The organism is Streptomyces reniochalinae (genome assembly GCF_003323735.1).
GTDB lineage: Bacteria > Actinomycetota > Actinomycetes > Streptomycetales > Streptomycetaceae > Streptomyces > Streptomyces reniochalinae.
Map to the genome: position 1 here is coordinate 1 of NZ_QOIM01000054.1, position 56,583 is coordinate 56,583.

A 56,583-nucleotide genomic window follows, 5' to 3' on the forward strand; every position below is an offset into this window, starting at 1 on the left:
TCGTGCTTGTCCATGATGGCCTTGGCCTCACGGATCCAGCCGTCCAGGTTGTCGGGGTAGGACTTGCCCTTCTCGGCCTTCTTCTCGCCGGCCTTGTCGGCCTTCTTGTCGCCCTTGTCGGCCTTGTCGTCCTTGTCGGCGGCCTTGGTGGCGTGGGCCGCGGGCTTGGCCTGGGGCGCGGTGGTGGTGGCGTGGGCGGTGCCGCCCAGTGCGGTGGTGGCGATGCCGGCGGCGCCCAGGAGGGTCAGGCCGGTGGTCAGCTTGGTGTTGCGCAGAGCAGTACGCATGCGAGCGGGATGCCTTTCGAGGGGGGACACATCCGGCCGCGTCTCCGGGCGGGTGTGCCCGGTCTCGTCGCGACCTGGGTGCCACCCTGCGGACCGGCTCCCCGCCCCGACAACTATGTGACGTACTACCCCGCTTCGTCCGCTTCACCGGCCGTCGTGCGCCACTCCATCCCACCCTCCCGGCCCCGGGCCCTCGGACATCCGAAGGCGCTTCGTATGTGACCTGGCCCCTATGGGTGCCCTCACACCCGGCCCCCGCCACCCCCACCCCCAGCACACCGACCCCCTACGCACCGTCGGCAGGGCGTGCGGTCCGCGTCCTCGTTCGTCACCCGCTGTGAAGCCGGGCGAGGGGGGTACTCGTCGCCGCGCTCACGGAAGCCGGAGAGTCGAGGAGTTCGATGACTGAGGCAGCGACGTCGGCGTCGCAGACGACAGCACCAGGTGCGGCACCAAAGGGGGAGGCCGCGCCGTCGCAGGAGTCACGGCAGGACGGGGAGACGAAGACGACCGTGTGGGTCGCGCTCGGCGCGAACCTGCTGATCGCCGTCGCCAAGCTGGCGGGCGGACTCCTCGCCGGGTCGCCCGCGCTGCTGTCGGAGGCCGCCCACTCGGTGGCGGACAGTCTCAACGAGGTCTTCCTTCTCGCGTCGCTGAAGCGGAGCCGTAAACCCGCCGACGCGGCGCACCCGTTCGGTTACGGCAAGGAGCGGTTCTTCTGGTCCCTCATCGCTGCCGTCGGCATCTTCGTCACGGGGGGCTGTTTCTCCTTCTTCCAGGGCTTCGAGGCGTTCACCTCCAGCAGTCAGGAGACGCTCACGGGCTACGTGGTGGGTCTCGTCGTGCTCTTCGTCGCGCTGCTCGCCGAAGGGACGTCCCTGGTCAGGGCGCTGCTTCAGGTGCGAGGGCAGGCGCGCGAAGCGTGCCGGACGATGCGGGCCGAGGTGCGGCACAGCGAGGATCCCGCCCTGCGCACGGTGCTGGCCGAGGACAGCGCCGCCTGTCTGGGTGTGGTGCTGGCCATGGCCGGGATGGCGCTGCACATGGTGACGGGGCAGGGCTGGTACGAGGGCGTGGCGTCGCTGTCGATCGGTGCGCTGCTGGTCTACGTCGCCTTCGTCCTCGGACGCGGGGCCAAGGACCAGCTCATCGGTATGGCGGCCGATCCGGTGCTGCGCCGGGAGATTCTCGACTTCCTCGACGCGCAGCCCGAGATCGACGCGGTCACCGAGGTGCTGACGATGCGGATGAGCCCCGATTCGGTGCTGTTGGCTGCCCGTGTCGACCTGGCGCCCGGGGTGGAGAGCGAGTACGTGGAGGACGCGCTCGTCCGGGTCAAGAGGGGGCTGGCCGAGCGGTGTCCCGACGTCGACCACGTCTTCTTGGACGTGGTCGACGCCGATCGCGAGGACCGTCGCAGGGCGCGGCGGGAGCGCGAGGTGATCGAGCGTGCCGCCGAGGCGGAGGCGGCCGACGGCCGGACGGACTGAGCCGCCTGACCGTCGGCCGCGGCCCGGACGGTCACTCCTGGGGCAGGACGCCCGAGCTGGCGAGGCGGCCGTACCAGGCGGCGCTCGACTTGGGGGTGCGTCGCTGCGACGCGTAGTCGACGTGGACGATGCCGAAGCGCTTGTCGTAGCCCCACGCCCACTCGAAGTTGTCCAGCAGCGACCAGACGAAGTAGCCGCGGACATCGGCTCCTTCCCGGATCGCGCGGTGGACGGCCTGGAGGTGGCTGCGCACGTACGCGATGCGGTCGGGGTCGTGGAAGGTGCCGTCCGCGTCGGCGGTGTCGGGGTAGGCGGCCCCGTTCTCGGACACGTACAGGGGCGTGCCGGGCGCTTCGTAGCGGAAGCGCAGCAGCAGTTCGGTCAGCCCACGGGGGTCGATGCTCCAGCCCATCGCCGTGCGTTTGCCGGGCAGTTGGTGGAAGGAGACGCGGTCCGCCGCCGGCCAGGGCGAGTGGGCGCTGGCGCCGTGGCCGTCCCGGCGTTCGGGTTCGGTGCCTTCCGGCGCGGCGGAGACCACGGTGGGCGTGTAGTAGTTGAGGCAGATGCCGTCGAGGGGCTGGTGGGCTGTGTCGGTGTCGCCGTCGCGGACGAAGGACCAGTCGGTGAGCCCCGCGGTGTCGGCCAGCAGGTCCTCGTCGTACCTGCCGTGCAGCATGGGCCCGGTGAAGACACGGGTCGCCAGCGCGTCGATCCGGCGTGCGGCGTCGCGGTCGGCCGCGCTGTCCGTACGGGCGCGTACGACGGCCGCGTTGAGGCTGACGCTCACCCGGGCGCGGCCCGGGAGGGCCGAGCGCAGCGCCTGGGTGGCCAGTCCGTGTGCCAGGTTGAGGTGGTGGGCCGCCCGCAGCGCGTCGACGGGGTCGGTGCGCCCTGGAGCGTGCACGCCCGAGCCGTAGCCCAGAAAGGCGCTGCACCAGGGTTCGTTGAGAGTCGTCCACAGCTCGACGCGGTCGCCGAGCGCCTCGGCTACCAGCCCGGTGTAGTCCGCGAAGCGGGGGGCGGTGTCCCGCGAGGGCCAGCCGCCGGCGTCCTCCAGCTCCTGGGGCAGGTCCCAGTGGTAGAGGGTCACGACCGGGGTGATGCCCGCTGCCAGGAGCTCGTCGGTCAGTGAACGGTAGAAGTCGAGGCCGGGCTGCGAGGCGGGGCCGCGCCCGTTCGGCTGGACGCGGGGCCAGGAGACGGAGAAGCGGTAGGCGCCCAGGCCGAGTTCGGCCATCAGCGCCACGTCGTCGCGGTAGCGGTGGTAGTGGTCGCAGGCCACGTCCCCCGTCTGGTCCTCGGCCACCTTGCCGGGCGTGTGGGAGAAGGTGTCCCAGATGGAGGGGGTGCGTCCGCCCTCGCGTACCGCGCCTTCGACCTGGTACGCGGCGGTGGCGGCGCCCCACAGGAACCCGCTGGGGAATCCGAGTGATGCGGCGGTGTCCGCCGTGGTGTCGGGCGACAGAGTCATAGAAGCGCTCCCATCGTGCGTGCGGGGACACGGCTGTGCCCCCGGGTGGTCCGGGGCATGGACGGTGCCCCGGATCGGTCGTCGGATGCGTGTGCGGCCTGCATAGCGGTGGTCGGCGGTCGGCGTGTGTGGCGTATGCCCGTGTGAGCCGTGTGCGCGTGTCGCGGTACGAGCGCGTGCGTGGAGGGACCGGAGGGCATGGACGGCGCGGGGCGGGGGACCGGGACGGACACGCCCCCACGGGTGTCCGTCCCGGCTCCGGCCCGCGGGCCCGCCCGTAGGCCGGCTCAGCCCTTGACGGCCCCCTGCATGACGCCGCCCACGATCTGCTTGCCGAACAGGACGAAGACGACGAGCAGTGGCAGGGTGCCCAGCAGCGCGCCGGCCATGATGACGGACTCGTCGGGGATGTAGCCCTGGCCGAGACCGGTCAGGGCGACCTGCACCGTCGGGTTGTCCTGGGTCAGCGCGATGATGGGCCAGAAGAACTCGTTCCAGGCCAGGACGAACGTCAGCATCCCGAGTACGGCCATCGCGGGCCTGGCCACGGGGAAGACGACGTGCCAGACGACGCGCAGACTGTGCGCGCCGTCCACCCGGGCGGCCTCGATCAGCTCGGTCGGCAGGGCGCTGACCAGGTACTGGCGCATGAAGAAGACGCCGAAGGCGTTGACCATCATCGGCAGGATGACCGCCTGTAGTTGGTTGGTCCACTCCAGCTCGGCGACCGCCATGAACAGCGGGACGACGCTGAGCTGGGGCGGCACCATCATGGTGCCGATCACCATCAGCAGCAGGGCGTTCTTCGCCCGGAAGCGGAGCTTGGCGAAGGCGTACCCGGCCAGCGTGGCGAACACCACGGTCGTCAGCGCGATGGTGCCCGCCACGAAGACGGTGTTGAACAGCGCCTTGCCCAGGTTGGCGTCGGACCAGGCGGTGGTCAGGTTGGCGAACAGGTCCCCGCCGAACCAGAACGGCGGTGGCGTCTCGGCCAGCCGCTGGTTGTTCCTGGAGGCGGCGACGGCCGTCCAGACGAGGGGGAAGAGCGAGCCGACGGTGAACAGCAGCAGGACGGCGTAGGTGAACTTCCCGGCGTGCAGGTGCCGCCCGGCGCCCCTGGCGCGGCGCGGGGTGGTGGTGTGCGACATCTCCCGCCCCCTTCAGTGGGCCTTGTTGAGTCGTCGGGCGATCAGCCAGTTGGCCAGGCCGACCACGATGAGGATGAGGAACATCGCCCACGCGATGGCTGACGCGCGGCCGAGCTGGAAGGTGAACCACCCCTGCTCGTACAGGTACAGACCCAGCGTCTGGTACTGGTGGGAGCCGCCACCTGTCTGGGAGCCGCCGAACAGCAGCGGTTCACCGAACAGCTGGGTGGCGCCGATGGTGGAGACGACGACGGTGAACAGGATCGTCGGCCGCAGGCTCGGCACCGTCACGTGCAGGAACTGCTGCCACCTGGAGGCGCCGTCCAGTGCGGCCGACTCGTACAGGTCGTGCGGGACGGCCTGCATGGCGGCGAGGTAGATCAGCGCGTTGTAGCCCGTCCACCGCCAGATCACGATCGAGGAGACGGCCAGTTGCGAGGTCCAGGTGCCGTTCTCCCAGTCGATGTGGTCGACGCCGATCAGCCCCAGGCCCCAGTTGACCATCCCGTAGTCGCGGCCGAAGAGCATGGCGAACACCAGCGTGGCGGCGGCCACGGACGTGGCGTAGGGGGTGAGCATCGCGACGCGGAAGAAGGTGGAGCCGCGCAGCCTGTAGTTGAGCAGGTGGGCCAGGCCCAGGGCCATCAGCAGCTGCGGCACGGTGGACAGGACACCGATGGTGAGGGTGTTGCGCAGCGCGTTCCAGAAGAAGTCGTCCTCCAGCAGCCGCGAGAAGTTCTCCAGCCCCACCCACTCCATGCGGGTGGGATCGTGCAGCGACACGCGGTGCAGCGAGGCCCAGCCCGTGTACAGCAGCGGGAAGAGGCCGAAGGCGGCGAAGAAGAGGAAGAAGGGCGCGATGAACGCGTAGGGGCTGAACCGTGCGTCCCACCGGTGGCGCCGGCGGACGCGGGGCCCGTGTCCCTGGGCGCCGCCGGTGCCCTCGGTGGTGGCCGCGCGGCCGGGTCCGCCGTCCGCCTGCGCCGCTTGTCCGCCGGTTGCCCCGGGTGGCCCCGTGGTCCGCGTCCGGGGGAGCGGATCAGTTCTCGACGACGTCATCGATCTTCTTCACCGCCGCGTTCCAGCCCTCCTCGGGCGACTTGCCCTGCTGTTCCACCTGGAGGATGCCGATGTCGGAGATGGTCGTCTTGACGACGCCGTCCTTGGGGCCGAGCGGGATGGTGGGGATGCCCTCGGCGGCCTCCGCGAAGATGTCACCGATGGGCGCGTCGCCGAAGTAGGGGTGCTTGGCGCCCTTGACCTCGGGCAGGTCGTACGCCGCCTTCGCGCTGGGGAAGCTGGCCTGCTTCTCGAACAGCCTCGCCTGCTGCTTCGGGGCGGTCAGCCACTGGGCCAGCTTCAGCGCCTCCTTCTCGTGCTTGCCGCCCTTGGGGACCGTCAGGAACGAACCGCCCCAGTTACCGGGCTTCGGCGCGGGTGCCACGTCCCACTTGTCCGCGGCCTTCTCGCCGGCCTTTTCCTTGATGTAGCCGAGCATCCAGGGCGGGCAGACGACGCTGGCGAACGCTCCGTTGGCGTAGGCCTGGTCCCACTCCTTGTCGAACTGCTTGAGCTTGCCGGTCATCTTGCCCTCGACCGCGCGCATGGCCAGGTCCCAGGACTCGCGCACGCCCTTGCTCTTCTTGTAGACCAGCTTGCCGTCCGCGTCGTAGTACTTGACCGGGTAGCTGGAGACCGCGCCGTTGTACAGGCCCGCGGCGCCGTCGGTGAAGGCGGTGTCCCCGGGCGCCGCCTTCATGTACCGCTCGCCGGTCTCGACGTACTTCGACCAGTCGCCCTTCCACAGCTTGCCGACCTCGTCCCGCTCGCTGGGCAGGCCCGCCTTCTCGAACAGGTCCTTGCGGTAGCAGATGCCCATGGGCCCGATGTCGGTACCGAGTCCGACGACCTGGCCGCCGGGGGCCTTGGCCTGGCTCCACTTCCAGCTCAGCCAGTGGGACTTGTCGACGCCTTCGGCCTTGGCCATGTCGACGAACTTGTCGGCGTGCAGCCCCGCGACCTCGTTGATGTTGTCGACTTCGACGGCCTGGATGTCGCTCAGTCCGCTGCCGGCCGACAGGTGGTTGAGCAGAGCGGGGTAGTAGTTCTCGTTCCGCTCTATCGCGTTCTCCTTGATGCGGATATTCGGGTGGAGCTTCTCGTACTCGTCGTAGAGGCCGGCCTGCTTGTAGCCGAAGACGCCGAAGACCCCGACGGACACGGTGGTCTTGCCGTCGGCGCTCGCGCTCGACCCTCCGCTGTCCTGGGCGCATCCGCCGAGCATGGCTGCTCCCAGTACGGCGGTGAGGCCGTAGGCGAGGGGGCGGGTGCGCAGCGGGTGCCGCGTGGTGCGCACCCGCCCCGCGGGGGCGTGCGCCCGGCCCTCGCCTCTCTTTTCTGTGGTGCTCGTCTTCCTGATCGTGGCCATGGCTGTGCCGCCCCTCCCGAAAACGCTGCCGAAAAGCCGGAGCCGGCTCCGCACCCCTATGTGGGAGCGCTCCCATGCATGCGTTGCAGAATGGGCGAGGAGTGCCGTCACGTCAAGGGCTCTGTTGAAGGGAGCGCTTCCATCAGCGCGTGTAGTTGAATGAGATCCACAGCCGCACGCGTACCGGCCGCGGTCGCTCGACCCGGCCGCGGAAGGAGGACCGTCCATGCCAGCAGCCCGCGGGGGAGACGCCCAGAAGACCGGGCCCACCCTGGAACAGGTCGCCGCCCGCGCCGGCGTCGGGCGGGGGACGGCCTCCCGGGTCATCAACGGCTCGCCCCGGGTCAGCGAACGCACCCGCGCCGCCGTCCAGGCGGCCGTGGCCGAACTCGGCTACGTTCCCAACCGTGCAGCGCGCGCCCTGGCCGCCGGCAGCATGGACGCCATCGCCCTCGTCGTCCCCGAACAGGAGAACCGGCTCTTCGCCGAGCCGTACTTCTCGGAGATTCTGCGCGGTGTCAGCGCCGAACTCGCCGACACAGACAAGCAGCTGCTGCTCACCCTCATCAGGGACGAGCGCAGCCGCGACCGCTTCACCCAGTACGCCGCGGCACACCGCGTCGACGGCGTGCTGCTCGTTTCCGTACACGCCGATGACCCGCTGCCCGACCTGCTGCGGGACGTCGGCATGCCCGCGGTGCTCAGCGGCCGCCGCTCGCCGGCCGAACACGTGCCCTACGTCGACTCCGACAACCTCCTCGGCGCCCAGCTCGCCGTCGAACACCTCATCGGCCGCGGACGCCGCAAGGTCGCCACCATCACGGGGCCCCTGGACATGTACGCCGCGCGCTGCCGGCTGGCCGGCTACCACGAAGCGCTCACGGCGGCGGGCAGGACCGGCCACGAGCCGGGCGCGCGAGCTGCCGCGGCACCGGCCCACCGGCCGGCGGCGGCACCGGGTGGGCGGCTGGTCGCGGAGGCCGACTTCACCGAGGAGGGCGGCCATCGCGCCATGCGGGAGCTCCTGGAGCGGGACCCGGAGGTGGACGCGGTCTTCTGCGCCTCAGACGTGATGGCCGCGGGCGCACGGCTGGCCCTGCGCGAGTCCGGGCGTGATGTGCCGCGCGACGTGGCACTCGTCGGCTTCGACGACTCCGCCGTCGCCCGGCACATGGACCCGCCGCTGACGACCGTGAAGCAGCCCATCGAGGAGATGGGGCGCGCCATGGTGCGCATGCTGCTGGGGCTGATGGGTACGGAATCCACCCCGCGCGGCGCCCCCGCTCCCGACGGCGAACGGCCCCAACTCGTCCTCCCCACGGAGCTGATCCGCCGCGGATCCTCCTGAGGAGGGAAGCAGCGCGCGGGAACCGGGACGCCTGCACGAGCGGGAAAACGGGCGGCAGGCTACGTTCGTGCGGGAGAGAAGACCCCGCGGCCGCGCGGCGGGCCCGACGGCCGTACGGGGCGGACGAGGGCTCCGCGGTACGCACGCGGCGGGCCACCCCGGACCGATCGGAGACGCGTGAGCGGGACAGCACCCGACGGGCACGGAAGTGCCCAGGATCAGGGCCATCCGCGCCGCTGGGCGATCCTGGTGGCCATCTGCGCCGCGCTGCTCGTGATCGTCGTCGACAACACCGTGCTCAACGTGGCGCTGCCCTCCATCGCCGCCCGGTTCGAGGCGTCCACGGCCTGGCAGCAGGCGGTGCTCGACGCCTACACCGTCGTCTTCTCGGGGCTGCTGATCACGGCCGGGGCCCTCTCGGACCGCTGGGGCAGACGGCGTGCGATGGTCGCGGGACTTGTCGTCCTCGGGCTCTCCTCGGCCGCTGCCGCCCTGGCCTGGTCCGTGTGGTGGCTGGTGGCGATGCGCGCGCTGATGGGTGTCGGCGCCGCGCTCGTGATGCCTGCCACGCTGGCGCTCCTGGTCCACGTCTTCCCCGCGCACGAGCGGCCCCGCGCCTTCGCGGTGTGGGGCGTCGTCGCCTCGGTGGCGATGGCCGTAGGGCCGGTGCTGGGCGGCGCGTTGGTCGCGCTGTGGAGCTGGACCGGCGCCTTCCTGGTCAACGTGCCGGTGGCGTGCGGGGCCGTCGTGGCGATCTGGCGACTGGTGCCGGAGTCCCGGGACAGCGGCGCCCGCCCGGTGGATCCGCGAAGCGCCGCGTGGATCACCGCCGGCATGGTCGCGCTGACCACGGCGGTGATCCTCGCCGGAGAGGGCGGGCCGTCGCAGCCCGCCGTCCTGGTGGCCGCGCCGCTGGCACTGCTGGCGGGGGCCGCCTTCCTGCGGCGTCAGCGCAGGGCCGACGTCCCCATGGTGGACCTCTCGCTCTACCGCGACCGCCAGTTCGCGGGTGGCAGCGCCGCGGTGACCATCATCTCGATGGGAACCGGCAGCACCCTGTTCATCCTGGCCCAGTACCTGCAACTGGTACGGGGCATGGACCCCCTCCAGGCGGGCCTGGCCTCAGCGCCGATGGCGGCGGGTGTGGTCCTGGGTTCGTACGCGGGTGGCCGGGCGCCGGCACGTATCGGACACCGGCTCAGCGTCATCGCCGGTTTCACCGCCACGGCCGTGGGCTTCCTCTTCCTGGCCGCTCTCACCCCGCACGGCAGCTACCTCCTCGCCGCCGTCGGCCTGTTCCTGGTGGGCGGCGGCAACGGCTTCGCCGGCCCCGCCGTCACCAGCACCGTGCTGGGGGCCGTGCCCAAGGACCGGGCGGGGCTCGGCTCGGCGCTCAACGACACGCACCAGCAGTTCGGTGTCGCGCTCGGTGTCGCCCTCCTCGGCGGCCTCGTGGCCGCGGTCTACCGGGCGGGGCTGCCCGACATCGTTCCCGGCGAGGCCCGCGGCGCCCTCGCCGCGACCCTCGACCACAGCGCCGGTCTGCCCGAGGGCAGCGGGGACGCCGTCGCCGCCGCCGCGCGGACCGCCTTCACCCACGCCCAGACCGTGACGATGCTCGCCGCCGCGGGCTGCGTCACGGTCGGCGTCGTCACCGCCGCGCTCGTCCTGCGGCGCGACACGGGCGGGGACGGGCTGCCCGTGAAGCGGACGGAGCAGCCCCCGCGGCGTCGCCGGACGGAACGGGAGAGCGCCTGAGTGGGGCTCGGCCGAACCCCTGGGAGAGCAGGCCGGGTTGCTCCGCCGTCACGGGCCGGCGGCGCCGGCGCCTGGCGCGGCAGGAACGGGGTGGCCGGAACGGCCGGACACCGGCAATAGTCTGATCATGAGCGTTTCACCAAAACACCTTCACGGCCAGGACGACGGAGCGGCGACCCCCCGCCGGCGTGGCTCCTTCACGGCCCGCCAGGCCGCCGCAACCGTCCTCACCGCCTCGGTCGCCCTCTACATCGCGCTGGTCGCCTTCGGCAACATCACCGACTTCGGTACCAACCAGCAGTTCGTACGGCACGTCCTCGCCATGGACACCACCTTCCGCGACGAGGACCTGATGTGGCGGGCCATCACGTCCCGGTTCTGGCAGGACGCGGCATACGTCGCCATCATCGTCTGGGAGACGGCGTCGGCACTCGTCCTGATCGCCGGGACGTGGCTGTGGCTCCGGCGCGACCCAGGGCGGGCGCGCGCCGTCTCCACCGTCGGCCTCTCGATGCTCCTGCTGCTGTTCGGCGCGGGCTTCCTCGCCATCGGCGGGGAGTGGTTCGCCATGTGGCAGTCGCAGAAGTGGAACGGGCTGGAGTCCGCCACCCGCATCCTCCTCCTCAGCGGCCTCGCCCTCCTCGCGGTGCACGCCACGGGTGGCCGCGAGGGCGCGGAACGGTCCGACTAGGCCCGGAGGGGAACGGTCCGACAAGGGGCGGACCAGGGCCTCTCGTCGGGATCCGGCCGGCTCAGGGGGCGGCGTGGGCGGCGCCGCAGCGGACGGCGTCCGAGGTGCGGCCCGCGTCAGGTGCCAGCAGCCAGGGGCGGGCCAGGGGGCGCCAGCCGTGTGCCGTCAGCGGCGCGTGGGGGCAGTCGCTCTCCAGCAGCACCCGGGTCGCGTCGGTGACCCGCACCCCCGCGACGTCCGCGCCGCGGCCCTCCCACGGGCCGGCCGCGGTGAAGCGCCAGCGCAGGCGCAGGCCCGCCCGGGAGGGACCGGCGTCCAGGGGCACCCGCACGTGCTGCCAGGCCCGTCCGCCGTGCCCGGACGACTCCGTACCGGCGACGGCGTGCCAGGTGTCCCCGCCGTCGGTGCTGCGCTCCAGCACCAGGCCGCCCTCGGCGCCGCTGTCGACGAGCGCGTCGTAGCTGACGGTCAGGGGCCCGTCCGCGTGCACGGCCGGGGTCGTCAGGGTGCCGGCCGCTTCCCCTCCAGGATCGGCGTACCAGGAGCGCCCGCCGCCCGGTGGCCGCGCGGGGATCGAGCGGGCGAGCGCTGTGGCGGCGGCCACGCGTGCCGGATTGGTGGAGGGGGTCGTGTCGTCGGGGTGCACGCGGTTGGTCAGCAGGATCGCGAAGGAGCGGGAGGCCGGGTCGATCACGAGTGAGGTGCCGGTGAAGCCGGTGTGGCCCAGCGTCCGCGGCGAGGTGAGGCCACCCATGTACCAGGGCTGGTTCAGCTCGAAGCCGAGACCGTGGTCGTGCCGGGGGAAGCGTCGGTTGTAGTCGCGCTCCAGCAGGGTGACGGCGTGCCTGCTGAGGACGCGGTGGCCGCGGTAGGCGCCGCCGTTGAGCAGGGCCTGGGCGAGGAGCGCCAGGTCGTCCACGGTCGAGAAGACCCCGGCGTGTCCTGCGACGCCTCCCATGGCCCAGGCGTTGGCGTCGTGCACCGAGCCGCGCAGCGGGCCGCCGCGGTCCGGAAGGCGCTGGTTCGAGGTGGCGGCGATGCGCGGCAACCAGGAGCGCGGCGGATTGTAGGCGGTGTCGGTCATGCCCAGCGGCTCGGTGATGCCCTCGCGCACAAGCCTGTCGAGCCGCTTCCCTGTGACCTTCTCCAGCACCAGCTGCATGCTGAGCATGTTGAGGTCGGAGTAGCGGTAGTGGGTTCCGGGCGCGTTGAGCGGTGCGGTACGCAGGACGGCCCGGGCGCGTGCCCCGCGGCCGCCGGGGATCTGCCACAGCGGTGGTCTCGGGTCGGCCGGAAGCCCTGACGTGTGGGTGAGCAGCTGCCGGATGGTGATGCGGCCCTTTCCCGCCGCGGCGAACCCCGGCAGGTAGCGGGCGGCGGGCGTGTCCAGGCGCAGCCGCCCGGCGTCGATCTGCCGCGCGGCCACCAGGGAGGTGAACAGCTTCGAGAGGGAGGCCAGGTCGTAGACGGTGTCGGTACGTGCGGGCACGCGCTCCGCGGGCGGCAGTTCCCGCCCGTCGGGCCCGTACCGCAGGGCGTCGCCGCGGGCGAGGCGGGCGACGACGGCGCCCTCGTGCGCGAGGAGTGCGGTCGCGCCGGGGAAGAGGTATCCGCCGCCGCGTGCCGGGTCGGTCCACTCGGCCAGCTGCCGCGCGAACGCGTCCAGGGGGCGGGGATCGAGGCCGGCCCGCCCCGGGGTGGTGCGGTGCAGCACCGTACCGGCGGGTGCGAACCCCTCGTAGGGGCGGCCGAATCCACGGCTGGAGCCGGGGATCTGCGGGCCCGGGCCCGGATCTGTCGCCGGTTCATGCCCGGCGGCTGACGAAGCCGCTGACGCTGTCGCAGTCCGTGGTTCCGGCAGGGCCGTGTCCGGTGTCGTGGGGGCCTGCGCGGCGGGGCCAGGTGCCGAGGGACCAGGCGCCGCGTAAGCCGGCAGCGCGTGGGCCGCGCCCTGCGGGGGTGCCAGGAGCGCGGCGAGCGTGGCGAAGGCGGCGAGCGCGCTCGCCGGCGCGGTGACGTACGCACAAATCCGCACGCGGACTCCATCGACCTCGTAGCTGCCCGCGACCCCAGCAAGATCCGAACGAGAGGCCCTACGGTGCCGCGCTCACGAACGTACGCGCGTCGGCCCGTGCGCGTCCCGGTGCGACACGTGCGAGGCGCCGTTTCTCCTTCTCGCTATTCCCCGGGTGGCCGGGTGGCGGGGTGGCCGCGGCCGGGCGGAGGCTCGCCGGGTGAGAGTTCGGCCCGCAGCGGTGTGCCCGCCACCGGACATTCGTACGGACAGCCGGCGGCCTCGCCGGTACCGGGCTCCTCCACCGAGCCCGCTGCGGGCTCCGCTGCCGTCTCCAGGACGTCGCGGCGGATGGTCGCCAAGGCGAGGAGGCCGCCGGCCACCGCGAGCGCCGCCGTGATGAGCATGGCGGTGTGGAAGCCGTCGGCGAGGGCGTCCGGGTCCTGGAAGTCCCGGCCGCCGATGCCGGCCAGCAGGGGGAGAGCGGCGACGGCCGCGAGTTGGGCGAGGCGGGAGACGGCGTTGTTGACGCCCGAGGCGATCCCGGAGTGCCCGGAGGGTGCGGCCGCCAGCGCCGTGGCGGTCACGGGCGCCACGGTGGTGGCCAGTCCGAGCCCGAAGACGAGGACCGCGGGCAGCACCGAGGTGGCGTAGCCGGCCGGACCACCGCCGTCGTCCACGCCGATACGGAGCATCAGCAGCATGCCCGCGGCCAGCAGCAGCGGCCCCACGCTCAGGGGGAGCCGCGGGCCGACGCGCTGTGCCAGCGCGCCCGCTCGCGAGGAGAGGGCCAGCATCAGCAGTGTCACGGGCAGCGAGGCCGCGCCGGCCGCCAGCGGGCTGTACCCCAATGAGGTCTGGAGGAAGACGACGAGGAGGAAGAAGACCCCGCCCAGCGCGGCGTACACGACGAAGGTCACGGCGTTGGCGCTCAGGAACTGGCCGGCGCGGAAGACCCCGGGAGGGAGCATCGGGCGCTCGGCGCGCCGCTCCGTGCGGACGAACCCGGCGAGTGCCGCGAGACCGGCGAGCAGCGCGAGCGCCGTCACCCAGCCGGGCGACTCGCCACGAGGACCTTCGATCAACGCGTAGGTGACGCCGCCGAGCCCGGCCGTCACCAGCGCGGCGCCGCGCACGTCCAGGCGGCCCGTGGCGCCGGGGGCGCGGCTCTCGGGCACGTGGCGGGCGGTCACCGCGACGACCACCAGCCCGATCGGGACGTTGAGAAGGAAGATCCACCGCCAGGAGAAGGCGTCGATGAGCCAGCCGCCGAGGATGGGGCCGAGCGCGGAGGCCACTCCGGTCAGCGCGGACCAGGTGCCGATGGCTCTGGCCCGGTCGGCCGAGCGGTAGCTCGCCTGGATGAGGGCCAGGCTGCCGGGGGTGAGCAGCGCGGCGCCGATCCCCTGAAGCGCCCGGGCGAGGATGAGGACTCCGGCGTCGGGGGCCGCCGCGCACAGCACGGAGGGCACCACGAAGCAGCCGACGCCGAGGGTGAAGACGCGCCTGCGCCCGTACCGGTCCGCGAGGGAGCCGCCGAGCAGGATCAGCGCGGCGAGCGTGAGCAGGTAGCCGTCCAGCACCCACTGCAGCGCGGAGACGTCCGCGTGTACGTCCCGGCCGATCGCCGGGAGCGCGACGTTGACGACCGTCGCGTCGAGGAACCCCATGGCCGAGCCGAGGACGGTGGCCGTGAGCAGCCACCGGCCCTCCGCGGACCGGTAGGCGACGGTCCCGGCGGCGGGTGCGGAACCCTCAGGCGCGTTCATCCTCGCTCGCCGCCCTTCCGTCCCCTGCCGCTGCCTGTCCCGGCGGTCGCGCCGCCGGTCACGGCCGCGCCCGGGCGGGTCTCCCGGGGCTGCCGGTCGGCACGATCGTACGGTGCGGGCAGCCCGAAGCCCCGCAAGGCCGCGGGCCTCGCGGGGCGCGGGCGGCATCTGTCAGCCGCAGTGCTGGGCCTTCTCCTCCTCGGTCATCGGCCGGGTGTGCTGGGTCTTGGTGCTGGGCGCGTCGGGCTTGGGGCCCGTGGCCTCGAACGGCACGTACCAGATGTAGTGGCCGTGGAACGGGTCGGGGAAGTGCATCTCGTACTGGCCCTTGACCGTCTGCATCTGGGCCTCGCGCGTCACCCAGCCGACCTCGTCGGGTTTGACGTCGATGTTGGTCTGCTCGGACTCGGTGTGCGAGCTCTCCCAGGTGTGCTGGTAGTTGGTCTCGATGCTGACCTTGAACACCTCGGCGAAGCCGTACTCGGCGCTCAGCGACACCCCCACGCTGTTGGACTCGCCGGTGGTGTCGGACCAGCCGACGGTGGAGCGCTGGAGATCGTCGGTGCAGTTGAAGGCGGAGTCGCCTACCTGGTGCGCCTCGCCCATGGAGTCCTCGGGCGGACCGTCGGGGTGGAACTCGCACACGTCGGTGCCGTTGTCGCACTTGTCGAGCAGTTCCCGCGTGGTGGGCGGGTCGTCGTCGGCCTGGGCGACGGTGGGGGCCAGGGCGGCGCTGCCCGCGGTCACCAGGGCGGCGAACAGGACGGAGAGCCTGACGCGTCGTTTCATGGGGGTCTCCTCGCAGGAGGTGTGGGGGGAGGGTGGCGCGGGCGCCGGGTGGGTGCCGCGCCGGGTCGGCTCTGGGCCGGCCGTGGGTCAGCTGAAGCCGATGGACTGGGTGCGGTCGTTCATGAAGTCACCGATGTCGCCGGTGTTCTCCTTGAACGGGCCGTCCCGGTCGCCGCCGAGGCCCGGCTCGGGGTAGAGCCAGATCCAGCAGTTGCCCCACGGCTGCACCGACGAGATGCGGTTCTTCCAGCCGTCTTCCAGGTCGTGCTGGTAGTCGACCCAGCCGTCCTTCTCGCACAGGCCCTCGCCGCTGATGGTCAGCGAGTCGCCGCCGAAGCCGGTGTCGTCGAAGAACGTGCCCTGGATGACACCGTCGGCCCGCGCCCCGTCCTCGTCCGCGAGCCGTTCGACCTCCGCGCGGAAGCCGCTGTCGCCTGTCGCCGTACGGGCCGAGGCGGGCGCGTCGTCGATGCGTCCCTCGCTGGCGTGGTCGACGGCCTCGGTGAAGGTGGCGTAGCAGTGTTCGGCGCCGGTAGCCAGGTCGAGGGTGCAGTGCCGCGGTTGCCCGCCCGCGCCCGGCGCCTCCGTCGAGCCGGGTGCCGCGTGCGCCACGGGTGCCGTGACGGCGCCGGCGAGCAGGACGGAGGCGGCCAGGATGACCTTGCGGTGCGTGCCGTGTCTGGGCCGGGAGATCATCGAACCTCCAAGTGTCGTGGGGGGATGTTCAGTTGGCGTAGGAACAGCAGTACGCGTGCTCGCTCGGTACCTGGCGAAACAGCAAGCCCGCTATTGCCCGGAAGTTACCGGTGGTAGCAGGAGTGACGCCGGTGCCGTGCCCGCGAATGTGGGCGCGCGGCTGCGCTGACTTCCCGGCGACGGCGCGGCCTTCGCAACAGTTGCGCCACAGCCGACTCTCCGGCATGAGGGGCCAGTTCATGATCCAGTAGGTTCACCGTCCGAGGGGTCCCGCAGGCGGGACCGCAGGCGACGGGAGGGAGCTGGGGATGGACCGGCGCGGATTTCTCAGGAACGCGGCAGTGGTGCCCGCCGCGGGAATGCTGGCGTACGCGGGTGGCACGGGCGTCGCCGTGGCGCGGAGCACCGGCCACAAGCGCTCCCGCGCACGCGTGGGACCGCGGGACTGGATGGCGGCACTGGCGCCGTCGACAGCGCTGCGCACGCTCACCATCCCCGGCACCCACGACTCCGGGGCGCGCTTCGGCGGGCCATGGACGGAGTGCCAGGACGCCCTGATAGCCGACCAGCTCGCGGCTGGGATCCGTTTCCTCGACGTCCGCTGCCGCGCCATCGACGGCGTGTTCGCCATCCACCACGGCGCCTTCTACCAGCACCTGATGTTCGGTGACGTGCTGATCGCCTGCCGCGACTTTTTGGCCGCGCACCCGGACGAGACGGTCCTCATGCGGGTCAAGCAGGAGTACTCGACGGTCGGCGACGAGGAGTTCCGGCAGATCTTCGACGTCTACCTCGACCAGAAGGGCTGGCGCTCCCTCTTCCTGATGGAGGACACCCTGCCCACCCTCGGCGAGGCCCGCGGCAAGGTCGTCCTGCTGGCCGACAACGGGGGACTGCCCGGGGTGCGGTGGGCCGACCCGGAGGTCTTCGACGTCCAGGACGACTACCAGGCGGAACCGATCTCGAAGTATCCCAGGATCGCCGAGCAGTTCCGTCAGGCCGCCGCGGAGCCCGGCCCCTTCTACGTCAACTTCCTCAGTACGGCGGCCGGGCTGCCGCCCGCCTCGAACGCCGACCGCCTCAACCCGAAGGTGCGCGCGCTCCTCGACAGCTCCGAGTTCGCGGGCACGACGGGCCTCGGCATCGTGCCGATGGACTTCCCCGGGGCCGAACCGGGTCTGCTCGAAGCCGTCCTGGCCCACAACCCGACGGGCTGATCACGCACCGTGCCCGGGTGCGCACCGTATCCGGGCACGGCGTGCCGGGCACGCGTCGTCGCGGTGCGTGCCCGGGTGTCGCGCCGTCCGACCGGGCGGGGCCGCCCGGGGAACCGGTCCCCGGCCCGTCGGGACGTGCGCGTGCCCCGCGCGAGGCGGGGCACGACGGGGCCCGCCGTCGCCCGCGCCCGGAGACGGGGGCTGTGAGCGGGGGCCGACCGCCGCTGTGCTCGCCGCGACCGCGGCCTCCTATGCTCGCCGGGTGAGTACCATGAGCCGCACCCGTCCACTCCGTCACACCCTGCGCTCCTGGGCCGTGCTGCCGCAGGCCGACCCGCGCACGGCCGCAGAGCTCCCCGAGCGCCCCGCCCCGCGCGCGCCGCTGATGACACCGCGCGCCGCCGATCTGGTACTCACGGGGCTCGTGCTGTTCGCCTCCGTCTGGAACAGCCTCAAGAACCCCTACCTCGGGCCCTCCACTCCCTGGGCGAACGTGCTGCTCGCCGCCGTGAGCGCACTGCCGCTCCTCGCGCGGCGCCGGACACCCGAACCCGTGCTCGCCGTCGCACTCCTCGCCGAGATCCTCCACGTGTCGATGTTCGTGCTGCCGTGCGCCTACTACGCCGAGGGCGCCTACCGCGGCCCACGCAGCCGCCGGACCGCGTGGGCGGCCGCCGGAGCGGGCCTGGTGATGACCGCGCCCCGCAGCGTCGAGGCGTGGTCGAGCCTCCGGGTGCTGGTGACCTGGTTCACGGTGAACTTCGTCCTGGACGTACTGGTACCGCTGCTGCTGGGGCTGTACGTGGGGCAGCGGAGGGCCGTTCTCGCGGGCCTCGTCGAGCGGGCGGAGCGCGCCGAACGCGAACAGCGGCTGATCGCCGAGGCCGCGCGGGCCGAGGAACGGCAGCGGATCGCTGGGGAGATGCACGACGTGGTGTCCCACCAGGTGAGCCTGATCGTCGTGCACGCCAACGCGCTCGGTGCCGTTTCCCACGACGCCGAGGTGACGACCGACACGGCCCGGATCATCCAGACCGCCGGGCGGCGCGCCCTGACAGAGCTGCGCGAGATGCTGGGCGTTCTCCGAGACGGCCCGGACAAGCAGGCCGAGAAGGCCGCTGAGCCCCCGCCGGACCGTCCCGAGTCCGCGCGAGCCCACCGGCCCGAGGGCGCGGACGGTGGCGCCGGCCCCTCTCCGGCTCCCGAGGCAGAGCGCCCTTCCGACGCGGTGGTCGGCCGGATCACCGAACTCGCCGACAGCTCACGGTCCGCGGGACTGCCGGTCAGCGTGCACGTCGAGGGCGGGCCGCGGGCGCTGCCGGAACCGGTGGGACGGGCCGCCCACCGCGTGGTCCAGGAGGCACTGACCAACGTGCACAAGCACGCACCCGGGGCGACGACGGACATCCGGCTGGCGTTCACCGCAGGGACCGTGCGCGTCGGGATCGTCAACGGCCCGCAGGGCCGGCCCGTGGACGCCGCACCCGACGGCGGGGGGCCGCTGCTGCCCAGTGGGGGACACGGACTGCTCGGGCTGGCCGAGCGCGTACGGCTGGTCGGCGGGACCATCGAGTCGGGGCCCACCGGCGACGGAGGGTTCCGGGTCGACGCCGCGCTGCCGACTCAGGGGCCGGCCGACTGAGCCTGGGCCCCGAGCGGGCGGCGCGGGGTTCTTCAGGGCGGGCCCCTGCGGCCCCTCGCAGCGGGCCTTGCGTCCGTCATGAAGGCAGGACGGACTTCAGGGCAGGGCGGACTTCACGAGGGCAGGGCGGCCAGCCAGTCGATCAGCAGCTCGTTGATCTCGGCGGGGCGTTCCTGCTGGATCCAGTGGCCGCAGTCCTCCAGGATCCGGCTGCTGAGCAGGCCGGGGAGTGTGGTGGGGTAGGCGGCGACGGCGTCGGACAGCCAGGTGGTGGAGGCGTCCAGTCCGCCGCCCGCGAACAGCGCGGGCTGTCGGACGGGCGCGCCGTCGAAGGCGGCGAGGTCGGCCCAGTCCCGGTCCATGTTGCGGTAGCGGTTCAGCGCCGGGGTCATGCCGGTCCGCTCGAACTCCCCGGCGTAGACGTCGAGGTCGTCCTGGCCGAGCCAGCCGGGCAGCTCGCCGGGGAAGCGCTCGCGCAGCGTTCCGCCCGCGCCGACGAAGTGCGGGTCGGGCGCGTCGGCGGGCGGCATGGTGTCGGCCGACAGCGCGGCGTAGATCCCCGCGAGCCAGCCGCGGACGTCCGGCTCGATCTCCGCCTCGGCACGGCCCGGCTCCTGGAAGTAGGAGACGTAGAACTCGTCCCCGCCCATCTCCGCGAAGACCTCGCTCGGGCGTGGCCCGCCGTGCGGCGCGTAGGGGACGCTCAACAGCCCCACCGCGCGGAAGACGTCCGGTTCGAGCAGCGCCGAGTCGGCGGCGATGGCCGACCCCCAGTCGTGTCCCACGATCACGGCAGAGCGCTCACCCAGGGCGCGCACCACCGCGACGTTGTCCTCCACCAGCGCGCGCATCCGGTAGGCGGCGGGGTCGGCGGGGGCGGAGGACCGTCCGTAGCCGCGGACGTCGATGGCGACCGCGCGGTAGCCGGCGGCGGCCAGCTCCGGCAGCTGGTGCCGCCACGAGTACCAGGATTCGGGGAACCCGTGGACGAGCAGCACCAGCGGGCCTGTGCCCTGCTCCACCAGGTGGGTTCGCCCCGCGGGGGTCGGTACCAGCCGGTGGGTGACGTTCATGGTGTGCGGGGGCATCGGTCCTCCTCGTGTTCGAGCCCGGCAGCCGAGCCGCGCACCCGCCGGGCACGTTCCGTACGCCGAGCGTGTTCCGCCCTGGACGCGTTCCGCACCGGGCGTCCGGTCCGGCAGGCGGCGGCTCCCGAACGATCTTGCGGGGCCGTGCCAGGACCCCACGAGGCTTTTTGCCGTTCCGGCAAACAGCCCCGAGACCACGGCGCCGCGGGCGCCTTGGGCACCCGCCGGCTGACCCCAGGAGCGCTCTGGGGAACAGAAAGGAGCGGATCACGAGGACGTCGGCCAGGTGCGGGCGAGTGAAAGGGGGGACCGGCGATCCCCGGACAGGTGCTGCCTTCCTCCCACCGAAGGGGAGCGACACCGTGGAGAGGGAGAAACCCACCACAACGAAGGACGGCCACCATGCCCCGCATCGCTCTCGTCACCGGCGCCAACCGCGGCCTGGGCCGCAGCACGGCACTCCACCTCGCCGAGGCCGGCACCGACGTCCTGCTCACCTACCGCTCGCACGCCGACGAGGCGGAGGCGGTCGCCGAGCGCGTCCGCGCGCTCGGCCGGACGGCGGTGACCCTCCGGCTGGACACCGCCGACACCTCCGCCTTTCCGGCCTTCGCCACGGACGTGCGGGACGCGCTGAAGCGGCACTGGGACCGCGAAGACCTCGACGCCCTGGTCAACAACGCGGGCCACGGCGTCCACAAGCCCTTCGACCGGACTACCGAAGAGGAGTTCGACGGGCTGATCGGCGTCCACGTCAAGGGCGTCTTCTTCCTCACCCAGGCCCTGCTGCCCCTCCTCAGGGACGGGGGACACATCCTCAACGTCTCCACCGGGCTGACCCGCTTCATCGCCGCCGAGACCTCCGCGTACGCTGCCGCCAAGGGCGCCGTCGAGGTGCTCACCCGCTACCTGGCCAAGGAGCTGGGGCCGCGGGGCATCGCCGTCAACGCCCTCGCGCCCGGGGCCACCGCCACCGACTTCAACGGCGGCTCGGTACGCGACCAGCCGGCGGCGCGGACCGCCCTCGGCTCGGTCACCGCCATGGGCCGGGTCGGTGAACCGGACGACATCGGGGCGGCCGCCGCGGCCCTGCTCGCCCCGGGCACCGCCTGGATCACCGGGCAGCGCATCGAGGCGTCGGGCGGCATGCTGCTGTGACGCGGCCCTTCGGGAAGCGACCCGAGAGCTGCTCCGAGTGCCGTCCGAGAGAGGAAGAACAGTGGACCGAGCACAGCTCGCGGACTTCCTGCGCGTGCGGCGGGAAGCCCTCCAGCCCGAGGACGTGGGACTGCCCCGCGGGCCGCGCAGGCGCACCCGCGGGCTGCGCCGGGAGGAGGCGGCTGCGCTGAGCGGCATGTCGACCGACTACTGGGGCCGCCTCGAACAGCAGCGTGGGCCGCAGCCGTCGCCGGCGATGCTCGCGGCGATGGCCCGCGGGCTGAGGCTGTCCCTGTCCGAGCGCGACCACCTCTTCCGTATCGCCGGACACAACGCCCCGCCGCGGACCGGCTCCGACCACCTCGCACCCGGACTGATGCGGATCCTCGACCGGCTCGGTGACACCCCCGCGCAGGTCGTCACCGACCTGGCCGAGACGCTGTGGCAGACACCGCCGGCCGCCGCACTGGTCGGCGACGAGACCCGCCTCACGGGTCCGGACCGCAGCCTCCTGCGCCGCTGGTTCACCGACCCCGCCACCCGGCTGCTCTACCCGGAGGAGGACCACCCCCGGCACAGCCGGTTCTTCACCGCCGAGCTGCGCGGCGCCTACTCGCGGCAGGGCCGCGGCAGCCGGGCCGAGGCCCTCGTCGAGGAGTTGCTGGAGGTCAGCGAGGAGTTCACCCGCTGGTGGAGCGCCCACGAGGTCAGCGCGCCACGCGTCGATCCGAAGAGGTTCCGCCACCCCGAACTCGGCATCCTGGAACTCCAGTGCCAGGTCCTCCTCGACCCGGAACAGGCGCAGGCGCTCCTCGTCTACACGGCGACACCCGGCACCGAGAGCGACGAGAAACTCCGCCTCCTCCCGGCGACCGCCTCCCGTCCGGCGGGCGCCACTCCTTCGGATGTCATCCGGCCTGCGGACGCCTGAACGGTCCTCCGGGGCGCTGCCCCGCCGCGTGACGCCGGGATCCGGGTCCGGTGCGGGCTCACGTGTCCAGGACGGTCGGCTCCAGTGTGACGGTGGAGGTCAGGGAGTTGGCGATGAAACAGCTCTCGTGCGCCTGGGCGAACAGCTCCCGCACCCGCTCGTGGTCGGTGCCTCCGGCCACCCGGATCACCGGTGCCAGCCTGATGTGACCGATCCGGGCGGGCCGCCGGGCGTCGTCCATCGTGCCCTCGGCCTCTTCCTCGTAGTCCACCACGTCGATCCGGTGCCGAGCGGCCAGCGCGAGGAAGGACAGCATCTGGCAGGAGGCGGCCGCCATGACGAGCAGCTGCTCCGGGTTGAGCCGCTCGGCGTCCCCGCGGAAAGCGGGGTCGGCGCTGAGGTCCACCCGCGCGGCGGCGGGTGGCGCGAGCGCTTCGTGCTTCCTGGGATAGCTCGCCCAGCCCGACCGGGTCGAGCCGCTCCAGACGAGATGTGTGGCGTAGGAGTGCACCGTCATGGCGGCAGGCTCGCACGGTGACGATTCGGCCCCGGCCGAATCGGCGCGGCCCGCGCGCCTATTCGCCCCCGCCCACCTCGAACAGCAGGAAGAGGAAGCCGGCCAGCAGGTGACCGGCCACCACGTAGACGAAGAGACGCAGCGCCAGACCGCGCGGAAAGCGCCCGTAGCCGCGCTCGACACCCGGCTCGTCCCTGGGCTTGCGCGGGCGTGCCGGCCGGTGCGGCGGGTGGGGAGCGGGGGTGCTCATGGCGGGGCCTTTCCGTACGGGGACGTGCGGGGTCGAGGGGGCGTGTCGGCTGAACGGGACGGACGAGGGGCGGGAGGCGGGGGACGGGAGGTGAGGGGGCGCAAGAGCCCCGCACACGCCGGTCGGGCAGCTCAGAGGGGTGTCGGTGCGGGTCCTGGGCCGTGTCCTGGCAGGCCGCCCACACACAGGTCCGCCGTGGGCGACTGGAGGAGCGTGTGGACGAAGAGCAGGTCGACGCCGTCCGACGACACGGCCTCAAGACGGTGCGGCGTGAGGGAGTCGAAGTGCGCCGAGTCGCCGCTGCCCAGCACCTCGGTCGTCTGTCCGAGGGTGAGCCGCAGCCGGCCGCGCTGGACGTGCAGCCACTCCTCGCCCGGATGGACGCGGACGAGGTCGCCCTGCGGGCCGCGCGGGACGTGCACGCGCAGGGCCTGTAGCGCGCGCCCGGCCTGACCCGCGCGGCGGTAGCGCCAGCCCCCGGCGTCGACGGCTTCCATCTCGGCGCCCCTGACGACGGGGTCGGAGGCAGCGCTGGTCTCGCCCAGCAGATCGCCCGCGGTGGTGCCGTAGACCCGCGCGAGGGTGAGGAGAAGCGGCAGGGACGGCTGCCGCTTCCCTGTCTCCAGGCGGGAGAGGTGGGCGGGCGACAGCCCGGCCCTGCGCGCGGCCGCCTCCAGGCTCAGCCCGCTCCGCCGCCTCAGCAGGCGCATTCGCGGCGCGAACGCGGGCAGCTCTCCCGTTTCGGCCCCGGCTGCCTCATGATGGTGAGGGTTCGGGCTCATGTTCCCGATTAAGGCACGGGCCTTCCCTGCGAGGCAAAACTTTTGCCCCACAGGCAAAACCGAGGCCGCCGCGTGTCGCCTCCGCGGCGGAACCGGCCTGTGCGCTACGAGGCGATCGCCACCGCCCTGGGCACGGTGGCGAGCAGGGCCGAGGAGCTGGGTGCCTCCGTGCACATGCCGAAAAGAGGCTGTGGCCTGGCGGGAGGGCGCTGGGAGCGGGTCCGCCCGCTGATAGAGGAGCGTGGTGCGGCACGGGGTCGCGGTCACGGTGTACGAGAGAGACGGCTGAACGGCCGGTGCAGGGGCCTGGCCGGCGTCGGCCGGGTCGGTTCCCCGGGCGGACGGCTGAGCGTCGGAACGGGCCGCGCCGGCTCCGCCGGCTACCGCTCGGGGACGTAGCGCCAGAAGGCGGGCACCGCGAAGGCGAGGGCCAGCGTGCCGGCCACCACCAGCAGGCCGCCGCCGACCACGGTGTGCCGGGTCCCGGCGGCCGCGCCGATGGTGCCGTGCAGCAGGTCGGCGAGGCGCGGCCCGCCCGCCACCACGACGGTGAAGACGCCCTGCATCCTGCCGCGCATCTCGTCGGTCGCGGCCGACTGGAGGATGGCGCCGCGGAAGACCATGGACACCATGTCGGCGGCGCCCGCCACCGCGAGCGCCACCGCGGCCAGCCACAGCGGCCCGGAGAGCCCGAACCCGGCGACCGACAGTCCCCACACGCTGACGGCGAGAACGACCATCACCCCGTGCCGCCGCACCCGGGAGTACAGCCCGGACAGCAGCCCGCACAGCAGCGCGCCCACGGGGAGGGCCGCGTACAGCACGCCGAGAGCCGTGCCGCCGCCCTCGGGCCCGCCGAAGTCGAGCTGCGCCATTTGCGGGAAGAGCGCGCGCGGCATGCCCAGCACCATGGCGATGACGTCGGCGAGGAACGAGACCAGCAGCAGCCGCTTGCGTACCAGGTAGCGGAAGCCGTCCACGATGTCGGCCAGTCCGGCGCGCCGGGCCGCGACCTCGAGCGGAGGCAGCGACGGCAGCCGCCACACCGCCCACAGCGCCACCACGAGGGCCAGCGAGTCGCACAGGTAGAGCACCGGCAGTCCGAGTACCGGCACCAGCGCCCCCGCGAGCAGCGGTCCCGCGATCTGGCCGAACTGCGCCACCGTCGAGGTGAGCGCGGTGGCGGAGGGAAGCTGCTCGGCCGGTACGAGACGGGCCACCGACGCGGTGCGCGTCGGCTGGTTGATGCCGAACAGCGCCTGCTGGAGCGCGAGCAGGACGAGCAGGACGGTGACCGACCGCATCCCGGTGGCCGCCTGCGCCCAGAACAGCAGCGAGGTGAGGGCGATGCCCGAGTTGCTGAACAGCAGCAGTTTGCGCCGGTCCATCAGGTCGGCGACCGCCCCGCCCCACAGGGCGAAGACGACCAGCGGGACGAGCGCGGCGGCGCCCGCCAGGCCGACGAGTGCGGAGGAGCCGGTGTCATCGTAGATTTGAAGCGGCACGGCGACGGCCGTCAACTGGCTGCCGACGGCCGTGACCACGGTCGAGGACCACAGCCGTCGGAAGGGGACTATGCGCAGGGGCGCGGTGTCCACCGCGAAGCGGCGCAGCCGCCGCAGACCGGTTCTCCCCTCCCGCGGTGCTTCGGCGAACTCGTCCGGGAACTCGTCGGGAGGACCCGAGCGGTCCTGGTGCGGTGTGTCGGTGGTCACCGGCCGTTCTCCGTTCCCGGCCGGTGGACTCCCGTCGGCTCCGCGCCGCCGCGCCACCCCGGCCGTTTCGAGCAGGCTGAAGAGACGCGTTGGTTGACGTTAACGCCTACGGTCGCGGCTCGGACGCCTGCGGGGCGTTCCGGGCCGGAGCAATCCAGCACGCTAACCGGCGGATCGCAGCAGGTCAACCGGCGGATCCCAGGGGCACGTGGCCGGTGCCCGCACCGTCCGCCTGCTCGGGTCCCGTTCCCAGCGCGTCCAGCACGGCCGTCGTGGCCAGCCGGTGCCAGCGGTGGACGTCACGCAGCATGGTGTGCCCGCCGCGCGGCATGGGAACGGCCGCTGTGCGGGCGCCGGCCTCCCGTGCCCGGTGGACGAGGTCCCAGGAGCCGGTGGCGCGGGTGACACGGTCGCTCTCGTCGTGCAGGACGGTGACGCGCCGGCCCTGGAGATGGGCGACGGGTTCGCCCTCGGGGCACCACGGCGCGAGGGCCACCACAGCGCGCACCTCGGGAAGGCCGCCGAGGCGCAGGGCGGCGCGTCCGCCCATGGAGTGGCCCACCAGCACGACGGGTACGGGCCCTGCCGTCCGGCGCAGCTCCGCGAGGGCGCGCCGGGCGTCGAGGACGGCGTCCTCGCGCTCGCCGTTCCAGCCGCGCCGCTGGTAGCGCACCTTGCCCACCAGCACGGGGCGGCCTCGCGTGGCGCGGAGCAGCGCGGTGGCGAAGGGGCGCATCCGCAGGGCGGGCAGGTTGAGAGCGGGAGGCGCCTCGAGGCCGTCGGCGCGGCCCCCGTGCAGCAGCAGGACGGCGGCTTGCGGCCGTGCGGGGGAGCGGCGCAGCACGAGCGCGTCCCGGTCCGGTCCGGACACCGGTGCACGGGTGGCTCCTGAGGGCTGGGGAGGACGGCCCTTCATGTGTCCCTCTTCTTCTCGGATGTCGTCTCGGGCGTCCCGGTGCGGGGCCGGCGGGGTGGCAGCGGCAGGAAACCGCTGGTGCGGGCCTGGTACTCGCGGTAGCCGGGGCGCTCGGCCATGTGTGCTTCCAGGAGCCGCTTTCCGCTGCCCTTGGTCAGCAACAGGGTCATCACCACCGGCGAGACGAGGCACAGGGCCGCGGTCTGCCATGTGCCGCAGGCCATCAGGTACAGGCCCCACCACACGAGGCAGTCCCCGAAATAGTTGGGGTGACGGGTCCAGGACCACAACCCCCTGTCCATGACGCGACCACGGTTGGCCGGGTCCGGCTTGAACCGGGCGAGCTGGTGGTCGCCGATCGCCTCGCACGCCAGCCCCGCGGCCCATACGACGGCGCCGAGCACGGTGAGGGCGTCGGGCGCAGCCGCCACGTACTGGCCCGCCTGCACCGGCAGCGAGATCAGCCACGCCAGCGCCGCTTGCAGGAGGTAGACCATGCGCAGCGCGTACAGCTCGCGGTTGCCGGGCGCCTTGGCCAGCATCCTCTCGTAGCGGGGGTCCTCGCCCTTGCCCCGGCCGCGGCGGGCGATGTGGGTGGCGAGCCGCAGCCCCCACGCGGCCGTCGCGGCCGTGAGCAGCAGGCGACGCGTCCCGTCGCCCGTTCTGGCGGACAGTACGCAGCTGACGACGGCCACGGCGGTGAAGGCGAGGCCCCAGGCGACGTCCACGACGCGGTGCCGCCCTGTACGGAGTGCGACCGCGAAGGTGAGCAGCAAGACAGCGAGGGAGGCGGCCGCCGCGGCCGGCAGGTTGACCAGCAGCGCCGGCCAGTCGGGGGCGCTCACCGCTGCCCGCCTCCGGAGCGGCCCGCCGGTGCCCGCCCCGCGGGGCCGGCCGTTCCCTCCGCGGTCAGGGTAGTGCCCTCGCTCAGTCGCACTGTTCCTCGCTCGTTCGTCGGCGGCCCGGTATCCGGGGCGGCGCGTCGGTCTCCTGTCGTCCCACCGTCCCTCTCTTGGTCTTCGGAGCCGGCGGTGGGCGCGGATTGGTGAGGGCGCGGAGGGGTGAGAGGGCGGCCGTGTGGCGAGCGATCGGGCGTGCGGGCAGCGGCTGTCGCGGGGGAGTGGTGGGAGAGCGCCACACGCGCACGTACTGGCGAAAAATGAGCGCGACCGCCTCGCGCGCCCTGGTTGGCTGTAGGTGCCATCTTGTAGCGTCCGCGAAGCGCCGTGCGCCTGGTCGCAGTTGCGCTCCCAGCGCGCTGCCGTGCGTCTCGCGCGGCCGGCGTGTGGTCTGCCCCTGTACCGATGGAGGAACCTTCGTGAGCTCGGATCAGCAGTGGGACATCGTCTCGGGAGTCGGCGTGACGGCCCTCGCAGTCGCCGCCGGCAGAGCGACCGAGTCGACCCGCCCCGACGCGCTGATCACCGATCCCTACGCGCCCGCCTTCCTCGCGGCGGCTTCGTCCACCGCCCCGTTCCCCACCACCTTGGACGAGCTGGAGGAGCGGGCCGGAGCGTCCGGGCTGTGGCCGCTGATGACGGCATACCTGGGCGTACGGTCGCGGGTCTTCGACGACTTCCTCACCGGCGCCGCCCGTGAGGGCGCACGCCAGGTCGTCATCCTCGCCTCCGGCCTCGACACCCGGCCCTTCAGGCTGGAGTGGCCGGCCGGTGTCCGCTGTTTCGAGTTGGACCAGCCGCTCGTGCTCGACTTCAAGCTGGCCGTCCTGACGGAGCAGGGGGCCGCTGCCTCCTGCGCGCACACCCCCGTACGCGCCGACCTGCGTGAGGACTGGGCCTCCGCGCTCGATGAGGCGGGCTTCGACGCCGCGCTCCCCACGGCCTGGCTGGCGGAGGGCCTGCTGCCGTATCTGCCGCCGGAGGCGGAGGAACGGCTGTTCAAGGAGATCGACCGGCTCTCCGCTTCCGGCAGCAGCCTCGCCGTCGAGGACGTCTCGGCCGTCGACGAGCTGGCCGGTGACGCGCTGGTGCGGGACGGCGGCACGGCTCTCGGCATCGACCTGCCCTCGCTGCTGCCGGACGGCACCAAGCGCGGCCCGCGCGACCAACTGGACTCCCTCGGCTGGCGGTACGACGAGCGCCCCGTCCTGGAGTCGGCGCGCCGTCTGGGCCGGCCGATGGAGTCAGCCTCCAGGCTCATGGAACACATGTTCCACGCCTTCGCGCGGCGCCCGTGAGGCCGCGCAGGCGTGTGGGGCCGCGCGTGCCGGTGGGACCGCGCGAGCCGGCGAGACCGCACGGTCCTGTGGGCCGCGCGTGCCGGTGAGACGGCATGCCCCGATGGGGCCGCGCGTGCGGGAGGGGCCGTGCGTACCCGTGAGCTCCGGCGGCGGAAAAGGCCCTGTCCGGTGATCCGTTCATGTGATCGACTGAGTGCGTGGAAGCTCTCTGGGTGAGTGTCATCGCAGTGGCGGGTACGCTGCTCGGTTCCGTGATCACCCACGTCTTCCAGCGCCTCGCGTCCCAGCGCGGCGAGGACTTCGCGCGGGCGGAGGCGCTCCGGCAGGAACGGGTCGCCGTCTACAGCGCGTTCGCCGCCGCGGTGGAGGACTACCGGCGTGGTCAGGCCGACCGCTGGTACCGCGGGAAGGAGGACCCCGACGGGCCGGCGTACGTCACCGCGCGCGACGAGGCGCACCGGCTGCGGACCGTGGCCAGGCAGGAGCTGTACCGGGTCAAGCTGGTCACCGACCAGCGGGACGTGCGGCTGGCCGCGGAAAAGGCCTACGACCGCACCCGGGACGTCTCCAAAGCCACCGACCAGGCGGGCCACGACACCAGGGACGCCGCGTCGAAGAACGGCATCGACTCCTTCGTCACCGACGCCGCGCCCCTGGTGCGGTGAGGCGGGCTCACCGTCCGTTCGGCTGCTCGGCCTGCCGCTGGGTGAGCGGCGCCGCGATGTCCTCGAGGCCGCGGCGCTCCGCCGGCACGGCGAGGGCGGCGGCGACGAGCCCGGCCGCCGTCATCAGGCCCGCTCCGATCTGGAAGGCGAGAGCGGTGTCCCCCACGACACCGCTCTCGGTGAGCTTGGCGAAGATCATGGGGCCGCTGATGCCGCCCGCCGCGGTGCCGACGGCGTAGAAGAAGGCGATGGCCAGGGCGCGGGTCTCCATCGGAAAGACCTCACTGACCGTCAGGTACGCCGAGCTCGCACCGGCGGAGGCGAAGAAGAGGACGGCGCACCAGCACGCGGTGAGGGTGGCGGCGCTGAGCCGGCCGGAGTCGAACAGCCATGCGGTGCCGAACAGCAGGACGCCCGAGAGCAGGTACGTGCCCGAGATCATCAGCCGCCGGCCCAGGGTGTCGAAGAGCCGGCCCAGCAGCAGGGGTCCGCAGAAGTTGCTCGCGGCGATGACGGCGTAGAAGTACCCGGTCAGTCCCGAGGAGATGTCGAAGAAGGTGATGAGGATGGTGCCGAAGCCGAAGGTGATGGCGTTGTAGAGGAACGCCTGTCCGAGGAAGAGGGCCAGGCCGAGCACGGCGCGCTTGGGGTAGCGGGTGAAGATGGCGTGGGCGATCAGGCCGAATCCCACCGCCTTGCGCTGGTGGATCGTGATCTGTCCGGCGGGGGGCGGCAGCTCCTCGCCGCGGTGCGCGACGGTCTCCCGTTCCGCCCGGCTCACCAGTTCCTCGGCGGCCTTGCCGTGGCCGTGGATGAACAGCCACCGCGGGCTCTCGGGCACGTGGCGCCGCACCAGCAGGATCACAAGGCCGAGGACGACGCCCAGCGCGAAGGTGAGCCGCCAGCCGATGTTCGCGGGGAAGATGTTCTCGTCCAGCATCACGATCGACAGCAGCGCGCCGCCGGCCGCGCCGAGCCAGAAGCTGCCGTTGATGATGACGTCGACCTGGCCGCGGTACTTGGACGGGATCAGCTCGTCGATGGCGGAGTTGATGGCGGCGTACTCGCCGCCGATGCCGAATCCGGTGAGGAAGCGGAAGAGGAAGAACCACCAGCTCTCGAACGAGAGTGCGGTCATGGCGGTGGCCGCCAGATAGACCGCCAACGTGATCATGAAGAGCTTCTTGCGCCCGAGCCGGTCGGTCAGCCAGCCGAAGAACAGCGCGCCGGAACAGGCACCGGCCACGTACAACGCCGCGGCCATACCGGTCACCTGACCGGCGGTGATGTCCAGGCCGCTGTCCGACTCGGCGAGCCTGCCGGCGACGTTGCCGACGACCGTCACCTCGAGGCCGTCCAGGATCCAGACGGTCCCGAGGCCGATGACGATCATCCAGTGCCAGCGCGACCAGGGAAGACGGTCGAGCCGTGCGGGCACGTCCGTGGTGACCGTGCCCTCTTCGACTCCTTCACCCATGTCGCCTGGCGGCTTGTTGTCGGCCATGCACCTACCCTCCGTTCCGACACGTGCTCACAGCTGCGTTGCAGGTCCCCTCGAAGGGCGGCTTCACGCGTCCCGCCGGTGTCCGATGCGGCCGGCGGCACCTCTCACCGGTACCCGCAGCCGGCCGCGGTGTCCCGGACCCCGGGGCCGTTCGGGTCGTCGCCGGCTGGGCCACACCGCTGCCGCCCGGTGCCCGTACGGAGCCCGCCGGGGCCGCAGGCGGCCTGGGTCCCGGGGCCGCAGGCGGCCGGAAGGGCGGAATCGGGCCTCGGTCAGTGCCGGCGTGTGGACATCCCCCGCCTGCTCGACGGCCGGCTGAAGTTCCGGTACATGCTGCTCGTGGACGCCCTCGTGCGGCAGGGCACGGTCGTCGGTGCCGCCGCCGAGCTGCACGTGACACAGCCCGCCGCGACCCGGAGCCTCCACGAGCTGGAGGACATCCTGGGCGTGTCGCTGTTCGAGCGCGGGCCGCGGCGTCACGACGACCGTGTTCGGTCAGGCGTTCACCCAGCATGCGCGTGCCGTGCTGGCACAGCTCAACCAGGCGGGCCGGCACGTGGTGGAGCTGGCGGAGGCGGACCGCGGGACGGCGGTCGTCGGCACGCACCTGGCCGGGTCGAACGTCCTGCTGCCCCGAGCCATCGCGGCGCTGAAGCGGGAGCATCCCCGCCTGACCGTCGTCGTGCGGGAGGCGACGCCCGAAGCGCTGCTGTCGGACCTGGAGCCCGGGCGCGTCGACATGATCGTCGGTCGGCTGACCGCGCCCTCCGGCGAGGGCATGCTGCGCCGCACGCTGTACGACGAGTTCGTGGAACTCGTCGTCGGCGCCTCCCACGCGCTCGCCACCCGGTCCGAGGTCACGCTGACCGAGCTGCTGGACCACCCGTGGATCCTGCCGGGGCCGCAGACCGTGCTGCGCCGGGAGGTGGAGGAGCTCTTCGCCCGCAGCGGCCTGGGGCTGCCGCACAACCGGGTGGAGACCACGTCCTTCCTCACGGTCCGCCAGCTGCTGCTGGAGACCGACGTGGTGGCCGTGCTCCCCGGCCTGATCGTCCGGGACGACACCCGGCTCGCCCGGCTGCCGGTCCGTCTGGAGCAGGTCGGGCACAGCGTCGGGCTGACCATCTCGGCAACCCGCACGCTGAGCCCGTCCGCGCGGGCGCTGATCCGCAGCCTGGAGGAGACGGCCGCACACATGAGGCCCCCGCACGAGGCGGGGGCGGACGCCGGGGGTTCAGCGGAGGCCGGGGGTTCAGGGGCGCCCCGCCCCTGAACCCCCGGCGCCTGAGCGCCGTCCCAGGTAGTGCTCGGCGTTGCCCCGCATGACGCGGTGCCGTACGTCCTCGTCCAGGTGCGGGCTCTCGCGCACGACCTGGCCGGCCGGGCGCTCGCCCAGCGGGTAGGGGTAGTCGCTGCCCACCATGACCCGGTCGGCGCCCACCGTCTCGACCAGCAGCCGCAGAGCGCGGTCGTCGAAGACGACCGAGTCCACGTAGAAGCGGCCCAGGTAGTGCGAGGGCGGGTGCTCGGACGTGCCGATGACGTCGTTGCGCCCGTGCCAGGCGTTCTCCACCCGGCCCAGCCAGAAGGCGAACGACCCGCCGCCGTGCGCGAAGCAGACCTTCAGCCGCTCGTCGGTCGTGGTGCTCATGCCTTCCCCTCCCGGGTGTCCTCGATGACGGCCTCGACCTCGCCCACGCCGTCCAGTTCCAGCCGGTACCGGCACGGCCTCGTGTGACGGGCACCATCGGCCCGAGTGCGCCGGACATCACCACGTCGCCGGCCCGCAGTGGCAGGCCGCGCCGCGCCATCTCGCGGGCCAGCCAGGCGACGGCCACCACGGGGGAGCCCAGGCAGGCGTGCCCCGCGAAGGAGACGGGCTCGCCGTCGCGGGACAGGCACATCCCGGTGCGGGCGAGGTCGCGCCCGGCCAACTCGTACGGTGTGGTACCCAGGACCACCGCACCGCTGGAGGCGTTGTCCGCGACGGTGTCGGTCAGGGCCAAGTCCCAGCCGGCGATGCGCGAGTCGACGATCTCGACGGCGGGCAGCACGAACTCGGTGGCGCGCAGCACGTCGGCCACGCTCGCGCCGGGCAGATCGAGGTCGCGCCCGAGCACGAAGGCGATCTCCCCCTCGGCGCGCGGCTGGAGGAACCGGTCGAGGGGCAGCGGCTCGGTGTGCGCGTACAGCATGTCGTCGAAGAGCAGGCCGAAGTCGGGCTGGAAGACGCCGAACTGTCGCTGTACGGTGCGCGCGGTCAGCCCGATCTTGGCGCCCGCGCGGCGCGCGCCCGCCCGGACGCGGGCGTCGGTGAGGCGGCGCTGCACGGCGTAGGCCGCGTCCACGTCGGTGGCGCCCAGGTACGTGCGTACGGGCGGGCACGGGGTGCGCTCCTCCGCGGCGGTGGCCAGGGCCGCCGTGGCGGCGTCGAGGTGTGCCGCCGTGCCGGAGGGGGGTGGGACGGCGGGGGTGGGACGGCGGGGGTGGGGGATTCACTCACAGGTGCACGCACACATTCGTCGGTTCGGTATAGAAGTGCAGGGAGGAGGCGCCGCCCTCGCGACCGATGCCGGAGAGCCCGACGCCGCCGAAGGGCGAGCGCAGGTCGCGCAGGAACCAGGTGTTGACCCAGGCCATGCCCACGTTCATCGCCTGCGCGACGCGGTGCCCGCGCCTGAGGTCGCTGGTCCAGACCGAGGCGGCGAGCCCGTAGTCGGTGTCGTTGGCCAGCGCGGCGGCCTCCTCCTCGGTGTCGAAGGGGATCAGCGCGGCGACGGGGCCGAAGATCTCCTCGCGCACGGGCCGGTCCGCGTGGGTCAGCCCCGTCCACAGCGTCGGTTCGATCCAGGAGCCGCCGTCCAGTTCCGGGCCCAGACGGGGGACGCCGCCGCCGGTGAGGACCTTCGCACCGGCCTGCTCGGCGAGCGCGAGATAGCCGAGCACCTTGTCGCGGTGCGTCTTCGAGATCAGCGGCCCCGTGGTGGTCGCCTCGTCCCTCGGGGGACCCAACCGTCGCGAACGGGCCCGTTCGACCAGTCCGTCGACGACGTCGGCGAACACCGACCGCTGCACGTAGACCCGCTCCGTGCACAGGCACACCTGCCCTGTGTTGGCGAACACCGAGCGGGTCAGCCCGTCCAGCGCCTCGTCCAGATCGGCGTCGGCGAAGACGAGCGCCGCGTTCTTGCCGCCGAGTTCGAAGGAGACCGGCCGCACGCGCGGGGCGACCGTCCTCATCACATGCGCCCCGGTGGCCGACGACCCCGTGAAGGTGACCCCGTCCACGCCCGGGTGCGCCGTGAGGTGTGCGCCCGCCGAGTCGCCGCCGAAGCCGTGGACGATGTTGTAGGCGCCGGCCGGCAGCCCCGCCTCGGCCAGTACCTCGGCGAGCAGGGTGGCCGAGCCGGGGGTCTGGTCGCTGGGCTTGACGACCACCGCGTTGCCGCAGGCGAGCGCGGGGGCGACCTTCCAGGTCAGCAGGGGCAGCGGCAGGTTCCACGGCACGATGACCGCGACGACTCCGAGCGGTTTGCGCACCGCGTAGTTGAGCGCCTGGTGCCCGCCCGGCAGGTCGGTGAGGAACGACTCCTGGCCTGCGGCGGCGACCACGTCGGCGAAGGTGCGGAAGTTGGCGACGGCCCGTGCCACGTCCAGGTCGCGGGCCTGGGCGACGGGCTTGCCGGTGTCGGCGGTCTCCGCGGCGACGAACTCCTCGAAGCGCTCCTCGATCAGGTCGGCGGCGCGCCGCAGCACGGCGGTGCGGTCGCGTACCGGGGTGCGGGCCCAGGCGCCGGTGGCTTTCCTCGCCGCCGTCACGGCGCGGTCCACGAGGTGGTCGTCGGCCTCGTGGACGAGGGAGTGCGCCGCTCCTGTGGCCGGGTCGACGTTCTCGAAGCTGCGGTTCACCGGCGAGGAGGCGTTCACCGCGTGGGCTGGCGCATCCCCTTCCTGCTCAGCTGCGTCCTCGTCGCGGTCGGCCTGCTGGTCCGGCTGCGGGTGACCGAGTCTCCGTCCTTCCACCGCGCACGGCGCCAGGACGGCGTGGTGCGCTTCCCGCTCGCCGAGTCGCTGAAGGTGGGCTTCCCGCGACTGGCCCTGACCCTGCTCGCCGTCGTGGCGAACTCGGCCGCCGCCTACGTCTTCATGGTCTTCTCGCTCTCCTACGGCACCAGGCACCTCGGCTACGACAAGCAGTTCCTCGTCCTCGCCGTGACCGGCGCCGCCCTCCTGTGGTGTGCCGCGATACCCGTGTGGACGCGTATCGCGGACCGCCACGGCCGGCGCGCCATGTTCCTCGGCGGGTCCGCCGCCCTCCTGGCCTGGTGCGCGGCGTTCTTCCCGCTGCTCGACACCGGACAGGTGGCCCTCACCGTCCTGGCACTCGCCGGGATGGGGCTGGTCATCCCCGTGACCCACTCCGTGCAGGGCGGCATCATCGCCGACACGTTTCCCGTCCATGTCCGCTACTCGGGCTCCTCGCTGATCCTGCAGGCCGGTGCGATCCTCGGCGGAGGACCGGCGCCGATGATCTCCACCGCGCTGCTCGGCTCCGGCGGCTCCACGACCGGCGTCACCTGGTACCTGGTGGCCCTCTGCGGGGGCAGCCTCGTCGGCGCGTGGGCGCTCTTCCGGCTGGTCCCCGAGGACGCGGCTGCCCCCGCGAAGGGCGCCGCCCTTCCCGAACGCGGAGGCGAGGTATGGACGACAAGCCGGTGATCAGGTCAGGGCCGATCCGGTACGCCACGGCGGAACGCTTCGCGCCGCCCCGCCCGCCGTCCGGCGACGCGGCGCTCCCTCCGGGCGGCCGGATCTGCCCCCAGCCGCCCTCCCGGCTCGACGCGGTGATGGGCCCGCCGCACGACCGCCGCCCGCAGAGCGAGGACTGTCTGCACCTGACCGTCACCACGCCCGCCAGGGACGACGGGGCCCGGCCCGTGCTCGTCTGGCTGCACGGGGGCGGCTTCAGCAGCGGTGGGGGAGTCCTGGACTGGTACGGCGGGGGTGCACTCGCGGCCGAGGGAGACGCCGTGGTGGTCGGCGTCAACCACCGCCTCGGCGCCCTGGGCTACCTCGTCCTCGACGGGGTCAGCGACGGCAACCTCGGCCTCCTCGACCAGTTGGAAGCCCTCCGCTGGGTCCGCGACCACATCGCGGACTGGGGCGGCGACCCCGGCGACGTCACCGTGTTCGGACAGTCAGCCGGAGCCCTCTCGATCCGGCTGCTGATGGCCGTTCCCGAAGCCGACGGCCTCTTCCGGCGCGCCCTGTTGCAGAGCGCGCCCCTGCCCATCGCGGCCCGCCCCCGCCAGGAGGCCCGCGACATCGGCCGCATGTTCGCCGGGCACCTCGGCTGCGACCCGCGTACCGCCACCCCCGAGGCGCTGCTGGCGGCGCAGGGCCGCACCGCGGCGGACCATCAGCGCCGCTCCGGCAGCACTCTGGAGCCCCCGTTCACCCCGGTGACCGGCACCGCACCGCTCGCGGAGCGGGACCTCGGGCTCACCGCGCGCGCCGGCGAACTGGACGTCATGTACGGGTGGAACGCCGAGGACATGTCCGCCTTCCCGCCACCGCCAGGCCAGAGCGACACGGTCACCGAGCGGACCCGCCAGGTCTACGAGAGGCCGCTCGCCCACTTCGGCGGGCAGCTGCGGCGGGCCGGGGCCCGCGTCCACGCCTACCGCCTCGACTGGCGTCCCGCCGGGTCGCCGCTGGGAGCCACCCACTGCGTCGAACTCCCCCTGCTCCTCGGCTCCCGGGACGCATGGCGTGGCGCACCGATGCTCGGCGAGACGCCCTGGGAGGACGTCGACTCCTTCGGCCGTGCCGTCCGCGCCTGCTGGCTGGCCTTCGCCCGCACCGGAGACCCGGGGGCCCTGCCCGCGCCGCTCGTGTCCGTCAGCCCGTGAGACGCGGACGGTGACCTGCCCGGGGACGCCCGGCTACCAGGGGCGGATGGGCCGGGTGCCGAGGCGGCGGCCCTGCTCGTCGAGCAGATGACCCATCCGCTTGACCGTGCGCAGACCGACGATGCGGTCCGTCACGGTGAGGGAGGGCAGCCGGGCGCACAGGGCCGTCTCGCGGCGCTGGATGTCCCCCACACCGGGCAGCCAGAGCGTGGCGAGGACGTTGTCCGGCCCGGTGACGGCGGCGACCACCCGGCACTCGGGCAGGGCGGCGAGCGTACGGTGAACGGCGTTGAGGTCGCGGGCCGGTGCCCGGCCCAGGAAGGTGACGGGCACGGGCGTGCCCGTCAGCCCCTCCGCCGAGCAGCTCGCCCACCTCAGGGCGCGCGTCCGTGCCTGCTTCGAGGCGGGCGCACTGGCCTCGGGCGCGGAAGTCGAACTGGCGCGGCACGGCGAGGACTTCACCGAGCTGCGCCAGGACCCCTTCATGACCGGGGCCTACGTGCGGGCGGCGCGCGCACTGGGGCGTACGCCCGAGCCCCGGCACGGGGAGCTGATGGCCTCCACGGACATGGGCAACGTCTCCCACGCCGTGCCGACGATCCACCCGACGATCGGCTGCGAGACGCACGGCGCCCTCCAGCACACGGCCGAGTTCGCCGCGCACGGCACGAGCGAGGGAGCCGACCGTGCCGTGCTCGACGGGGCGCTCGCGCTGGCGGGCGTGGGCGTGGAGCTGGCCACGGACGGGGCGCAGCGCCGCCGCCTCCTCGAGGGTGTGGCGCGCCGGTCGCGGGAGGGTGCGCGGCCCTGACCGGCGCGCCGCCGGGTCAGCGGCCGAGCCGTACCCGGTGCACCTGGTCCTCACCCGCCGGGCCCGAGCCCGACTTGTCCACGACGTAGGCGGCGGACCTGGAGGCGGTGACGTGGTTCGGGTTCGCCCCCGTGGCCAGCTTCTCGGCGACGGTGCCGCGGCGCGGGTCGACGACGCTGACGTCGCCCGCCGTGCGGTTGGCGGCCAGCACCCGGCCCGAGCGCGGGTCGGTGGCCACGGACAGTGTGCCCTCCCCGGTCGGTACGGACCTGGTGACCTCGCCCTTGCGCAGGTCCACCACCGAGACGGTGCCCGCCTCCTGGTCTGCGGTGTAGGCGGTGCGCCCGTCGCGGGAGAGGGCCACGGAGATCGGTCCGTCGCCCGCGGGGAAGGTCGTGGGCTCCTTGGCGTGCGGGGAGACGGCGAGGATGCGGTCGCCTTCGAGGTCGGTGGCGTAGACGGTGCCCGTCCGCTCGTTGACGGCGAGCCCCGCGGGGGAGGAGCCCTCGACCGTGACCCGCTTGGTCTCCTTGTGGGTGCGGGTGTCGAAGGCGACGAGCGTGCCGTCCCCGAAGCCGCTGGCCCACGCGGTGTTGTGCCGCTCGTCGACGACGACCTCGCGGGCGTGCTCGACGCCTTCGAGCGTCGCCAGGTGCTTGCCGTCGCGCTGGCTGTAGACGGCCACCGAGTTGTCGCGGGTGTTGGTCGCCCAGACCGTGTTGTGCTCGTCGTCCACGGCGACGCCGTAGACCGCCTCGACGGCGCCCGTGGCCGGGTCGGTGACCGGCGGCTGGATGGAGTCCTTCACCTTCAGGGTGCGGGGGTCCACCTTGAGCAGCGCGGACTCGGTCACCGGCGGGCGGCCCACGGCCGAGGTGGTCCACAGCACGTGGTTCCGCTCGGAGTACGCGGACTGGTAGAGGCCGGCCGTCAAAGGGGCGGAGGTGACGTGCGAGCCGCGGTGCTGGGCGGGCTGTGCGGGCGCGGCGGTGGCCGTCTGCGTCAGCGTGCTGCCGGCGGCGAGGGCCACGGCGACGGCGGCGGTACGGCGGATACGGCAGGTCAGGGTGGTCATGCTGCGTCGGTCTCCTCGGTGTGCGCGCCTCCTGGATGGAGGCGGACAGGGCTAACTTAGCTTAGCCTTACCTAAGTTTCACCCTCCAGGGGTAAGCTGCTTTCCCTTCGCACGCCGCGCCACCCGGAGCCCAGCACCATGACCACCACAGCGCCCCCCGAGGGCGCACCGCGCCGCCCGCCCCGGCTGCCCCGCCCCCAGCCGGTACCCCGACTCCCGCGGCCAGGGCCCGTGTTGCCGGGGCCCACCGCCACCGCCGCAGAACTGGAGGAGTTCTGGGCCGAGGTCCACCGCCGCGGCACCCCGCTCGTCCACCCCGACCCCCACGGCAGCGCCACACACCGCGCCGTCACCTTCCTGTGGCGCGGCACCCCCGCCACCCGCGCCGTGCAGGTCCTGCCCAACAAGCTCGCCGACCCGCGCGCCCCCGAGGGCAACCTCATGGAACGGGCGCCCGGCACCGACATCTGGCACTGGACCCTCCGGCTGCGCCACGACTGGCGCGGCACCTACGACCTCTTCGTCGACGACGGGGGAGGGCCCGCGTCCGACGACCAGGACTACTGGCCCTGGCTGCGCACCCGGCGCCGGACCGACCCGAACAACCCCCGCACGCTCCCCCGGCGCTGGGGAGGCGATCCGGTGCCCTACGCCGAACTGCCCGCCGCTCCCACGGCCGCCGACTGGATGCCGCGGGCCGGGATCGCCCACGGCACGGTGACGGAAGGCGAGGTGGCGAGCGCGCACCTGGCCACCACCCGGCGCGTGTGGCTCTACACCCCGGCGGCCGCCGCATCCGCCGAGCCGCCCGCCGAACTCCCCGTGCTGGTACTGCTGGACGGCGAGCACTGGCAGCCGCGGCTCGGCCTCGCGCACCTGCTGGACAACCTCGTCGCCGAAGGGCGCCTGCCGCCCCTCGCCGCGGTGCTGCCCGACTCGGTCGACGCCGCCACCCGGTGGCGGGAGCTGACGTGCAAGGCCGAGTTCGCCGCCTTCCTCGCCGACGAACTGCTGCCGTGGGCGGCCGGACACCTGCCAATCACCGCGGACCCGGCGCGCACCGTGGTGGCGGGGCAGAGCCTCGGCGGCCTCACCGCCGCGTTCGCCGCGCTCCAGGCGCCCGGCAGGTTCGGCAACGTACTGGCCCAGTCGGGGTCGTTCTGGTGGCCTGACGGGCCCGCGGCGGAGTGGCTGACCGGACGCATCGCGGCCGGACCCCGGCTGCCCGTCCGCTTCCGGCTCTCCTTCGGCCGCCAGGAGTGGGTCGCCCTCCCCGCCGCCCGCCGGCTGCGCGAGGCCCTCGCCACCGCGGGATACTCCGACGCGACCTACGTCGAGTTCAACGGCGGCCACGACTACCTGTGCTGGCGCACCGAGCTGGCCGACGGACTGGTGGCGTTGCTCGGCGACACCTGAGGGCCGGTGCGCCCGCCGGGTGCGGGCGCCCACCCTGGCGCGGGGTGCCGGTAAGGGCACGCGCGCTCAGCCGTCCAGCCGGGCCAGCCTTGACGCCAGCGTCGCGGCGACGGCGTCCAGGTGGTCGTCCCGTAGCAGCCGAGGGTGCGTGCAGGCGAGGTCGAGGTTGGCGATCGTGCCTGTCACGTGCGGCTGCCATGCCGTGTGGGTCAGCCAGCTCTCGGCACGCGGTGCCGCGGCCGTGAAGAAGAGCACATCGCCGTCGAACACCCCGTGCCGGTGCTCGCGCATCAGCCGCGCGTGGTTGGGCACCACGTCCACGATCCGTGCCAGCGTGCGGTCGGTGAGCCCGGCCAGCGGGCTGCCCGCCCGGCGCAGGGTGGCCAGGACGTCGTCGCGGTCGTGTTCGCTCGTGCGCTCGAAGCCCGCCATCCGCAGCACGGCCGTGAGCGCGTCGCCCTCCTCGGGTGCGGGCCTGCCGCGCCACTGTTCGGCGGGGAACGCGTCGAGCAGCGCCAGCAGATCGACCCGCTCCCCGGCTTCCTGGAGCAGTACGGCCACCGTGTGGGCGAGGACTCCGCCGACCGACCAGCCCAGCAGCCGGTAGGGGCCGTGCGGCTGGAGGGCGCGGATGCCGGCCGCGTAGTCGGCTGCCTCCTCCAGCAGGGAGCCGGGCAGCGGCTCGTCGTCGGCCAGTCCGCGTGCCTGCACGCCCCAGACGGGCTGCTCGGGGCCGAGCCGGGCCGTCAGCCCCGCGTAGCACCAGGCCAGTCCGCCCGCCGGGTGGATGGCGAACAGCGGTGTCCTGCCGCCGGTGGGGCGCAGCGCCAGGAGCACGTCCAGGGCGTCGCCGGAGACGGGGGCCGCGGTCTCCAGGCGGGCGGCGAGCGCGGCGGGGGTCGGTGCCTCGAACAGGGAGCCGATGGTCAGTTCGGCTCCGTGCGTCTCGCGTACGCGTGCCACCAGCCGGACGGCGAGCAGTGAGGTGCCGCCCAGGTCGAAGAACGCGTCGTCGGGCCCCACGCCTCGAACGCCGAGCACCTCGCAGAACAGGCGGGTCAGCAACTCCTCGTGCGGCCTCGCGGGGCGCCGCCCGCCGTCCGCTCCGCCGGAGGTGGCGAAGACGGGCGCGGGCAGTCTCCCGCGGTCGAGCTTGCCGCTGGGGCCGAGCGGGAACTCGGCCACGGCGACGACCGCCGACGGCACCATGTGCGCGGGCAGTTCCGTGGCGAGTGCGGTGCGCAGCGCCGCCGGGTCCGCGTCCCCGCTCACGTAGCCGACCAGGCGCTGCTCGCCCGGACGGTCCTCGCGCACCACGGCGCACGCGCCGGTCACGGCGGTCTGTGCCGCCAACGCGGCCTCCACCTCGCCGAGTTCGATGCGCTGGCCGTGCAGTTTCACCTGGTCGTCGGTGCGGCCCAGGTAGACGACCTCTCCCGCGTCCGTCCAGCGTGCCAGGTCCCCGGTGCGGTACATCCGCTGCTCCGGTGGCAGGGGGTGTTCCGCCTGGGCGCCCGGCGTCGTCACGAAGCGTTCGGCGGTCAGCTCGGGGCGGTTCAGGTAGCCGTCGGCGAGTTGGGCTCCGGCCAGGTACAGCTCTCCCGCCACGCCTGGCGGGCACGGCCGCCCAGCCGCGTCGAGCACGTGCAGGCGGGTGTTCCACACCGGCCGCCCGATCGGTACAGGGCCCGTCCCGTCCGGGGCGCAGGCGTGGTGGGAGACGTCGACGGCGGCCTCCGTGGGGCCGTACAGGTTGTGCAGTTCGACGCCGGGCAGTGCGGCGAAGAAGGCCTGCGCCGTCTCGCGGTGCAGCGCCTCGCCGCTGCAGAACACGCGGCTGAGCCCCGTGCACCCGGCCGCGTCGGGGACCGAGAGGAACGCCTGGAGCATCGACGGCACGAAGTGGCATACGGTGACGCCCTGTTGCCGTATCACCGCGGCGAGGCGCAGCGGGTCGCGGTGGCCGCCGGGTTCGGCGACCACCAGCGTCGCGCCCTGGCGCAGGGGCCAGAAGAACTCCCAGACGGAGACGTCGAACGACGACGGTGTCTTCTGGAGCACCCGGTCGGCGTGGGTCAGCGGGTAGGTGTGCTGCATCCAGCGCAGCCGGTTGTCGATGGCGCCGTGCGGGACGACGACGCCCTTGGGGCGTCCGGTGGAGCCCGAGGTGTAGATGACGTACGCCGGGTGGGCGGGCGTCAGCGGGCGCTCGGGAGGCACGGGCGGGTAGCAGGACAGTGTGGTCTCGTCCAGGTCCCCGAGGGCGACCAGCGGGGTGCCGCAGGCTTGGGGGAGCCGTTCAGCGTGGTCGGTGACGGCGCACACCGGCGCCGCGTCCTGAAGCATGAGGGCGAGCCGCGCGGCCGGGTAGTCCGGGTCGAGCGGCAGATAGGCCGCCCCCGTCTTGAGCACCGCGAGCAGGGCGACCACCAGCTCGGCCGAGCGCGGCAGGGAGACCGCCACCACGGTGCCGACGCCGGCGCCCAGCGTACGCAGGTGCCGGGCCAGCCGGTTGGCGCGGACGTCGAGTTGGGCGTAGCTGAGCGTCGTCGAGCCGTACACCAGCGCGGTGGCCCGCGGGGTGCGGGCCGCCTGCGCCTCGATGGGGCCGATCAGCGTGGTCGGGGGCAGCGTGCGCGCTGTGCGGTTGAACTCCTCCACGACCAGGGCTTCCTCGGCCGGTGTGGCGATGCCGTGGACGGCTGTGGGGGCCTGCGGGTCGGTACGGGCGAGCCGGTCGAGCAGGTGGAGGAAGCGCTCCTGGTGTGCGGCGAGGTCGGCATGGCCGTACAGGGCCGGGTTGCCGTCGTGGTCGATGCGCAGTCCGCGCCCGTCGGCACGGTCGTAGACGTTGACGGTCAGGTCGTCCACAGGTCCGGCGGACAGGTTCCGCGCCCGCACCGGTGTGCCCGCGAAGTCCACCGCGTAGTCGAACGGCATGATGTTGACGAGCGGACCCACCAGCCCCCGGGACTCGCCCAGCAGTCCCAGGTCGCGGCGGATGTCCTCGTACCGGTACCGCTGGTGGCGGCGGACCTCCCGCACGCCGAGCACCACCTGCCGCACCAGGTCGGCGAAGGAGTCCTGGGGCCGTACCGTCAGCCGCAGCGGCAGCACGTTCATCACCATGCCGGGCACCCGCAGCGCGACCGACCCCATCCGGCCCATCATCGGCAGTCCGAGCACCACGTCGTCGCGGCCGCAGGCCCGGGACACGTAGAGGGCCTGAGCGGCGATCAGCAGGTCGGGCCAGGTGCCGCGGAGCCTGTCGGCCAGGGCCCGCAGCTCCTCGGTCGCCTCCGGCGCCAGGTGGGCGGTGCGGCGGTGGAACGTCCGCGCCGCCAGTGCGCCCCGCCCGGCGAGACGCGGCGCCTCCGGCCGGTCGGCGAGGGCTGCGCGCCAGTGTGCGCGGTCTCGTGCGCGCTCGTCGGAGGCGCGGTAGGCCGCGTCCTCGGCCACCAGGTCGGCCAGCGGCCTGAAGGTCCGCGGGCCGGGCTCTTTGCCGTCGACGAGCGCGCTGTAGACCTCCGCGGTGCGCCGCACCAGGAGCGCGTGCCCGAACCCGTCCATGACCAGGTGGTGGACGCGCTGGTACCACAGCCACCGCCGGTCGCCGACGCGGAAGAGGGCGTGCCGGAACGGCGGGTCCGCCGCCAGATCGCACGGGGTGGCGAGGTCCGCGCGCATCCACTCCCGGGCCCGCTGCCCGGCATCCTCCCCGGCGGAGCGCAGATCCCGTACGGTCAGCGGCAGTTCGACGGACCCGCGTACCTGCTGGCGCGGGCCCTCGCCGGTGTCCTGGACGCGGACCCGCAGCGCGTCGGCCTCGCCGACCACCCGGCGCAGCGCGGCCGCGAACGCCTCCGGGTCGAGCGGGCCGTCGAGGACCAGGCACTCGGCGGTGTTCTGCGCGGGGCTGAGCGGGTCGAGGGCCTGCGCGTACCACATGCCCTCCTGCGCGACCGTGAGCGGCAGCCAGGCCCCGTCACCGGCGTCCGCCGGCCCTGGCCTGTGGGGGGGTCAGTACGGTCACGCCGCCCCCAGCAGTGGCGCCCACGCCTCGATGGCGGGGGTCTCGGCGAGGTCGGCGAAGTCGGCGCGCACCTCGTGGTCGCGGCGCCAGCGCTCCAGCAGGGACATCAGGCGCACCGAGTCGAGCCCGTGGTCGACCAGGTTGCCGTCCAGCGGGATGTCGGCGGGGTCCTCGCCGAGGGCGTCGGCGACGTCGGCGCGGATCTGCTCGGGTGTCAGGGACATCGGGTTCAGACCTCCGTGCGGGCGGTGGGGCGGTCGGCGGGACGGGACGTGGCGGAGAGGCCGTCGACGAGCGCGTCTGTCGTGGTGACGAACCCGCAGCGGCCCGCGACCCAGCGCAGGGCCGCCGCGTGGTCGTCCGCGGAGAAGTCGGCGACGGCGTCCGCGACGACGAACGCCTGCACGTCGCGCATCCACGCGTCGCAGGCGGTCACCTGCACCCCGATGTGCGCGTACACGCCGGCGACGATCAGCTGGTCGCGGCCGGCCCGGCACAGGATCCGGTCCAGCTCGGTGCGGACGAACGCGCTGTACTTCCACTTGGTGACCGTGTGGTCGCCCGGCAGGGGAGCGACGGCTTCCGGAACGGCGAGGGCGTCCTGGTCGTCGCCCACCCCCGGGCCCCAGAAGTCGAGTTGGAGGCCGCGCTGGTCCGGGGTCTGGCCCCCGCGCTGGACGGAGTAGACGACCGGTACGCCCAGGCCGCGGCAGGTGTCCAGCAGCCGTGCGGTGTTGGCCAGCATGCCGGTCAGCGGCTGCCGCCCGGCGGGGAAGGCGCCGAGGAAGTGCTGTTGCAGGTCGTGGACGAGCAGCACGGCGCGTGCCGGGTCCGCGCGCCAGCCGGCCGCGCGGTTGGCTGGCAGCTCGTCGGCGCTCGGCAGGGGATAGGGGGCGATGGCGGGAAGTGCCACGGTGTCAGGCGCCTTTCACTGCTGGTCGGCCGCGGTCGCAACGGACCGCAGCCCCTTCTTGCTGACCTTGCCGATGCCGGTCTGCGGGAACGCGGTGACGAACTCGACGAGGTCGGGGACCTTGTAGGCGGCGATGCCGCGCTCCCGCACGAACCGTCTTATCTGGGCGGGGCGCAGCGGCGCGGCGCCCTCGCGCGGGATGACGTAGGCCAGGGAGCGTTCCCCCAGGTACGTGTCGGGCACGGCGACGACGGAGACGTCGTGCACACCGGGGTGGGCGAGGATGATGTTCTCCACCTCCTCCGGCGCGATCTTCTCGCCGCCCCGGTTGATCTGGTCCTTGGCCCGGCCCCCGACCACCAGGTGGCCACCGGGGGTACGGCGCACCAGATCGCCGGTGCGGTAGAAACCGTCCGGGGTGAAGGAGCGGGCGTTGTGCTTGTGGGCACGCCAGTAGCCGCGGATGGTGTACGGGCCACGCGTCAGCAGGTGCCCGAACTCGCCCTCCGGCACGTCGCGGTCGTCGTCGTCGACGATGCGGATCTCGTCGTCGGGGGATATGGGGCGGCCCTGGGTGGTCACGACGGTCTCCTCGTCGTCGTCCAGCCGGGTGTAGTTGACCAGGCCCTCGGCCATGCCGAAGACCTGCATCAGCCGGCAGCCCAGCGCGGGGCGAAGGCGCCGCGCCGCCTCCTCGCTGTACTTCGCGCCGCCGACGAGGACGAGTTCCAGGTGGGAGAGATCCTCCCGCGCCGCGGCCGCGGCCTGCGTCCACACCAGTGCCAGCGGCGGTACGAGACCGGTCATGGTGATGCCCTCGCGCGCCACGAGGGGGAACGCGGTGCTCGGGTCGGGGCGCGGACACATTACGACCCGGCCGCCGGCCAGCAGGGTGCCCAGCCATCCGGGGGAGCTCATCGGGAAGTTGTGTGCCGCGGGCAGGACGACGAGGAAGCGCGTGCCGGGGCCGACCCCGCAGATCTCGTTCGACCCGCGGAGCGAGTACAGGTAGTCGTCGTGGGTCCGGGGGATCAGTTTGGGCACTCCCGTGGTCCCGCCGGAGAGCTGGAGGAACGCCAGCTCGTGCGCTCGGGGTCCGGCGGGGGGTTCTTCCGGGGCGCGGGCGACCTCTCTCAGCGCGGTGTGCTCGCCCGGCTCGCCGACGACGAACACGTGCCGCAGCGACGGTGCCTTCCGGGCCACCGCGGAGGCCAGATCCCGGTGGTCGAAGCCCGCATGCCGGTCGGGGATGACGTAGGCCACGGCCTCGGTGAAGGAACAGAAGTAGGAGATCTCCGTCTCGCGGTGCGCGGGCAGCGCGTACACCGGCAGTGCGCCGATCCGGAAGAGGGCGAAAACGACCTCCACGAACTCGCCCACGTTGGGCAGGTGCAGCACGACCCGGTCGCCCTTGCCGATCCCGCGCGCCGCGAAGCCCGCCGCCAGCCGGTCGGCGCGCTCGTCCAGCTGCCGGTAGGTCCAGGTGCGGCGCTCCGGCGCCGGGTCCACCAGGGCGACGCGGTCGGGGTGGGCGGCGGCGCGCTCGCGGAGCATCCCTCCGAACGTCTCGCCGCGCCAGTAGCCCGCGGCCCGGTAGCGCTCGGCGAACTCGGCGGGCCAGGTGGGCGCGTCCACCCCCGGGGTGAGGGCCGCCACAGCGCTGCCTTCCGAGGGCGAGGTCCGCCGGGCCCGCGCGCAGGGAGTCTGCTGGGAACTCACAGCGCGGCCCCCACGGCGTCCAGGAAGGTGCGGAACTTCGCGGCGGTCTCGGCGGTCTCCGCCTCGGGTGAGGAGCCGGCCACCACGCCCGCCCCGGCGAACAGCCGCAGCCGTGACCCCTCGGCCTCGGCGCACCGGATCGTCACCACCCACTCGCCGTCCCCGTCGGCGTCCTGCCAGCCGACCATGCCGGTGTAGGGCCCACGCTCGAAGGGCTCCAGCGCGGCGATGACCTCACGTGCCGTCCGGGTCGGTGTGCCGCAGACCGCCGGGGTGGGGTGCAGCGCCGAAGCCAGTTCCAGCGCGGTGACCGACGGGTCCCTCAGCTCCCCTGTGACGGTGGTGGACAGGTGCCACATGGCGGCGGTGCGCACCAGCGTCGGCCTCCGAGGTGCCTCCAGGCGCGAGCAGTACGGTGCCAGCGCCTCCCGTACCGCGTCGACCACGACGGCGTGTTCGTGCAGGTCCTTCGGCGACTCCAGCAGGGCGGAGGCCCGCCGCACGTCGTCGGCCAGGTCGCCGCTGCGGGGCGCTGACCCGGCCAGCGGGTTGGCCGTCAGGCGGCCGTTCCGGCGTGCGACGAGGAGTTCGGGGCTGGCGCCGACAAGGGTGCGGCCGGGACCGCTGGGCACGGCGAAGGTGTAGCCGGCCGGGTCGCGGCGGGCCAGCCGGCGCAGCATGGCGGGCAGGTCGGGCTCGCCGGGCGCGGTCAGCTCCAGGGTGCGGGCGAGCACCACCTTGTCGAACTCCCCGGCCCGCATCCGTGCCACGGCCGACGCCACCGCCTGGCCGTACCGTTCGGCGGCGGGCACCTCGCGCAGCTCCCAGCGGCCTTCGGTCTCCCGCTCGGGTACCGGCAGCACCACCAGCGGGTCCTCGCGCAGCGGTGGCGCCCAGCGCACCCGCTCGGGGACGGCCAGCGCCGGCGGCGCGTCCGGGGCGAACGGCAGCGCGCCCACCACGAGCGGTGCCGGCTTTCCGGCTTTCCGCAGGGCGTCCAGCAGGTGGCGTACCCGCTCGGGCAGTGGCCGTGCGTCGTGCGGCGTCTCGGCCGCCGTACCGTGCGCCAGCAGCGTGCGGTGGGGCGTGGCCAGCAGCCGGTCGGTGCCGCTTCGGTAGGCGTCCAGGAGGGCGGTCGCCGCGCCGGGCCGGAGGCTCGGGCCCGGCTGGGCGTGCCCCGTCTCGTCGGCGGGAGCGGTCAGTTCACGCAAGGGGACAGACATGGTTTCTCCAGACAGAGCACGAACCGTGGCGGAGGGCGGGACGGTTCAGGCCCGCAGCGCGGCGCCGCCGTCCACGTACAGGTCGTGCAGGGTGATGTGGCGGGCGCGGTCGGAGGCGAGGAAGACGACGGCCTCGGCGACGTCGGCCGGGTCGGCGATCCGGCCGAGCGGAATGCCGGTGCGGTACGTCGCGAGGTCGCCCTCGACGACCCGCCGCGCCGCGGCCGCCTCGTCGTCGGCCCCGGGCCCCCAGCAGGCCCGCTGCATGTCGGTGAGCGTGGAGCCGGGGGAGACGGTGTTGCAGCGCACTCCGCGCCCGGCCACCTCCAGGCCGAGGCACTTGGTGAACATCACGGCCGCGGCCTTGGAGGCGGCGTAGGCGGCCATGCCGGTGCGGGGGATGCCCGCCGCGTTCGAGGCGACGGTGACGATGCTGCCGCTGCCGCGCTCGGACATCCGGCGGGCAGCCGCCCGCGACACGTGGAAGACGCCGTTGGTGTTGACGGCGAAGGTGGCCGCCCAGTCCGCGTCGCTCAGCTCGGTCACCTCGGAGATGCGCAGGATTCCCGCGACGTTGGCGGCGATGTCCAGCGGGCCCAGGAGGCGGTCGCTCTCGGCCAGCAGCGCCTCGACGGCCGCCGCGTCGGCCACATCCAGCGGGCGCGCGGTGACCTGGCCGGGATGCTCGGCGGCGAGCTTCTCCACGCCCGCCGGTTCCAGGTCGGTGGCCAGGACGTGCGCGCCCTGTGCGACGAGTGCCCGCACGACGGCCGCGCCGATGCCACGGGCCGCGCCCGTCACCAGGGCGACCCTTCCGTCGAGTTCGGGCGCGAGGGGGCGTGACGCGCCGGGTGCCGTCCGGTGTGTGGTGCTCACTCGGCCATGGCCTTCCTGACGCCGGCCGGTACCGAGACGGCGGCGTCTGCGCCGCCCGGGCCGGCCCACCCGGACCCGCCGATCTCGGTGACGTGCTTGTCGCGCACCGCGTCCAGCCGCTCGCAGGCCGGCTTGTGGGCGAGTTCGTCGAACAGGCCGGCGCGTCTGTGCACGGGGGCGGAGGACTTGAGCCGCATGGTCGGGTTCTCTCCTTCAGGCACGCGCGGTCGTTTCCGGGCATGCGCGGTTCTGCCGTTCGGACGACTCCGGACGGACGAGCTTAGGTTAGGCTAACCTTATGCGTGGTGTGCAAGGGGGACGGGCCGTCTTCTCCGGTTCCCGCCCCGGGCAACACCCCGCGCGCAAGCGGCGATCGGCCCTCCGGGCCGCCGTCGCGCTGACGCCTCTCCTCGTGGGGCTCGTCCAGGGGCTGCTGCGCCAGTGGTCGCGCGAGGGCGAACGCGCCGTCCGCGAGGCGCTGGAGGCCACCGGTACCGCCGACCCGGCCGCCGAACGCCTCGACGAGCTCTCCGGCGGCCGGCGCCGGCGCTGCCTGCTCGCCACGATGTTCGCGCAGCACGCCCCCGTGGTGCTGCTCGACGAACCGACCAGCGCGCCCGACCTCGGCGCCATGGAGGACGGCCGCGTGATGGCCCAGGGGGACCCCGCGAGACGGTCGACGAGACGCTGGTGAAGGAGGTCTGCCAGGCGGAGGCCGGCATCCTGTCCGCCCCCGTCGACGCCGCGCCCGTCGACGCCGCGCCCGTTGACGCCGCGCCCCTCGACCCCGCGCCCGGCGTCGTTCCGCGGGTGCGGCGCACGGGCCCGTGACGAGGCCGGGAACCGCCGTAACCGACGTGTCCGGGTGTCTCAGCGCCGTGGGGTCAGGGACAGCAGCGGGGCGCCCGCGGGGAAGAGGTACTTGGCGGCCATGACGGGGCGGCCGGCGGCCGACACGGTCTGGGTCAGCAGCATCGCCGGGGTCTCGGGCGGCCGGGAGACGGCGAGGCCGCGCTCCGTGCCGAGCACGGTGGCTCCCAGGGTGCTGCGCGCGGTGAGCATGGTGGCGGCCCCGCTGTGCAGGAACGCGGCCAGCATGGTGCAGGCCGCCCCGTCCGCGCCGGGGATCTCTCTCCCTCGGGGCTCCTGCGGCCCGCCGGGGTTCTCGCTCCCGGCGCCTGCCGTGGTGGGGCCGGTCGCGGTGGGGCCGGGGCCGGCCGAGCCGGTGCCGAGCGCGGCGACGAGAGCCGGTCCGGCCGCAGCGCGCAGCACCGACTCGTCCGCGGCCCATTCGTGCGCGAAACACGCGGGCGCGCCGTCCACGTCGACGACCGTCTCCCAGAAGCACGCGCGCTCCGTCGGTGCCATGCGCAGGTGGTAGCCGGAGAAGTCGGTGGGTTCCTCCCACTCGACGGCGAGGCGGCGGCAACGGCGCGGGCCCGATCCCAAAAGCGCTTCCACGGGCAGCAGCCGCTCCAGTCCCGGGGCGGGTGGCGGCTGGTTGACGACGCTTCCCGAGCCCTGGCGGCGGGTTATCACGCCGTCCTCCTGCAACAGGATCAGCACCTCGCGCAGCCCCGAGCGGCTCACGCCCAGATGGGCGGCCAGCTCGGGCTCGGGCGGCAGTTTGGCCCCCGGAGGGAAGGTGCCGTCGTCGATGGCCGCCACGATCCGCTGGTAGAGCTTCACGCGGGGTGAGTGCCGACGGTCTCCCTGTCGAGGCATCACAGCTCCCGAGTTCATTTGTCGGACATTGCGCGGCGATCGTCCTGCTGTGGTGGCGATCCGCCCACGCGTGCGCCCCAAGACTAGCGCCCACCGGCCGGACCTCTTCCACCGGTCCGCCAGCGGTCTTCCGCCGGTTCTCCGGTGGCTCTCCGGCGACTCCCCGTCCGCTTCCCCGTGCTGCTCCCGTGCCGCCTCGCGGCCGGGGGCCGTGCGTGCCTCCCGCGGGCGAACCCTTGTGCCGACCTCGGCGCGAAGCTACTCTCTCGGCCAGTCGATTGTCAGACAATCTCGACCGTTGGGTTGGGCGGCTGCCACGCCGCCCGACCGTTGGGTTGGGCGGCTGCCACGCCGCCCGACCTGCCGCTCGTCTCCTCTCCCCGGAAGTGACCCCATGTCCGTCTCCGCCCCCCGCCCCCTCCTCGTGGACTGCGACACCGGCATCGACGACGCCGTCGCCCTGCTCTACCTCTGCCGAACTCCGGGGGTGGACCTGCGCGCCGTCACCACCGTCGCTGGAAACACCACAGCCGAGCAGGCCGCCCGCAACACGCTCCAGGTACTGGAGACCGCAGGGCGCACCGACATCCCCGTGGCCGCCGGAGCCGCCACCACCCTGCGCGGCGACACCCACCCCGAGGCCGGTTTCGTCCACGGCGACGGCGGGCTCGGCGGTGTCGCGCTGCCCGAGCCCAGCACGGCACCCGACCCGGGCACCGCCGTCGACCTCCTCCTGCGCACCGCCCGCGAGGCCGAGGACGGGATCGACATCCTCGCCACGGCGCCGCTGACCAACCTCGCGCTGGCACTCCGCGCCGAGCCCCGGCTGCCCGAGCGGGTGGGCCGCCTCACGATCATGGGCGGCGCCGTCCACCACCCCGGCAACATCAGCCCGCTCGCCGAAGCCAACATCGGCCACGACCCGGAGGCGGCCGCCGCGGTGCTGGCCGCCGGGTGGCGGGACCTCACGCTCGTACCGCTCGACGTCACCATGCGCGAGAACCTCACCGAGGCGCACCGGCAGCGGCTGCTCGCCTGCGGCAACCCCGCCGGCCGACTCGCGGGCGAGATCCTCGACTTCTACTTCACCTTCCACGAGGAGACCGCGCTGCCCTTCCGCGGTTCGGCCTGCCACGACCCGCTCGCCGCGGGGATCGCCGTCGGCGAGGTCACCCCCAAGGCCGCGCCCCGGCTGCCGGTCACCGTGGACACCGCCGACGGCGCGGCGCGCGGCGCGCTCGTCGCCGACACCCGCGGCATCCACCGCGGCTACCCCGCGCAGCCCGGCGCCAACGCCGCCGTGGTCCTGGAGACCGACGGCACGTTCCCCGAACTGCTCGTCGACCGACTGTGCCGGATACGGAAGTGAGCAGCGGGATGGCATCCGACCTGAACGTCAGGACGACGAAGAAGCCGGCCGGCACCGCCGCACTGATGACGGCGCTGCTCGCCGCCTGTGTGGCCTTCCAGCTCAACGCCAGCATGCTCAGCCCCGCCCTGGTCACCATGGCCCGCGAACTGCACACCGACGAGGCGGCCACCGGACTGTCGCAGACGGCGTTCTTCACCGCCTGCGCGATGTTCTCCCTCTTCCTGCCGCGCTTCAGCGACATCGTCGGGCGCCGGCGCGTGCTGCTGTGGATGCTCGTCGTCATGGCCGCCGGCACGGTACTGGCCGCTGTCGCGCCGAACATCGCCGTGCTCGACATCGCCCGCGTGGCGCAGGGCGTCTCAGGACCCGTCGTGCAGATCTCCCTGCTGATGCTGCGTTCCGAGATCGCCGACCCGAAGCGGTTCGGCACCCTCATGGGCCTGGTGACCGCCGTCAACGGCGGCATCGCGGGCGTCGACGCGCTGGCCGGCGGCTGGCTGGCCGCCCACCACGGCTTCCGCAGCATCTTCTGGGTGATCGCACTCGTCGCGCTCGTCGCCGCGGTGGCCGTCGCGCTGGGCTGCCCCGAATCGCGCCCCTCGGCCGGGACCCCGATGGACTGGCCCGGCGTGCCGCCCCTCGTGATCAGCGTCGCGGCGCTGCTGCTCGCCGTCGACCAGGCCAAGAAGCTGGGCGGGGCCAACTGGCCACTGGCAGCGGGCCTGCTCGCGGTGGCCGTGCTCGCGTTCGCGCTCTTCTGGAGGATGGAGAAGGGCAGCCGTCATCCCCTGGTACGCATCAACGATCTGCGGCAGCGCGCCACCTGGGCGCCCCTGCTGACCACTCTCCTCACGCTCACCGGCGTCTTCGCCGCCGTCAACGGTGTGCTGATGTCGTTCGTGCAGAACGAGGAGGCGGGGTTCGGCATGGGGGCAGGTCTCGCCTCGCTGGTCTTCCTCACCCCGTTCGCGCTCGTCGGCTGGCTCGTGGGCCCCTTCACCGGGCGGCTCGCGCCCCTGGTCGGCTACCGTCGCCTGCTGCGCTGGGGCCTGCTCGGCAGCGCCGTCGTGGTCGTGGTGATGGCGCTGGCCGGCGTCCACTCGCTCCCGGTCATGGTCGGCTGCACCGTCCTGCTCGGGGTCACCTACGCAGGCGTCGCCAACATCGTCCTCAACCTGCTCGGCGTGGTACTGGCGCCCAAGGACCACCCCGGGTTCCTGCCCGGACTCATCTCGGCCGCCTTCGGCCTGGGCGCCGGGCTCAGCTTCGCGCTGCTGTCCGCCGTCCAGGTGTCCGGCAGCCCGCAGGGGAGCTCCTCGACCGGCGGCTACGTGGCCGCCCTGCTCCTGGGCGGCGTCGTGGTGGCGGCCGCCTATGCCGCCTCCTTCCTCATCCCCCGGCCGCGGGAGGCGGAGGTGGCGCCCTGAGACGGGTCGAGGCCGGTCCCTGAGCCGCCCGCCGCCGCACCTGCCCCCGCCGGGACCTCCCGGACCGGGCAGGTGCGGCGCCCACCGCGCGGAGGGGGACGGCGACCGCGAACGAGCCGGGCCGTCCACCACGCGGGAGGCGGGCGGGCGTCCCGCGGATCACGGACGGGGGCCGACGACCTCGCCGTCCTCGTCCAGCAGCGTGATGGCCAGTGCGGGGCACGAGTCAGCCGCGTCGAGGGCGGCCTCCTGCGGGTCGATCTGTTCAGCGGCCGCACGCGAGCGCTCGTTCTCCAGCTCGAACACGGACGGTGCCATACCGGCGCACATCCCCGACCCGATGCACACGTCCCGGTCGATCTCCACACGCCACGTCATCGTTCACCACCTCACCGGCATGGAGCGCGGGCCCCTCACGAGCATCGCGGTCTTCCAATCGATGTCCCCGGCCAGTCGCACGCCGGGCAGCATGCCCAGCAGCGCGCGCAGCGCTTCCTGGAGCTCGACCCGGGCCAACGGCGCGCCCAGACAGTGGTGCACGCCGTGCCCGAAGCCCAGATGCGAGTTGTTCGTACGGGTGATGTCGAGCTTGCCCGAGCGGTCGAAGCGCAGCGCGTCGCGGTTGGCGGCGCCGATGGCCACGAGCACCGGGTCGCCGGCGCGCACCAGCGTCCCCGAGACGTCGATGTCCTCGGTCGCGTAGCGCGGCTGGCCCGCGCCGACGCCGAGCGGCACGAAGCGCAGCAGTTCCTCCACGGCGCCGGCGACCAGCGACGGGTCCTCTCGCAGGCGTGCGAACTGCTCGGGATGGTCGAGCAGGACGCACAGGAAGTTGGGGATCTGGCTGGCCGTCGTCTCGTGCCCCGCGACAAGGATGCCCACGCACAGATCGACCAGTTCCAGCTCGGAGAGCCTGTCGCGATCGTCCCGCGCCTCGATCAGCGCCGTCATCAGGTCGTCGGCCGGGTGCGCGCGGTGCTGGTCGATCAAACCGGCCATGTAGGCGCGCAGTTCGTTCCTGCTGGCTTCGAACTGCTCGGCCGTCAGCGAGCTGGTCGACAGCGCGTTGTCGCTCCACACCCGGAAGCGCGGCCTGTCGGCCTCCGGGACCCCCAGCAGCCGGCAGATCACGCCGACGGGCAGCGGCAGCGCGAAGTCGTCGACCAGGTCGGCGGGCGGCCCCGCCTCGGTCATGTCCCGCAGCAGGTCCTCTGCCAGGGCGCGGATCTCGGGGCGCAGCTTCTCCACCCGCCGCACGGTGAAGGCCTTGGCCACCAGGGTGCGCAGCCTGGCGTGTTCGGGCGGGTCCATGCTCAACAGCCCGCCCGTCAGCCGCCCTTCCGACTGGCGGGGCTCGTCGTGCCGTACGGACTCGGCGCGGCTGAAGCGGCTGTCGCCCAGGACGAGCCGGGCGTCGGCGTAGCGGGTGACGAGCCAGGCGTCCTCGCCGTAGGGGAGGCGCACGCGCGGCAGTCCGTCCTGGTCGCGGATCAGGGCGTAGCGGTCGGAGAGGTGGAGGGACGTCGCTTCGTTGAAGGGGTAGGCCACGGGTTCGGTGTCGGTGCTGGTCACCTGACCTCCTACCGGTTGTAAGCGTCTGCTTACAAAAGTAGGCGGGTGCGGTGGCGGCGGTCAACGGTGCCTCACCCGGGTGCTGTTGGCCGCACGGCCGTTACGCTGACTGCTCCGAGTGGCTGCTTCGACGGGGGAGGGGCATGACCGCCTACCGGACCGCACGCAAGAGAGACGCCGCAGCGACACGGCAGGCGCTGGTCCAGGCGGCGGCGGGGCTGTTCGCGGAGCGCGGCTACGAGCGCACCACCGTCCGCGAGATCGCCGCCCGCGCCGGGGTCAACCAGGCGCTGCTCTTCCGCTACTTCGGCTCGAAACAGTCGCTGTTCGAGGAGGTGGTGGCCGGCGAGAGCCTGCGGCACCTGCGCGAGACCCCGCCCGAGAGCGTGCTGGAGACCGCGCTGCGCGGGCTGCTCGCCGCGGGCTCCGAAGACCAGGGGCAGCGCCACCGCGCGCTGGAGATCTGCCTGCGCTCGGCCGTCGGCGGGACCGCCACCCGCACCGGGGCGCTGCTGAGCGAGGAGTACGCGGACGCCCTCGCCACGCTCACCGAAGCCGAGGACGCCGCGCTCCGCGCCGACCTGGTCCTCGCCTGGCTGCTGGGCATCGGCCTGACACGCTCGGTGGTCGGCAAGGGGGCGCTGGCGGGCGCCGACCCCGACGAGGTGTGCGCCCTCGTCCTCGACTGCGCCCGCACGATGCTGGAGAAACTTCCCGCGAACGAGAGCCGTTGAGCACGAGCGCCGGACCCCGGCCGGCCGGCCGTCACCGCTCGCGGTGCAGCTTCGAGTTGGAGGCCTGTGCACGCGGACGGACGACCAGCAGGTCGATGTTGACGTGGCTCGGGCGGGTGACGGCCCAGGTGATGGTCTCCGCGACATCCTCGGCCGTCAGCGGCTCGGCCACCCCCGCGTAGACGCCCGCGGCCTTCTCGGCGTCCCCGTGGAAGCGGGTCAGCGCGAACTCGTCCGTCTTGACCAGCCCGGGCGCCACCTCGATCACCCTGACGGGGCTTGCGACGATCTCCAGCCGCAGCGTCTCGGCGAGTACGTGCTGCGCGTGCTTGGCCGCGACGTACCCGGCGCCGCCCTCGTAGGTGGCGTGCCCCGCGGTGGAGGAGAGCACCACCACGGTGCCGTCACCGCTGTCGGTGAGAGCGGGCAGCAGCGCCTGGGTGAGGTTCAGGGTGCCGATGACGTTCGTCTCGTACATCTGCCGCCACTCGCCCGGGTCACCCGAGGCGACCGGGTCGGCTCCGAGCGCTCCACCGGCGTTGTTCACCAGTACGTCGACCGCGGGCAGAGTCCGGGCGAACGCGTCGACAGCGGCGCGGTCCGTCACGTCCAGGGGGTAAGCCTCCGCGTGGTGACCCGCCTCGTTGATCCGGCCGGCGAGGGCCTCGATCCGGTCGGCACGGCGCGCGGTGAGCACCACCCGGTAGCCGGCGGCCGCCAGTCCGCGCGCGGTGGCGGCTCCGATACCACTGCTCGCTCCGGTGACGACAGCGGTGCGGGACGGGACTGCGGAAGCGGTGGCGGTCATACGGGTGCTCCTCGGACGTACGGCGGACTTCCGCCAGGGTACGCAGCGGGTGCGCGCCCACCGCCGCCGCCTCCGGCGGCCCGGCCCGCCGGGCGGACGACCGGCCGGTGCGCAGCCGTGGCTCCGACCGTCGGCGGCCCCGTCACCGGCGCATTCCCAGTCGGCTCACAGACGCCGCACAGGAAACTCTCAGGGACGGGGCCGAGGCTGGCGGCATGGGCGAGTCTTCTGTGTCCGCCGACGGTTCCGGGCGTGCCGGCGTCGTCCCGCCGCGACCCGGGGCCGCTCCGGCCGCCGCGACCGAGACGGGGGCGGCGCTCACGCGCGACGGGCGGCCCGCGCGGGTGCTCGTGGTGGACGACGAGCCGCCGCTGGCCGAACTGCTGGCCATGGCCCTGCGGTACGAGGGGTGGGATGCGCGCTCCGTCGGGGACGGCGCCGGGGCGGTGCGCGCCGCACGGGCGTGGCGTGCGGACGCGGTCGTGCTCCGAGG

The 56,583-nt window shown here is 73.5% G+C and carries 47 protein-coding genes and 7 pseudogenes; 21 read left to right on the plus strand and 33 right to left on the minus strand.

Going from position 1 to position 56,583, the window contains the following annotated elements:
* Positions 1-287: pseudogene (locus DQ392_RS32125) on the minus strand (transglycosylase SLT domain-containing protein); the annotation flags it as partial.
* A 401-nt stretch (positions 288-688) separates the two neighbouring features.
* Here DQ392_RS32125 and DQ392_RS32130 point away from each other — a divergent pair.
* On the plus strand, positions 689-1,777 hold the full coding sequence (locus DQ392_RS32130) for a cation diffusion facilitator family transporter (RefSeq protein ID WP_114019232.1): 1,089 nt from the start codon (positions 689-691) through the stop codon (positions 1,775-1,777).
* A 31-nt stretch (positions 1,778-1,808) separates the two neighbouring features.
* On the opposite strand, the gene DQ392_RS32135 is transcribed toward DQ392_RS32130, so the two are convergent.
* From DQ392_RS32135 to DQ392_RS32150, 4 genes are all read right to left on the minus strand, one after another.
* On the minus strand, positions 1,809-3,248 hold the full coding sequence (locus DQ392_RS32135) for a GH1 family beta-glucosidase (protein ID WP_114019233.1): 1,440 nt from the start codon (positions 3,246-3,248) through the stop codon (positions 1,809-1,811).
* A gap of 287 nt (positions 3,249-3,535) precedes the next feature.
* Positions 3,536-4,396 carry a carbohydrate ABC transporter permease gene (locus DQ392_RS32140; protein WP_114019234.1) on the minus strand — a complete coding sequence of 287 codons (861 nt, stop codon included), beginning with the start codon at positions 4,394-4,396 and terminating at the stop codon, positions 3,536-3,538.
* Between the two features lie 12 nt (positions 4,397-4,408).
* On the minus strand, positions 4,409-5,455 hold the full coding sequence (locus tag DQ392_RS32145) for a carbohydrate ABC transporter permease (RefSeq protein ID WP_114019235.1): 1,047 nt from the start codon (positions 5,453-5,455) through the stop codon (positions 4,409-4,411).
* Complete coding sequence (locus tag DQ392_RS32150; RefSeq protein WP_114019236.1) at positions 5,436-6,824, minus strand: ABC transporter substrate-binding protein; 1,389 nt, start codon at positions 6,822-6,824, stop codon at positions 5,436-5,438. Before DQ392_RS32150 ends, DQ392_RS32145 begins: the two co-directional genes overlap by 20 nt.
* 226 nt (positions 6,825-7,050) lie before the next feature.
* Between DQ392_RS32150 and DQ392_RS32155 the strand changes: the two genes are divergently transcribed.
* From DQ392_RS32155 to DQ392_RS32165, 3 genes are all read left to right on the plus strand, one after another.
* Positions 7,051-8,172: a LacI family DNA-binding transcriptional regulator gene (locus DQ392_RS32155; RefSeq protein ID WP_114019237.1), complete on the plus strand. Its 1,122-nt coding sequence runs from the start codon at positions 7,051-7,053 to the stop codon at positions 8,170-8,172.
* A gap of 177 nt (positions 8,173-8,349) precedes the next feature.
* Positions 8,350-9,930, plus strand: a complete 1,581-nt coding sequence (locus DQ392_RS32160) for an MFS transporter (RefSeq protein WP_114019238.1) — start codon at positions 8,350-8,352, stop codon at positions 9,928-9,930.
* A 127-nt stretch (positions 9,931-10,057) separates the two neighbouring features.
* Complete coding sequence (locus DQ392_RS32165) at positions 10,058-10,621, plus strand: DUF2165 domain-containing protein (protein ID WP_114019239.1); 564 nt, start codon at positions 10,058-10,060, stop codon at positions 10,619-10,621.
* Positions 10,622-10,682: 61 nt separating this feature from the next.
* On the opposite strand, the gene DQ392_RS32170 is transcribed toward DQ392_RS32165, so the two are convergent.
* From DQ392_RS32170 to DQ392_RS32185, 4 genes are all read right to left on the minus strand, one after another.
* A complete protein-coding gene (locus DQ392_RS32170) occupies positions 10,683-12,656 on the minus strand; it encodes a serine hydrolase domain-containing protein (protein WP_245982241.1) in 1,974 nt (657 codons plus the stop codon).
* 143 nt (positions 12,657-12,799) lie between these two features.
* Entirely contained in the window at positions 12,800-14,404 is a 1,605-nt protein-coding gene (locus DQ392_RS32175; RefSeq protein WP_114019240.1) for an MFS transporter, read from the minus strand.
* 171 nt (positions 14,405-14,575) lie between these two features.
* Positions 14,576-15,193, minus strand: a complete 618-nt coding sequence (locus tag DQ392_RS32180; protein WP_114019241.1) for a hypothetical protein — start codon at positions 15,191-15,193, stop codon at positions 14,576-14,578.
* Positions 15,194-15,280: 87 nt separating this feature from the next.
* Complete coding sequence (locus DQ392_RS32185; protein WP_114019242.1) at positions 15,281-15,889, minus strand: hypothetical protein; 609 nt, start codon at positions 15,887-15,889, stop codon at positions 15,281-15,283.
* Positions 15,890-16,197: 308 nt separating this feature from the next.
* Between DQ392_RS32185 and DQ392_RS32190 the strand changes: the two genes are divergently transcribed.
* Positions 16,198-17,106 carry a phosphatidylinositol-specific phospholipase C gene (locus tag DQ392_RS32190; protein WP_114019243.1) on the plus strand — a complete coding sequence of 303 codons (909 nt, stop codon included), beginning with the start codon at positions 16,198-16,200 and terminating at the stop codon, positions 17,104-17,106.
* A gap of 271 nt (positions 17,107-17,377) precedes the next feature.
* Positions 17,378-18,748 carry a sensor histidine kinase gene (locus DQ392_RS32195; RefSeq protein ID WP_114019244.1) on the plus strand — a complete coding sequence of 457 codons (1,371 nt, stop codon included), beginning with the start codon at positions 17,378-17,380 and terminating at the stop codon, positions 18,746-18,748.
* A 113-nt stretch (positions 18,749-18,861) separates the two neighbouring features.
* Here DQ392_RS32195 and DQ392_RS32200 read toward each other — a convergent pair whose 3' ends face one another.
* Positions 18,862-19,836 carry an alpha/beta hydrolase gene (locus DQ392_RS32200; protein WP_114019245.1) on the minus strand — a complete coding sequence of 325 codons (975 nt, stop codon included), beginning with the start codon at positions 19,834-19,836 and terminating at the stop codon, positions 18,862-18,864.
* Between the two features lie 402 nt (positions 19,837-20,238).
* Between DQ392_RS32200 and DQ392_RS32205 the strand changes: the two genes are divergently transcribed.
* Together DQ392_RS32205 and DQ392_RS32210 are read left to right on the plus strand one after the other, a co-directional pair.
* Complete coding sequence (locus tag DQ392_RS32205) at positions 20,239-20,994, plus strand: SDR family NAD(P)-dependent oxidoreductase (RefSeq protein WP_114019246.1); 756 nt, start codon at positions 20,239-20,241, stop codon at positions 20,992-20,994.
* Between the two features lie 61 nt (positions 20,995-21,055).
* The gene (locus DQ392_RS32210; protein ID WP_114019247.1) at positions 21,056-21,925 is read left to right on the plus strand and encodes a helix-turn-helix transcriptional regulator; all 870 of its coding nucleotides are present in this window, start codon (positions 21,056-21,058) and stop codon (positions 21,923-21,925) included.
* Positions 21,926-21,983: 58 nt separating this feature from the next.
* Here DQ392_RS32210 and DQ392_RS32215 read toward each other — a convergent pair whose 3' ends face one another.
* The 3 genes from DQ392_RS32215 to DQ392_RS32225 form a co-directional block, all read right to left on the minus strand.
* Positions 21,984-22,442 carry an OsmC family protein gene (locus tag DQ392_RS32215; protein ID WP_114019248.1) on the minus strand — a complete coding sequence of 153 codons (459 nt, stop codon included), beginning with the start codon at positions 22,440-22,442 and terminating at the stop codon, positions 21,984-21,986.
* Between the two features lie 58 nt (positions 22,443-22,500).
* Positions 22,501-22,692 (minus strand): DUF6126 family protein, encoded by a 192-nt coding sequence (locus DQ392_RS32220; RefSeq protein ID WP_114019249.1) that lies wholly within the window; start codon positions 22,690-22,692, stop codon positions 22,501-22,503.
* A 131-nt stretch (positions 22,693-22,823) separates the two neighbouring features.
* Positions 22,824-23,474 carry a helix-turn-helix domain-containing protein gene (locus DQ392_RS32225; RefSeq protein WP_114019250.1) on the minus strand — a complete coding sequence of 217 codons (651 nt, stop codon included), beginning with the start codon at positions 23,472-23,474 and terminating at the stop codon, positions 22,824-22,826.
* A gap of 96 nt (positions 23,475-23,570) precedes the next feature.
* Here DQ392_RS32225 and DQ392_RS36345 point away from each other — a divergent pair.
* Positions 23,571-23,763: pseudogene (locus DQ392_RS36345) on the plus strand (macro domain-containing protein); the annotation flags it as partial.
* Positions 23,764-23,854: 91 nt separating this feature from the next.
* Here DQ392_RS36345 and DQ392_RS32235 read toward each other — a convergent pair.
* From DQ392_RS32235 to DQ392_RS32245, 3 genes are all read right to left on the minus strand, one after another.
* Positions 23,855-25,189 (minus strand): MFS transporter, encoded by a 1,335-nt coding sequence (locus tag DQ392_RS32235; RefSeq protein WP_114019251.1) that lies wholly within the window; start codon positions 25,187-25,189, stop codon positions 23,855-23,857.
* Between the two features lie 184 nt (positions 25,190-25,373).
* Positions 25,374-26,060, minus strand: coding sequence for an alpha/beta hydrolase (locus DQ392_RS32240; RefSeq protein ID WP_245982243.1), 687 nt, complete (start codon positions 26,058-26,060; stop codon positions 25,374-25,376).
* A 41-nt stretch (positions 26,061-26,101) separates the two neighbouring features.
* Complete coding sequence (locus DQ392_RS32245; protein ID WP_114019253.1) at positions 26,102-26,950, minus strand: DUF1295 domain-containing protein; 849 nt, start codon at positions 26,948-26,950, stop codon at positions 26,102-26,104.
* Positions 26,951-27,423: 473 nt separating this feature from the next.
* Here DQ392_RS32245 and DQ392_RS32250 point away from each other — a divergent pair, with 473 nt between their 5' ends.
* Positions 27,424-28,302 (plus strand): SAM-dependent methyltransferase, encoded by an 879-nt coding sequence (locus DQ392_RS32250; RefSeq protein WP_114019254.1) that lies wholly within the window; start codon positions 27,424-27,426, stop codon positions 28,300-28,302.
* Positions 28,303-28,526: 224 nt separating this feature from the next.
* Positions 28,527-28,970 (plus strand): hypothetical protein, encoded by a 444-nt coding sequence (locus DQ392_RS32255; RefSeq protein ID WP_181856666.1) that lies wholly within the window; start codon positions 28,527-28,529, stop codon positions 28,968-28,970.
* Positions 28,971-28,977: 7 nt separating this feature from the next.
* On the opposite strand, the gene DQ392_RS32260 is transcribed toward DQ392_RS32255, so the two are convergent.
* Positions 28,978-30,474, minus strand: a complete 1,497-nt coding sequence (locus DQ392_RS32260; protein ID WP_181856665.1) for an MFS transporter — start codon at positions 30,472-30,474, stop codon at positions 28,978-28,980.
* 285 nt (positions 30,475-30,759) lie between these two features.
* On the opposite strand from DQ392_RS32260, the pseudogene DQ392_RS32265 reads away from it, so the two are divergent.
* A pseudogene (locus tag DQ392_RS32265) lies at positions 30,760-31,747 on the plus strand (LysR substrate-binding domain-containing protein).
* On the opposite strand, the pseudogene DQ392_RS32270 reads toward DQ392_RS32265, so the two are convergent.
* From DQ392_RS32270 to DQ392_RS32280, 3 genes and pseudogenes are all read right to left on the minus strand, one after another.
* Positions 31,727-32,110: pseudogene (locus DQ392_RS32270) on the minus strand (amidohydrolase family protein); the annotation flags it as partial. The pseudogenes DQ392_RS32265 and DQ392_RS32270 sit on opposite strands and share 21 nt — an antisense overlap.
* A 175-nt stretch (positions 32,111-32,285) precedes the next feature.
* A pseudogene (locus tag DQ392_RS35610) lies at positions 32,286-32,669 on the minus strand (2-keto-4-pentenoate hydratase); the annotation flags it as partial.
* A 304-nt stretch (positions 32,670-32,973) separates the two neighbouring features.
* The gene (locus DQ392_RS32280) at positions 32,974-34,383 is read right to left on the minus strand and encodes a 2-hydroxymuconic semialdehyde dehydrogenase (protein ID WP_245982245.1); all 1,410 of its coding nucleotides are present in this window, start codon (positions 34,381-34,383) and stop codon (positions 32,974-32,976) included.
* A 21-nt stretch (positions 34,384-34,404) separates the two neighbouring features.
* On the opposite strand from DQ392_RS32280, the gene DQ392_RS32285 reads away from it, so the two are divergent.
* Entirely contained in the window at positions 34,405-35,193 is a 789-nt protein-coding gene (locus DQ392_RS32285; protein WP_245982247.1) for an MFS transporter, read from the plus strand.
* Positions 35,175-36,386, plus strand: coding sequence for a carboxylesterase family protein (locus DQ392_RS32290; protein ID WP_114019258.1), 1,212 nt, complete (start codon positions 35,175-35,177; stop codon positions 36,384-36,386). The genes DQ392_RS32285 and DQ392_RS32290 overlap by 19 nt, the downstream gene beginning before the upstream one ends.
* Before the next feature lie 33 nt (positions 36,387-36,419).
* Here DQ392_RS32290 and DQ392_RS32295 read toward each other — a convergent pair whose 3' ends face one another.
* Positions 36,420-36,719, minus strand: coding sequence for a hypothetical protein (locus DQ392_RS32295; protein WP_114019259.1), 300 nt, complete (start codon positions 36,717-36,719; stop codon positions 36,420-36,422).
* 4 nt (positions 36,720-36,723) lie between these two features.
* Between DQ392_RS32295 and DQ392_RS32300 the strand changes: the two genes are divergently transcribed.
* Positions 36,724-37,197, plus strand: a complete 474-nt coding sequence (locus tag DQ392_RS32300; RefSeq protein ID WP_147266609.1) for a zinc-binding metallopeptidase family protein — start codon at positions 36,724-36,726, stop codon at positions 37,195-37,197.
* Between the two features lie 16 nt (positions 37,198-37,213).
* Here DQ392_RS32300 and DQ392_RS32305 read toward each other — a convergent pair whose 3' ends face one another.
* On the minus strand, positions 37,214-38,272 hold the full coding sequence (locus DQ392_RS32305) for a YncE family protein (RefSeq protein ID WP_114019261.1): 1,059 nt from the start codon (positions 38,270-38,272) through the stop codon (positions 37,214-37,216).
* A gap of 138 nt (positions 38,273-38,410) precedes the next feature.
* Here DQ392_RS32305 and fes point away from each other — a divergent pair, with 138 nt between their 5' ends.
* The gene (gene fes, locus DQ392_RS32310) at positions 38,411-39,688 is read left to right on the plus strand and encodes an enterochelin esterase (RefSeq protein WP_114019262.1); all 1,278 of its coding nucleotides are present in this window, start codon (positions 38,411-38,413) and stop codon (positions 39,686-39,688) included.
* Positions 39,689-39,754: 66 nt separating this feature from the next.
* Here the strand turns inward: fes and DQ392_RS32315 are convergent, their stop codons facing one another.
* The 7 genes from DQ392_RS32315 to DQ392_RS32345 form a co-directional block, all read right to left on the minus strand.
* Positions 39,755-43,636, minus strand: coding sequence for a non-ribosomal peptide synthetase (locus tag DQ392_RS32315; RefSeq protein WP_114019263.1), 3,882 nt, complete (start codon positions 43,634-43,636; stop codon positions 39,755-39,757).
* 81 nt (positions 43,637-43,717) lie between these two features.
* A complete protein-coding gene (locus DQ392_RS32320; protein WP_114019264.1) occupies positions 43,718-43,945 on the minus strand; it encodes a phosphopantetheine-binding protein in 228 nt (75 codons plus the stop codon).
* 5 nt (positions 43,946-43,950) lie between these two features.
* Entirely contained in the window at positions 43,951-44,634 is a 684-nt protein-coding gene (locus tag DQ392_RS32325) for an isochorismatase family protein (RefSeq protein WP_114019265.1), read from the minus strand.
* 15 nt (positions 44,635-44,649) lie between these two features.
* Entirely contained in the window at positions 44,650-46,290 is a 1,641-nt protein-coding gene (locus DQ392_RS32330; protein WP_114019266.1) for a (2,3-dihydroxybenzoyl)adenylate synthase, read from the minus strand.
* A 59-nt stretch (positions 46,291-46,349) separates the two neighbouring features.
* Positions 46,350-47,576 (minus strand): isochorismate synthase, encoded by a 1,227-nt coding sequence (locus DQ392_RS32335; RefSeq protein ID WP_114019267.1) that lies wholly within the window; start codon positions 47,574-47,576, stop codon positions 46,350-46,352.
* Between the two features lie 45 nt (positions 47,577-47,621).
* The gene (locus DQ392_RS32340) at positions 47,622-48,452 is read right to left on the minus strand and encodes a 2,3-dihydro-2,3-dihydroxybenzoate dehydrogenase (protein WP_114019268.1); all 831 of its coding nucleotides are present in this window, start codon (positions 48,450-48,452) and stop codon (positions 47,622-47,624) included.
* Positions 48,449-48,649 carry a hypothetical protein gene (locus DQ392_RS32345; RefSeq protein ID WP_114019269.1) on the minus strand — a complete coding sequence of 67 codons (201 nt, stop codon included), beginning with the start codon at positions 48,647-48,649 and terminating at the stop codon, positions 48,449-48,451. Before DQ392_RS32345 ends, DQ392_RS32340 begins: the two co-directional genes overlap by 4 nt.
* Positions 48,650-48,834: 185 nt before the next feature.
* On the opposite strand from DQ392_RS32345, the pseudogene DQ392_RS32350 reads away from it, so the two are divergent.
* Positions 48,835-49,283, plus strand: a pseudogene (locus tag DQ392_RS32350) (ATP-binding cassette domain-containing protein); the annotation flags it as partial.
* 39 nt (positions 49,284-49,322) lie between these two features.
* Here DQ392_RS32350 and DQ392_RS32355 read toward each other — a convergent pair.
* Positions 49,323-50,177: a GntR family transcriptional regulator gene (locus DQ392_RS32355; RefSeq protein WP_114019270.1), complete on the minus strand. Its 855-nt coding sequence runs from the start codon at positions 50,175-50,177 to the stop codon at positions 49,323-49,325.
* Positions 50,178-50,571: 394 nt separating this feature from the next.
* Here DQ392_RS32355 and DQ392_RS32360 point away from each other — a divergent pair, with 394 nt between their 5' ends.
* Positions 50,572-51,546: a nucleoside hydrolase gene (locus DQ392_RS32360; RefSeq protein ID WP_114019271.1), complete on the plus strand. Its 975-nt coding sequence runs from the start codon at positions 50,572-50,574 to the stop codon at positions 51,544-51,546.
* An 8-nt stretch (positions 51,547-51,554) separates the two neighbouring features.
* The gene (gene uriT, locus DQ392_RS32365) at positions 51,555-52,976 is read left to right on the plus strand and encodes a uridine transporter UriT (protein ID WP_114019272.1); all 1,422 of its coding nucleotides are present in this window, start codon (positions 51,555-51,557) and stop codon (positions 52,974-52,976) included.
* A 159-nt stretch (positions 52,977-53,135) separates the two neighbouring features.
* On the opposite strand, the gene DQ392_RS32370 is transcribed toward uriT, so the two are convergent.
* Both DQ392_RS32370 and DQ392_RS32375 read right to left on the minus strand, forming a co-directional pair.
* Positions 53,136-53,354 (minus strand): ferredoxin, encoded by a 219-nt coding sequence (locus tag DQ392_RS32370; protein WP_114019273.1) that lies wholly within the window; start codon positions 53,352-53,354, stop codon positions 53,136-53,138.
* Between the two features lie 3 nt (positions 53,355-53,357).
* Positions 53,358-54,548, minus strand: a complete 1,191-nt coding sequence (locus tag DQ392_RS32375; RefSeq protein WP_114019274.1) for a cytochrome P450 — start codon at positions 54,546-54,548, stop codon at positions 53,358-53,360.
* 143 nt (positions 54,549-54,691) lie between these two features.
* On the opposite strand from DQ392_RS32375, the gene DQ392_RS32380 reads away from it, so the two are divergent.
* Entirely contained in the window at positions 54,692-55,282 is a 591-nt protein-coding gene (locus tag DQ392_RS32380) for a TetR/AcrR family transcriptional regulator (protein WP_114019275.1), read from the plus strand.
* Positions 55,283-55,313: 31 nt separating this feature from the next.
* On the opposite strand, the gene DQ392_RS32385 is transcribed toward DQ392_RS32380, so the two are convergent.
* Positions 55,314-56,090: an SDR family NAD(P)-dependent oxidoreductase gene (locus DQ392_RS32385; protein ID WP_114019276.1), complete on the minus strand. Its 777-nt coding sequence runs from the start codon at positions 56,088-56,090 to the stop codon at positions 55,314-55,316.
* Between the two features lie 215 nt (positions 56,091-56,305).
* Between DQ392_RS32385 and DQ392_RS36350 the strand changes: the two are divergent.
* Positions 56,306-56,578, plus strand: a pseudogene (locus DQ392_RS36350) (DNA-binding response regulator); the annotation flags it as partial.
* Positions 56,579-56,583 lie beyond the last annotated feature (5 nt).

Bases quoted from the DNA above. Each gene is read 5' to 3' on its own strand.
- DQ392_RS32130 (WP_114019232.1), top strand. From the start codon at position 689: ATGACTGAGGCAGCGACGTCGGCGTCGCAGACGACAGCACCAGGTGCG.
- DQ392_RS32135 (WP_114019233.1), bottom strand. From the start codon at position 3,248: ATGACTCTGTCGCCCGACACCACGGCGGACACCGCCGCATCACTCGGA.
- DQ392_RS32140 (WP_114019234.1), bottom strand. From the start codon at position 4,396: ATGTCGCACACCACCACCCCGCGCCGCGCCAGGGGCGCCGGGCGGCAC.
- DQ392_RS32145 (WP_114019235.1), bottom strand. From the start codon at position 5,455: ATGACGTCGTCGAGAACTGATCCGCTCCCCCGGACGCGGACCACGGGG.
- DQ392_RS32150 (WP_114019236.1), bottom strand. From the start codon at position 6,824: ATGGCCACGATCAGGAAGACGAGCACCACAGAAAAGAGAGGCGAGGGC.
- DQ392_RS32155 (WP_114019237.1), top strand. From the start codon at position 7,051: ATGCCAGCAGCCCGCGGGGGAGACGCCCAGAAGACCGGGCCCACCCTG.
- DQ392_RS32165 (WP_114019239.1), top strand. From the start codon at position 10,058: ATGAGCGTTTCACCAAAACACCTTCACGGCCAGGACGACGGAGCGGCG.
- DQ392_RS32175 (WP_114019240.1), bottom strand. From the start codon at position 14,404: ATGAACGCGCCTGAGGGTTCCGCACCCGCCGCCGGGACCGTCGCCTAC.
- DQ392_RS32180 (WP_114019241.1), bottom strand. From the start codon at position 15,193: ATGAAACGACGCGTCAGGCTCTCCGTCCTGTTCGCCGCCCTGGTGACC.
- DQ392_RS32185 (WP_114019242.1), bottom strand. From the start codon at position 15,889: ATGATCTCCCGGCCCAGACACGGCACGCACCGCAAGGTCATCCTGGCC.
- DQ392_RS32190 (WP_114019243.1), top strand. From the start codon at position 16,198: ATGGACCGGCGCGGATTTCTCAGGAACGCGGCAGTGGTGCCCGCCGCG.
- DQ392_RS32195 (WP_114019244.1), top strand. From the start codon at position 17,378: ATGAGCCGCACCCGTCCACTCCGTCACACCCTGCGCTCCTGGGCCGTG.
- DQ392_RS32200 (WP_114019245.1), bottom strand. From the start codon at position 19,836: ATGCCCCCGCACACCATGAACGTCACCCACCGGCTGGTACCGACCCCC.
- DQ392_RS32205 (WP_114019246.1), top strand. From the start codon at position 20,239: ATGCCCCGCATCGCTCTCGTCACCGGCGCCAACCGCGGCCTGGGCCGC.
- DQ392_RS32215 (WP_114019248.1), bottom strand. From the start codon at position 22,442: ATGACGGTGCACTCCTACGCCACACATCTCGTCTGGAGCGGCTCGACC.
- DQ392_RS32220 (WP_114019249.1), bottom strand. From the start codon at position 22,692: ATGAGCACCCCCGCTCCCCACCCGCCGCACCGGCCGGCACGCCCGCGC.
- DQ392_RS32225 (WP_114019250.1), bottom strand. From the start codon at position 23,474: ATGAGCCCGAACCCTCACCATCATGAGGCAGCCGGGGCCGAAACGGGA.
- DQ392_RS32260 (WP_181856665.1), bottom strand. From the start codon at position 30,474: ATGGCCGACAACAAGCCGCCAGGCGACATGGGTGAAGGAGTCGAAGAG.
- DQ392_RS32290 (WP_114019258.1), top strand. From the start codon at position 35,175: ATGGACGACAAGCCGGTGATCAGGTCAGGGCCGATCCGGTACGCCACG.
- DQ392_RS32305 (WP_114019261.1), bottom strand. From the start codon at position 38,272: ATGACCACCCTGACCTGCCGTATCCGCCGTACCGCCGCCGTCGCCGTG.
- fes (WP_114019262.1), top strand. From the start codon at position 38,411: ATGACCACCACAGCGCCCCCCGAGGGCGCACCGCGCCGCCCGCCCCGG.
- DQ392_RS32315 (WP_114019263.1), bottom strand. From the start codon at position 43,636: ATGTGGTACGCGCAGGCCCTCGACCCGCTCAGCCCCGCGCAGAACACC.
- DQ392_RS32320 (WP_114019264.1), bottom strand. From the start codon at position 43,945: ATGTCCCTGACACCCGAGCAGATCCGCGCCGACGTCGCCGACGCCCTC.
- DQ392_RS32335 (WP_114019267.1), bottom strand. From the start codon at position 47,576: ATGTCTGTCCCCTTGCGTGAACTGACCGCTCCCGCCGACGAGACGGGG.
- DQ392_RS32345 (WP_114019269.1), bottom strand. From the start codon at position 48,649: ATGCGGCTCAAGTCCTCCGCCCCCGTGCACAGACGCGCCGGCCTGTTC.
- DQ392_RS32355 (WP_114019270.1), bottom strand. From the start codon at position 50,177: ATGCCTCGACAGGGAGACCGTCGGCACTCACCCCGCGTGAAGCTCTAC.
- DQ392_RS32360 (WP_114019271.1), top strand. From the start codon at position 50,572: ATGTCCGTCTCCGCCCCCCGCCCCCTCCTCGTGGACTGCGACACCGGC.
- uriT (WP_114019272.1), top strand. From the start codon at position 51,555: ATGGCATCCGACCTGAACGTCAGGACGACGAAGAAGCCGGCCGGCACC.
- DQ392_RS32370 (WP_114019273.1), bottom strand. From the start codon at position 53,354: ATGACGTGGCGTGTGGAGATCGACCGGGACGTGTGCATCGGGTCGGGG.
- DQ392_RS32380 (WP_114019275.1), top strand. From the start codon at position 54,692: ATGACCGCCTACCGGACCGCACGCAAGAGAGACGCCGCAGCGACACGG.
- DQ392_RS32385 (WP_114019276.1), bottom strand. From the start codon at position 56,090: ATGACCGCCACCGCTTCCGCAGTCCCGTCCCGCACCGCTGTCGTCACC.